This window comes from Syntrophales bacterium (genome assembly GCA_023229765.1).
GTDB lineage: Bacteria > Desulfobacterota > Syntrophia > Syntrophales > UBA5619 > DYTH01.
Window position 1 is genome coordinate 1 of sequence record JALNYO010000032.1, and the last position, 45,529, is coordinate 45,529.

Here is a 45,529-nt window from a genome sequence, read left to right on the forward strand (position 1 = left end):
TGATATTATTATCGAAATTGCCGAGACCGGTACGGCTCTGATCCCGGTAGAGCTGATTATGAAACTGGTTGATCGATTCGAGCCCCGCCACGCCAGGAAAGACTATCTTCCCGCCGCCGCTGAATCCCACGTGAACATGGGTAGTTACGCACCCGATACCGATCTTCAGGTCGCAGTTCATGAATTCCCGGTTGAACCAGACCTCCACCCCGGTGGGCGTTCTTCCCGCCCGGACGGTGTTCTGAAAGGGATCGTGGTTGTAAACCGCATAGTTCTCGACGATGTAGTCCCCCAACTTCTTCCGGGCGTTCGTCATATCGTAGGCGCCGTGACTTCCCAGCGCCCAGATGAAACGGATCTGCTCCTTCTGCAAGCCGGCCTTGTGCAGGGCTTCGAGAACAAAGGGAGCCACTTCCCTGACCGGGGTGGGGCGGGTCATATCGTCAAACACAATGACGGCCTGTTTTTTCCCGCGGGCCAGCTCTTCGAGAGTTTCGCCCTCCAGCGGTTGAGATATCTTTGTCTTTATTTGAGCCGGCGTGAGCCCCGGCTTGTCAAAGCCGGGGGAGGTCAAATTGTCAACATCCCAGCGCTCGGGAAAGGCGAGCGCCCTTTCTTCATTTTCGTACCAGAGACGCGAGGGGACCAGAACGGTCTTATGAGCATCAAGCCCAGCTTCCATAACGATATCCTCATCAACTTATTGAATTATCAAAAGGAGCCAATTGCAAAACTCCCCATTCTTGTCATTCCCGCAACGATTCTGAGCGGGAATCTGGTTCTAACTGCTTGAAAAACCATATTCCCGATAGAGACATTCGGGAATGACAAATGGTTTTGCAATTGGCTCAAAAGGATTGCAAACGACGTTGAGCGGGACGGCTACACCATCAGATATTTTTTCATTATCTCCTTGTTGGCCTCCAGCTCACCGACGGAGCCCTCAAAGCGTATCCAGCCGTTGTCAATGACATAGACGCGGTCAACCATCTTCAAGGCCGAGCGCACATTCTGTTCGGAAAGCAGGATACTCATACCGGTAGCCTTTAATTTCAATATCTTTTCTTCCAGCGACTTTACGATAAGCGGCGCCAAACCCTCAGTCGGCTCATCGAGCAGCAGCAGTTCCGGCCTCCCCATGAGGGCCCTGCCGATGGTCAGCATCTGCTGTTCTCCACCGCTTAAATGGCCGGCCCTCCTCGTCTTTATCTCCGCGAGGGCGGGAAAGAGTTGATAAACCATCTCCTTTGTCCGTTCACAGTCCTTTCCATAAACAATATCAAGGTTATCCTCAACGCTCAGATCTGCAAAAACCCTTCTATCGTCCGGAACATAGCCAATGCCTTTTCGGAAAAGCATATAAGGGGCCTGGCACGCAATATCCTCGCCCTTGAAGCGAATTGTCCCGGTTTTGGGGGGGACAAGCGCCATGATGCTCTTCATGGTCGTGGATTTTCCGGCCCCGTTTCTGCCGAGCAGACCGACAACCTCTCCGCTTCCCACCTTCAGGGATATATTGAACAGGACATGACTCAAGCCGTAATAGGTATTTATATCAACTACATTCAGCATACGTCACTCCCGCCGAGATAGGCATCCTGAACCGCCTGATTGCATCTGACTTCCTCGCAACTGCCCTGAACGAGCGTCGCGCCCCTCGCCATGACCATGATGCGATTGGCGATCGCAAAGACCAGCGCCATATCATGCTCGCAGAAAAGGATCGTTAAACCGAGATTATCGGAGAGCCCTTTGATTAAATCAATGCAGCGGCCGGTTTCTTCGGGGGCCATGCCTGCCGTCGGTTCATCGAGAATCAGAAACTCCGGATTAACCCCCAGGGCAACCGCGATCTCCAGCACCTTGCGATCGCCGTGAGAAAGGAGGCCGCAGACATTGTCCATCTTTTCGGCAAGCCCGACGTTCTCCAGGATCTTCAAGGTTTCCGCTATTAAAACCCGTGAGGAAGGGGTAACGAGATTCCAGTTCATCTTCTCCCTGGCCATCAGGGAAATCTGCACATTTTCAAAGACGGTAAGCCTTTCAAATACATTCACAATCTGGAAGGAACGGGAAAGCCCCTTTTTGCAGATTGCGTGCGGGGGCAGTCCGGCAATGTTCTCTCCCTTGAAAATCACCTTGCCGCCATCGGGTTTTAAAACACCGGAGATGAGATTAAAGAGGGTCGTCTTGCCTGCGCCATTAGGGCCGATCACGGCGACGATTTCCCCCTTTTTCACTTCAAGATTTACCTTGCTTACCGCCATGAATCCATCAAAGGATTTCGACAGCGCCACTATTTTTAACAAAATTCACCCCTCTTTTGCAACAGCTTTGCCTTTTGCCGGTTTGAGCTTCTCCTGGAGATACCCCAGCACCCCATCGGGAAGAAAAAATATCACAAAGATCATGACAACCCCATAAACAAGCGCCCAGTACACGGTGTAACCGCTGACGAAGGTTCTCAGAGCAATAACGATCGCGGCGCCCAGCATGGGACCAAAGAAGTTAAACCACCCCCCGATGAGACACATGATCAGCACCTCCAGGGACAGCGTCCAGAAAAGCATGTCCGGGAAGACCGTTTTATCCACAACCACAAACAGAGACCCCGCAACGCCCCCGAAAAATCCGGCAATCATCAGGGCGACAAGGATATGCCTTTTCACATTTATCCCGACCATCCCGCTGCGCACGGGGTTGTCCCGGATGCCCTGCAGAACGCTCCCGAAGGGCGATTTGATGATCTTGTAGATGATAAAGAGGCTGATTAACGTTACGCTTAGCGTGAAATAGTAAGCGCCCTTCTGGGAGGAGATAATATCCGGAATAGAGATCCCGTGGATGCCGTCGTCCCCGCCGGTAAAGGCGTACCAGCGATAGACAATGGCCCAGACAAGAGAGCCGAGGGAAATCTGCAGCATCCCGAAATAAAGTTTCGAAAGTCTTACGGTAATAATCCCCATGAGGAAACTGAGGACAGCGGCGGCAACCCCTCCGGCAATAAAACTGACGACAAAAGGCGCCCCTGTCTTGGTCAGAAACAGCGCTGTTGCGTAAGCGCCCAGCCCATAAAAGACGCAATGATGAAATTGGAAAACGCCGCCGTATCCCAAAACAACGTTCAGACTGGTGGCTAAAAGCCCATAAACAAATATGAGCGAGATCAAATAGATATAAAATCTGGGAAGAAAAGCGGGCAGAATAAAAAGGATAGCCACGGCGGCGATCCCCAATCCCCAAGCCCTTCCCGAAAGGCCTTTATCCATATCTCAGGTACCTATATTTATGAATCTTTTTAGACTGAAGGCTGAAGGGACCCTGCTTCAGTCCCTCTGTCTATTCCGCTTGAGCAGTTACCACGTCGATTTTAAAAGCCCGGTGGGCTTTATCATCAGAACTATGACAACGGCAAGATACGGAAAGATGATCCCGAATTGGGGCCAGATCAGAATCCCCAGCGACTGGGAAAGTCCGAAAATCAGTGCCCCGATCAGCGCGCCCCAGATGTTTCCCAGCCCCCCCATAATGACAATCAAAAATGCCTCCATGATGAGGGTGTGATCCATCCCGAGGGTAACGCTCACCGTCGGGGCGACAAGCACCCCGCCCAACCCTGCAAGGAAGCAGCCGACAACAAAGACAACGGCAAAGACCAGACTCACGTTTATTCCCACCGCGCTCACCATCTCCCGGTCCACCGCCGCTGCCCGCGATATCTTGCCTATCTTTGTCTTGTTTACAAAAAGCCAGAGCAAAACAGCCACGACAGGGCCGACAGCCAGCAAAAACAGGTTGTAAAGGGGAAGCGGAAACCCGGCAATAATCGTCACAAAACCCTGAAAAATTTGGGGCACCGGCACCGATTTGTACTCGGCCCCCCAGACAAGTTTGGTCAGATCGCCGAAAATCAGGCTCAGCGCAAAGGTAAGCAAGAGTAACATCAGGTGTTCGCGTTTATAGAGGTGCTGAAAAAGCGCCCTCTCGGCAATAAAACTCAATACGGCTACGCCGAGAGGGGCCAAAAGTAAAGCCATCCAGAACCCCTGGGAGCCTCCCCCGAAAAGACGGGAGACGCTGTAGGCCAAAAAAGCGCCGATCATATAAAGGGAGCCGTGGGCCACATTCGGGATCCTCAGCACCCCCAGAATCAGGGACATCCCCGAAGCGACGATGAAAAGTATCGTAGTCCTGCTTAAACCAACCAGAATCTGGCTGAGAACCTTCTCCGAAAACAACACCCAGGCAGCGTCCACTGGCATATCCCCTTAATGATTTAATCTATTTTCTCGAGGCTTTTACTTCATCACAGGTCGGCATATAATCATTTGCCGGAACCACCTGGATATTGCCCGCTGTCAGAAAATCGTATTTGGGATCAAGCTTGGTCACGCCGAAATACATGGGCAGCTCCAACTGATGATCACAGGCTCTGATGGCAATCTTCCCCACGGGGCTGGCAATCGACATGCCTTCCACGCTGTCGATGAACTTTTCCTTATCTATCTTGCCTGCCTTTTTAAACCCTTCCGCGATGAAATTGGCCGTCAGATAGCCATACAGGGCGCCGACCTTGGGATATCTTTTGTACGCCTTCTGGAACTCATCCACGAAAGCCTTGTTTTCCGCGGTATTCGGATAATAAAAGAGGTAATTAGCCGTTCCGAAGACGCCCTCGGGGGCGTTCTTTCCCTGCGCCGCAAGGGTTGAAGTCTCAATGGCCGTGTGCTGATAAAACGGCATACTCTTGCTGAACCCGGTTGCCTTTGCCGCCTTCTGGAAATTTACCATTCCGGAACCGCCCGTCGCAACAATGACAAAATCCGGCTTCGCGGCGATAATCTGCGTGATGTAAGGTGTGAAATCCGCCTCGCCCACCTTCCACCAGGTCTCGCCAACCAGCTTGACCTTAGGGTTCAACTTTTGCAGGTGCTTCCAGACGCCGTTGGCGATGGAATGACCGTACTCATAGTCATCGCCGGCAATCCAGTATTTTGTATAGGGTTTTTTGGCAAGAGCCTCCGCCGCCGCTCTGCCCGCCATTTCACTATGTTCGCTCATCATGAAGACGTAACGATGGCCCTTCTCCATATTGATTTTATCGCTTTTGGAAAAAGTGACGAAAAAGGGAACCTTCTCAGCTTTTGCAAAATCGGAAATGGCAAGAGCTGTGGCGCTGTTGATCGTCCCCATCAGCACATCCACCTCTTCCTTCATCACCAGCTCCTTCGCCATGTTCAACCCGATATCGGGCTTGAACTTGTCATCCCTGGTCAGGTATTCGATCTTTCTTCCCAGCACCCCGCCTTTGGCGTTGATCTTGTCCGCGGCCAGTTTAAACCCGTCGAGGACATCCAGCGTAAAAGCCGTTGCCGGACCTGTATAGGTGTCAACAATGCCCACCTTCAACGTCTGAGCCGCGTGTGATGTAACGGGCAGAAAAAGCCCTCCCACTAAAAACAATCCAAAAACAAGCAGTAAACTTTTCTTCATGTCTATCCCCCCCATTTAATTTCTGTAAGCTAAATTCCTTGTGAAAAAACGCGACTGTCAGACCCGCCGCGACTTTGGGTAATATCTTTCCACCCTGGAAAAGTCAAGGGAATTTGAAAATTCTCCGCACGCACTATTATTGCAATCCTCGTTACCCATCGGCGCCTCTCTGTAAATATCACATAATGCGGGAGCGCCTTCTCCTGTTTACGCCGGGGAGCAAAGCCCCCTGTCCAGAATATGGCTCGGCTTAACCCTTCCGCGCCGATCAAAAGAAACCCCTTCCAATTCCAGAAGCGCCCTCTTCAGCTTTACACCGCCTCCGAAACCGCCCAGGGTTCTGTTCATCTTTATCACCCGGTGACAGGGGAAAATAAGTGGAAATAGGTTCCCCGCCAGCGCGTTGCCAACGGCCCGGGCCCCGCCAGGCACGCCAATGGCGGTCGCCAACCCCCCGTAGGTCATGACGCGGCCTCGGGGGATCTCCGCCGCCATAGTCAGGACGCGCCTCGTAAAACCCTGCACGCACCCGGCATCAATATCGGCAGGGTCAAAAACTACCTGCTTACCCTGAAAAAAGTAGCTAATATTCCTGCATATTTGACCGCATGCATCCGGCACGAAAACCGCACCGGGAAACTCGGCCTCGACAATTTCCGCCGCTTTCAGACCCTGCTGCGGCAACATAATCCGACAGGCCGCAACGCGATCCCCAGTCTGCTTTCCGATAACGACCGCTTCGCCGAATTCCGTGTGAACAAGACTATAGAAAAACGAACTCATTTCCATCTCTGCAATCCCTCCATACAGACACCCCCAAATTGCCCTCCATATCCGCAGGACGCCATTTTAGCTTTCCTGATCCCTGCCGGAGATTTGGCGCCCTGTCCAAATTCAGATTGAGCTTAACCAATGACCCACCTCAAGAATTCTTTTTTGCGTCATTACAGGCTTGCAAACCGCCTTGCCATTTCCTCTTCGTCATAACCTTACAGGTCACGTGTCAAGGTGAGGGGCAAACTATTTTCACCCTACCCCTCTCCCATCCGCGGGAGAAGGAACTGAATTATTTTTCATTCACAATTTGCCTTTTGTGCCGGTCACTTATTATCGACTTGCATTCCCGCCAGAATCCTCCGCCCCTTGTCCGTCAGGCGGTATTTTTGCAGACGGCTTTAAGGCTTATCGGGAATCGTATATTCAACTGTTTTGTTTTGTAAATGCTCACGGATAATCTTGTTTAATTGGCCGGATATTTCTTTATGTCCGAGACTTGCAGACAGTTCGGCCTTGCTCAATGGCGCTTGGCTAAGGCGGCACATAACCCTGATATTCAGAGACTCTGGCTGTGACTCTGGCTGTCTGAGCGTTTGTTCCCCGCTCTGTTGTTTTGGCCTTGTCTCGACTTGGGCCTCCGGGGCCTCGTCTTGGGCCTTGTTCGTGACTTTTTCCGCCTTGCGGAAATGGACGGACAAACCGCCGAACTCTTCACGAAATTCCGGTTCGGGCAGCCCGGCTTTTTTGCATTCGTCCACAATCTTGACTGTGCCGCGTCCCCAGGCTTCAATCATGCCCGCTTTGAAAAAGACGTCGGCCAAACAGCTCATTTAGAAAACTTCAAGCCGCCAATATTTTGTAGTGGAAGGACCGTAATTTTTTCATGAACCGGATACTGTGTATTGCCGGGGTAAACAATCCATAAATGCTCCAGATTCAATGTTTCCAGAGCCGAATGTATTGATTTTGTCGCGACGGGAGCTTCGCTATACTTAAATTCCACGCCATAGCGCCTCCCATCATGGAGGAAAAACAGATCAAGCTCCGCACCGCTGTATGTTGACCAGAAATAAATCTGCCGCGTTTCGATGATGTTGAGCGTTTGTTCCAGGGCAAAACCTTCCCACGACGCCCCGACGCGCGGGTGGCCGCTCAACGCCTGAAAATCAGTAAAGCTTAGTAATTGATGGAGAATACCCGAATCGCGAAAGTAGATTTTGGGCGCCTTCACCTGGCGTTTGCTCAGATTCTCGTGCCAGGGCATCAACTGGCGAATCATGAAGGTTCCCGAAAGAATGTCGAGATAGCCACGCATGGTCTTGTCGGAAAATCCCATGGCCCGCCCCAGTTCTGAAGCATTCCAGATCTGTCCATGGTAGTGAGCCAGCATGGTCCAGAAACGCCTCATGGCGGCGGCCGGAATGGAAATGCCAAGCTGGGGAATATCGCGCTCCAGAAAAGTCCGGATGAATCCCTCCCGCCAGGACGCGCTGTCCGTGTCGGAAGACGCAAGAAAAGAACGGGGGAATCCGCCCCGCAGCCAGAGTTTCCGCTCGTCTTTTGGTTTGATCTCCGCAAGCGTAAATCCAGTCAATTCAACAAATTCAACACGTCCGGCAAGCGTTTCCGAAGCTTTCTTCATCAGTTCCGGCGATGCGCTGCCTAAAATGAAAAAACGGGCCTGATTTTTCGGCCGGTCAACGAGCACCCTTAAAACATTGAAGAGTTCCGGCATGCTCTGTATTTCATCGAGAATGACCGTGCCTTTCAGGCTGCTCAGGGCAAGCTCGGGATTTTGCAGCCGCGTCTGGTCAGGCCGGGATTCGAGATCGAAATAGGCCGCAATCCGGTTTTGACCAAACAGTCGCGCCAGCGTGGTTTTGCCGCATTGCCGCGGCCCCAGCAGGGCTGTCACCGGCGAGCGCCGCAAGGCATTGGACAGTTGTTCAACAGAGGATGGCCGTTTAATCATGTCAAACCTTATACATTGAATTTTCGGGTTGTCAATCCGAAATTTCAATGATCTGTATTGAATCAAAAGTGACCGCGCTTTTCAGAAGTACCGCAAATACGGCGGGTCTGAAGACCTGCTCTACATTGTAGAGCTTTCAGTTGAAGCTCTCCTGCAATAACTGATTTTTTTCTTCTTTGAATAATTTGCTGACCGCAAGGCATATTACAACTTATCAGAAACATTACAACAAAAAAGAAGTCAAGCTACGTTTTCCCGCGTGCCCGCAAGCGCGGCGAGGATCTTGCGGGCGACATCCTCGCCGATGCCTTTGACACGAATCAAGTCCTCCATCGACGCCTGCCGGATTTTTCCGAGATCGCCAAAATAGACGAGCAGAGCTTTTTTGCGTGCGGGGCCAATGCCGGGAATTTGATCAAGAAGCGATTGCAAATCACCTTTTTGTCTAATCTTTCTGTGATAGGTAATGGCAAAGCGGTGCGCCTCGTCGCGAATCCGCTGCAGAAGGAAAAATGCGGAAGGCCAACGGGAGAGGTAAACAGGATCCTTTCGCCCCGGCAGAAAGACACGATCCTCGCTTTTACCCGGCGTGTCCTTGACGGGGGCGGGCGTGAAAGAACGACCTCGCCCCTGATCATTTTTTCCGCCCGCTGCCCCGCTTCCCGCGGACAAATCTTCATCTTCGGCGGGCGGCGCTGCTGTTTTTTCATACCGGAAGGAACGGGAATACCCCTCCTCGCGTTCCTTGGCCAGGCCGATCAGCTCCACCCCTTCAATTTGCAGATCCTTCATCGCCGCAACGGCAACGCCGAGCTGCCCCTTTCCGCCATCTACGACAATCAGATCGGGCAACCGCTCCTTTTTTTGATAACGGCGGCTGAGCACCTCGTACATCATCGCGAAGTCATCGGCGCCGGAAACCGTGCGAATCCGAAAGCGCCGGTAGTTCCCCTTGTCAGGAACGCCGTCGGTGAAGGCAACGAGCGAACCCACGGCATATTGCCCGCTTATGTTCGAGATATCGAAACATTCAATATGCCGGGGAATGCTGCCGAGCGATAATTTCTCCTGCAATATCCGGAGTGCCTCCTCGGGACTATCGTCGGCAAGACGCGATGTCTTTAAGGCGCTTTCGGCATTCCTTTGTGCAATCCTGAGCAGGGCGAGCACCTCACCTCGCTGGGGGAAAACAACCGCCACCGCTTTTCCCTTTTTTTCAGAAAGCCACTCGGCAAGCAACACACCGTCTTCGAGCGCCACAGGCGCAACTATCTCATCAGGAATATCGACGACGCCGTCATAGTACTGCATCAGCAATGAGGAAAACATCTCGCCGGTCTCGGCGCGAAGGCGTATCAGTGGGAATGTCATCCGGCCGGTCATCCTTCCCTCCCGGACGAAGAGCAGGACGACCTGCGTCAAATCATCCTCCCGGCAGAGACCAAATACATCCCTGTTGCGACCCGCCATAGAAACTATCCGCTGTTTTTCGAGGGTTTCCTTGAGCGCCGCGATCCGATCCCGCAGAACCGCCGCTTCCTCAAAACGAAGTCCCTCCGCCAGGTTGTTCATCCGGACACGCAGATCGCCCAACAGGGATTTCGCCCGACCTTCGAGAAAGGCAATGCCGTCTTTCACCAGGCAAAGGTATTCCTCACGGTCGATAAGACCCAAGCAGGGAGCGCTGCATCGGCCGATCTCGTATTCGAGACAGGGGCGGCGGCGCATCTTCAGCTCCCGATCCCGGCAGCTCCGCAGAGGCAGAATCGACTGCAAAAAACGGATCGTCTCCCGTGCTGCGCCGCCGGAGGGATAGGGTCCGAAATAACGGGCGCCGTCTTTTTTGGAACGGCGCACTAATTGAAAGCGGGGAAACTCTTCAGACGGATCGATCCGTATATTGTAATACGACTTGTCGTCACGAAAATTGACGTTATAGCGAGGGCGGTGCTCCTTGATTAAATTATTCTCAAGGATAAGAGCCTCTTTTTCCGTTTGGGTAAGGATGAATTCGATATCCCTGATCCGGGATACCAGAAACGGGATCATCGCCCGCGAGTCGGTCTGCAAGAAATAGGCCCGGATCCGCATCCGCAGGTCGCGGGCCTTCCCGACATATATCACCCCCCCCCTCTCATCCTTCATGAGATAGACGCCCGGAGAGCGGGGGGCATTTTTTACCTTTAACTCCAGATCGACGATTGTCAGCATTTCGCTCCGGAAACACGTCCCAACTTCGAGAGTTGAATTTCTACCTTATGTTGTCACCCCGGCGAAAGCCGGGGGCCAGAAGGTCTTAAAAAGACTGGATACTGGCTTTCGCCGGGGTGACGATTTGCCGAATTTCAGGAATAATCCAAGTCTCACATCATCGGTCAGCGATTGCCGGCTCTCAGGCGCCCTTTTTTGCGCCCAGTTTTTTCTGAAGCAGGTCGCCAAGTGAGCCTAAGCGACCGGAGTCCTTGACCATATACTTTCGGAAATCATCCGGTTCTTCCTTCTTGTCATCGCCGCTGCTCTCAACAGCCTCGTCGGCGGGAACAAGGGATATCCGCTTGGCCTCCCGATCGATCTTCTCCACCTTCACCTCAAGGCGCTGCCCCTCTTTCAATACCTCGGAAGGGTGGCTGATCCGCTTTCCGCGCCCTATCCGGGAGATATGAATCAGACCATCCACGCCGGGGGCCAGGGTTACGAATGCCCCGAACTTGGTAAGGCGCGCCACTACTCCGGTCGTGGTCATCCCAATCGGGAATTCAACCTCCGCCCGCTCCCACGGATCGGGCAGTATCGACTTGAGGCTGAGGGAAATCTTGTCGTTATCCCAATCCATCTTCAATATCGCCGCCTCGATCTGCTGGCCGACGGAGAGCTTTTCCGCTATGTCATCGACATGCCCCCAGGCAATCTCGGAGATGGGGAGCAGCGCCTGCACGCCGCCGATATCGACAAAGGCCCCGTATTTCTGGAGCGAAACCACCGTCCCACTTACCAGAGCCCCCTCGCGGAGCGACTCCTTCAGGAGGTCCTTGTTTTTTGCCCGCTCCTCTTCGAGCAGCGCCCGACGGGAAACAATGATATTCCGGCCGTTTTCTGCATATTCGATGATCCGGAAACTAAGACGCTGACCGACAAGATCGGCAGGCGTGTCAACGCGGAAAAGCCCCGTCTGGGAGAAGGGGCAAAAAGCCCGAACGTCCCCGGCAATGCGGACATCAAAACCGCCCTTGACCTCTTTTTCGACCAGGCCCTCCACGGGCATGCCGCTTTTCGCCGCATCCTCGAGAAAGGCCCGCCCCGCATCGCCCTTCCCTATCTTTGTTGAGAAGAGTTTCTCATTATTTTTGGAATAGAGGAAGTAGGCCCGAACGGTCTCGCCTTCCTTGATCGCGACATTCCCGTCGGCGTCAAGAAATTCCTTGATATCCAGATATCCTTCGTTTTTACCGCCGATGTCGATAAAAACCCATTCCGGGGTTATCTTTACAACAACCGCCTCGACACGCTCCCCCGGCTCGAAACGCCCCTGGATTGCGCCGCTTTCATTGAAAAGTTCGGCAAAACTCTTCTCTCCGCCCTCGTTTTCCCAATTAGTCTGTTCAGTCTCCGCCATTATCCTCTCCTCGCCCTCCAAAAGTTGCGGCATATTGCCCCGTTCGCAACCCCGTTGTCAATGGTAAATTTCAACCATGGTAAATTTCAAACATGTCAAGTTTTGCCGGACCGGCTCTGATCTTCCCCTTGTGTTCTCATGGGGCCAAGAATGTTGTAAACTACCCCGGGACGCCGGGGTAAAATGGGAGGAGAGAATCTGTGCTTCACCTGATGCCAGAGAGCATGATTTGTAGAGTAGATACTACTACTGTTTGGTGGTGCGCTTTCTTCAGAACCGAGTATTACGGCTTGCAATGTGCGAGTGTGGTTCATGAAAAAATTACGTGTGTCGGACTTGGAATCCAAGTACATGAGAGGAGTGCCGGGAGGCCATTTCTGACCTCCCGGCAAAACAGTGAAGGGCTTTCGTTTTTGGTCGTTTGACCATCAGTCAAGCATGCCCCTCTATATGCTTAACTGAAACCATGTGCTGCCTCTACGCCAGTCAGCAGAGAACCTGCATTCTATAATACTATCTCAGATCCGTCCCATCAGCAGCATGATGAGCACAATCAGAAGAACCAATCCGATTCCACCGCTGGGATAGTATCCCCAGTTTTTACTGTGGGGCCAGGTGGGTATTACGCCGACTAAGGCGAGTATAAGAATAACGATCAGTATCGTCCTCATGTATTTCCGTCTTTCCTGCTTTTTGCCTTTCTTGGTTCTTTGCTAACAAAGGCTGCTCGTAGCGAGCAATAAAGGCAATAGTCATAACATCAACAACTTTCTTTTGTGTCATTACATCGCGTATATTGCTGATAATTGTTGCTAATTCGACACTATCTTGATATTCCACCTCGGCTTTCTTCCTGATATATCCATACCTCTTCTGTAGAAGCCCCAAGAGTTTCTCGCCTCTTCCTTCGATCTCGCCAAAATCGTTATCAGTGAGTTTGCCCCACGTCTCTTTAACCCTCCCCCTGATCTCCAGCCATTTCCCTTTCAGAATATCTTTATTCATGTTCACCCTCCTTTCTGGTAAACATGCGCGCATGCCGACACCAGCCAACACAACGCTGGTACCCGATCAAGTCTTAAAAATGATTTTGTGCGTTAATAGTTTACATCCCCATTCCACTAACAGTGATCGGACAAAAGGGAGATTGAGCTTTGGCCAGGCGGAGATCAGGTGGAATCGACGGTGGATTTATCGGGAGATAAATGGAAGGGCCTCCAAGAGAGTTTTGGGTTCCCTTAGAGGCTTTACATGAGCATTTCGTGGTAACCACATCTTCTCATTTTACTCACCGGAAGGATAGAGGTTAGGTTGAGGGTATACATTGGGATAACATAACTGCGATTGAAAGCTACTCCTGAAAGGAGAAGCTGTCAAGGGAAAAATTGCAACCGAAAATTGGCCACATTATCTGGCCTACATCGATGATCTTCGTTCGAAATCCAGTAATTTCGTCTAGATTGACAATTTATTGACTACAGGAAGTTTAGGCTTAGCCTCGAACCTTCCCATAAAATGCCACCTTTCGACCGGTACTTAATAATATACATGGATAACGAAAATCTCAACTTGTATTTGAACTTAGCGAGCACGGTCCATGAAAATTCGTACCTCCTTCATCCCCTTTGAGTAGTAAGAATACGATCGATGAACTCGTCGTCGACCTCAAATTTCAAACGGTTCATATCCCGTATTTCTTCATCTTTTTGTAGAGATGGGTGCGGTGGATGCCCAGCGAAGCAGCAGCCATCGTCTTGTTGCCTCCGGCGGATTTCAAGGCCCGGCTAATGGCATCCTTGCCAGCGGCATCAATAGCCGTATCGAGGGAAGTGCCGCCGGACCCTCCGGAAAACCTCCCGCCCCCGCGCATGGACAAAGGAAGATCATACGGCATGATGGTATCCTGCTCCAACTGGCAGCTCACACGGCTAAGCACGTTGATCAGCTCACGGACATTGCCCGGCCAGTCGTAGTCGAGCAATATCGCTTCCGCCTCCGGGCTGATCTTCGTTTCCAGGAAGGGAAGCTCTTCGGCCATGCGATTCAGAATGTCTTTGGATATCGCAACGATGTCTTCCTTACGTTCCCGCAGCGGCGGAATGTTCAGCCGGATGACGTTCAAGCGATAAAATAGATCCTTCCGAAATCTCCCCGCGCTCACCATCTCCTCAAGTGGCTGGTTGCTTGCGGCGATGAGCCGAAAATCGAGTTTTATCGGCTTTGCCCCACCGATGCGCTCCAGTTCCTTTTCTTCCAGTACCCGCAGGATTTTCGGCTGCATTTCGAGAGGCAGATCGCCGATCTCGTCGAGAAAAACCGTTCCTTTACGGGCCAGCTCAAGCTTGCCATGCTTACCCGCAGAACTGGCGCCGGTAAAGGCCCCTTTTTCGTATCCGAAGAGCTCCGATTCAAAAAGCTCCTTGGGGATTGCAGCGCAATTTATTCGGATAAAGGGATGCAGCCTTCGGGAACTCGCATTGTGAATTGCCTGCGCGAACATCTCCTTTCCCGTGCCGGACTCGCCGGTGAGAAGAACAGGGAAACTCGTCTCGGCGGCTCGCAGCGCCTCTTTTTTCAGACCGGTGATCAGCGGGTTAGCGCCCAGAATGCTGTCAAAGGTATAGCGCTCCGCCCGGAGACTGAGCAGTTCCTCCTCGTACAACTTCAGTTTTGATTGCAGCAGATCCAGTTCCCGGGCAAGCTTGCCGACATCGCTTACATGTTTGAACATCACCTGCCCGAATGTTGCCACAACCTTTCCATCCTGCTTGATCGGAATGCGCTGCACCACCATGGTCTGCCCGTTGATCGAATGCGGTTCGTTTATCTCCGCAATTCCCGTTTTTGCAACTATGTGCATTCGGGTATTCTCGATAACCTCGGTTATATGTCTGCCGATCTGGGCAGCCGGATCAACCCCCAGAAACTGTCCATAGGGTTTGTTGAAATAAATGATATAGCCATCGGCATCGGTGACCACGATGCCGTTGTAAATATTGTCCATTATCAGTTCCAGAAACCTGACTTGCTCCAAGGGGGATCGCTCGTCCTGTTTTGACGCAATCGGTTCTTTGCGATCATTAAGCTTTGCTTTATGAACATTAAACTCCGTTTTGTGAACATTAAGCTGCGCTTTCATTACTGAGGCCTTTCTTTTTCCAAGGTTAAAGAGGATGTATTGTTGTAATGCTGCGGGAGAATGTAGCTAACAAACTACAAACTGGACTGTACACCATGTAGCCAAACGGGGACAAGCAAAAAATTATCTTTCCGCAGACCTTACATCCAGCCCCGATCATTATAGCCACATTCACATTCTATAGGTTAAATACCATAGGGCAAACACTTCCTTGACATAAAAGACCCCGTTCCCTATACTCCGCATCAACAAGTGGATTGCTTTATCAAAATGGACTTACTTTCTCTCAACCAAATCCTCGTCTCGGACGGGCAAGCGATTGTCCATCCGTCCCTTGCTTTTTCAAATGCCATGGGCCATTTATCTGCGGACCATATTATGCTTGAACAGGCTTATCTGGCGCCTTCTTTCCAGACTGCCCTTTCTCCATTCGAGCAATCACTGGCCGGGGATTTTGGGACAAGGCGGAAGAATGGCTTTATCGCCGCACGCATCTGCCTCAAGATCCTGGCGTATAAAATGGGTTTGGTGAGCCCGGATCAGGAAGCAAACACTCTCGAGACGGTCAATAGGACGGATCGCCGTCCCCTGTTGCCGGGCGCGGAGGGCCGTTATTATGCGTCTGTCTCCCATGACAGGCGCTTTACATTAGCCGTTGCCGACAAGTGCCCCATCGGCGTGGACATAGAGACCGTTTCGTCCAAATTGGTTAAAGGGGGGCATATCTTTATGAACAGCGAGGAATTGGCTATTGCCGGATCGGGCCGGAGGAATATGGCGCAAGCGGCTGCCATGGTCTGGACAGCCAAGGAGGCGGTGGCCAAGGTGCTGAATTTGCACCTTTTCGATGCCTGGCGGCTGGTGCGCCTCGTGCAGTTAGGTCTGAGTGAAAGTGTCTTCGTCTATGGCAATGGCGAACTTACTGTGTCACACCTTTTTGAACGGGAGAGGATTGTCAGCGTTATCCGTGTGGCAACAGCTTAAGAAGCGATTTTGTCAAAAACTCCGCAGACGTTCGCAAATAAAGAGGAATGAGGCATTTTCTTCTTACGCCGAAACCTGCCCCGGCGTCTGGGAAATATGAAGTGCTGCACAGCATACAGCCTTTAACGAAACTGTCAGGATACTAATTAACAAATTCCATCTCTATCAACATCAACTCGATGGTGTACTTGGAGGGGCTGAATGCCTTCAGGCTTATTCGGGTGGGCATTCCCCGGTCAAAGGGTGGCCAAGCCAGGGCTTCTTTTACCACCCGCCTATCCCCGCCGTAGAGTCGCATCCGGACGGCGCCATCGGGCATCAAAGCCGTCTCCAAAACGGCATCTGCCTCACCCATCCAGCGGCAGGCAGTCAAGCCTTGCCCGTCCACACCCTGCTCGACAGGTCCACCCGCAGGTTTGAGCAGGACAAACGAGACATCCGCCATCAGCCTCTTGGCAAAGGCCAGATCGCTCAAGGGAGGGAAGGCGCTGATGATCTTGATATCCCCATTTTCATATTCGGCCTCGAACAAAACCATGCCTTCGGCGCTCATCAAAACGGCATGCAGGGCGTTATTCTGTGGATCGACCTTAGCCGCGCCGATGAACACGCCTTTGCCGATAAGAGCGCTCTTTATGTCGATCTGGTGGACAACCCGGAAGGCTTTTGGTGGAAATATGCCGGGACAGGCCACTCCGCTTTCGGGGATGAGCGGCTTATAGGGCGGGATGGCGGCACATGCCGTCAACGCAAGGACAAGGAAGGCAACGTTAAAAAGGCGACAGGCAAAGGAATTCATGGCTTTTCAAACAGGATGTCGGGAAGATCGACATTTAACTTTTCATTTTTAAAGATTATCTTTGAGCGGTTGCCCTGGCCTTCCATAATTTCAACTTGCTCCACCATGCCCGTCGTCTTGGACAATTTCAAAACAATCCGGGAGACAAAGTTTTTCATATCTTCTTTAGGAGTCAGGATGACGGAAGGCGGCGGCCCCGGATTATAGACAGCGGTAAAAGCGGGATTTTCCTGAAAGCGCCCCAAAAACCAGTTATTGATTTCATTCATGACAATGCCGCGGGTGTCGCTTTGCGCCTTGTCCATCACCCATTTTTTATCCGACCGGATATAGACCATGGCGCCGCGTTTATTCATCAGCGTAAGCGTCCTTACTGGCGAAAGGTATTCCCAGCGGATAGAAACAGGAGTTTTAAAATAAAGCCGCCCTTCGGAAACAATTGGTTTCGCAAGTATTTTCAGGTGTTTTTCCTGAATAAAATCGGCGCTTATGCTTTTGATGTTTTTTGCGGATTTGCTCAGGGCTTCAAAATCATCGGCCGCCCACGCCAGGCCGACAAAAAAGCTGCCCACGACGGCAAGCAACAAAACGCCTGTCTTTATATGGTTCATAATGGCGCCCCCCTTACAGCATCCCGCCGTTGACGGATACGACCTGACCCGTGACATAGGAGGCGGCATCGGAGCAGAGGAAGGCAATGACCTTGGCGACCTCTTCGGGCCTGCCCATCCTCCCCATGGGGATAAGCTGTTTGATGTGCTCCCGGGGAACGGCTTTGGTCATTTCCGTTTCTATGAGGCCCGGCGCTACAACATTCACCCGCACGCCGGCACGAGCTGCTTCACTGGCCAATGCCCGGCTGGCGCCGATAAGCCCGGCCTTGGCCGCGGAATAGTTAGTTTGCCCACGGTTTCCCACGAGGGCGGAGATAGAGGATATGGAGACGATCGCGCCGCGCTTTTTGGCCAACATTGGTTTCAGCAAAGGCTTGGTCACGTTATAGAAACCGCTTAAGGTCGTGTCTATGACCTGATGCCAGTCCCCCGGCGACATAAGGCCGAAGAGGCCGTCCGCCGCGATGCCGGCATTGTTGATCAGCGTCTCTATGAACCCGACACGATCAGAAAGCGTCTTCAGGGATGATAAAACGCCGTCAAGGTCAGTCACATCAAAAGGACACAATTCGCCCGTGCCGCCCGCCTTCCTGACCAGGGACAGGGTTTCCTGCGCCGCTGATTCATTGGTAAGGTAATTGATGCAGACGTAATAGCCGGCTTTGGCCAATTCCACGCAAACAGACCTGCCGATGCCGCGTCCTCCGCCCGTAATTAGGGCCGTCTTTTGTTCATTCATCCGCTATAACCCTCCTTCGGCCGCTCTTGATTGCTTCCCATAATTCCTCGGCCGGCTCCCACCCCTGAACCATGGCTTCACAGAGAATTCCCGCGCCATGTTTTACTTCCCCCTTGAATATCCCATAATTGCCGATAACGGAAACTCTCCTGACATCTGTCGCAAGCTCCCAGTGGAGGGGAATGATTTCCCCATGGAAACGGGTGTTTTTGATCCCTACAAGAAAACAGATTTGCGGTTCCCTAAAGCTATTTTTTCTCCGGTGGTAAAGCGCTGCAGCGGACTGGGCGATTATTTCTACGGCAAGGATCATCTCCGCCCCCCTTCCTGAGCAAAGGGGCCAGGTTTCCTTAACGACCGAAACGGTCCGGATATGGTTTTCATCAATCTCAAGAACGCCATCGACAAGCCGCATCGGTGTCCGATGGGGCAGAAGGGCTTCGATGGCCGGCAGGTCTCCGTTCATATTAACCCGACCCTTCCCCTTCCGGTTTTAAGGACTTGCGCAGGGGCTTGCCAATGGGGTTGCGGGGGATCTGTTTCACGAAATGGACATTCCGGGGAACCTTAAAATCAGGCATGTTTTCCCGGCAGAAGGCAAGGATCTCTTCCCTGCCGGCCGTCTGCTCATCTTTCAGGACTATGTAAGCCGTTACGGCCTGCCCCCGGATACGGTCCGGCGCGCCGACAACGGCAGCCTCCTTCACCGCCGGGTGGTTGACGAGCACATCCTCGATGCTGCTGGGATAGACGTTAAAGCCGTTCGTGATGATCAGATCGTCCTTTCTGTCCACCAGATAAAAGAATCCGGCCGCGTCCATCCGGGCCAGATCGCCCGTGAAAAGCCAGCCTTCGCGTAGCGCCTGCCGGGTCAGCGTCTCGTTTCCATAGTAGCCCTTCATGATCTGGGGGCCTTTGATGATCATCTCCCCCACCTCACCGATGGGCAGTTCCTGCGTTCCCGTTTCGAGATCGACGATGCGGACCTCCGTGTCGGGCAGAGGGACGCCGATGCTCCCGGGGGGCGCACCCTGCGGATGGGGGGCAAAAAGGGCGGCGGCTGACGCCTCGGAAAGGCCGTAAGCCTCGTAAATTTTCCGGCCCGTTAAAGCTTCGTATTGATTATGGACCTTCGCAGGCAGCGGAGCCCCGCCGCTGACGGGCATGAGCAGCGGTGCAAACAGCTCTCTCGTTGCCCGGGGCGACATCAGGAGCGCCGTCCAGAGACTCGGCACTGCCGGCAGATACAGGGGGCGATATTTCTCGATCAGGTTCAACAGCGGAACGAGGTCGAGCCAGTTAAAGAGCGGCACCAGGATCATGCGGTACCCTTTTTTCACAGCGAGGTTCAGACAGGCGTTCATCCCGAAGACATGAAAGAAAGGGATGATGCACAAAACGGCGTCGTTGCCCGCTTCGGCAATGTTGACCCAGGAGGCGGTCTGCATGATGTTGGCGACTATGGTTTTATGGGTCAGCATAGCCGCCTTGGGCTTTCCTGTCGCGCCGCTGGTGAACTGGAGAACAGCAAGATCGTCGGGCCGGCAAGCCCAAACAGGCTCCCCGGTCGGCTGGGCGGCCACAAGATCGTTGAAGATCAGGGGGCGCGGCACGCCTTCGAATTTCATCTTCTGCTCCAGGCCGAAGACGGAATGGATAATGACCGTCCGTACCAACGTGTTTTTTATTATCCTGTAGATGTTCTGGATAAAGATATCGAGGGAGATCATCACGGTTGTTTCCGATGTCCGGAGCGAATCGGCCAGCTCCTCCCCCTGGATTCCCACATTGATGTTCACGACAACGGCGCCCAGCTTGAGTACGGCATAATAGGCGATTACGTAGGTTGGCGTGTTGGGTAGAAACAAGGCGCAGCGGTCGCCCTTCTTGACGTCCAGTGCCGCGAGAGCGTGGGCCATGCCGTTAACCTTGGCGTTCAATGCGCCGTATGTAATATCCGTGTCATTGAAGGTTGTGGCGATGTACTGAGGGTGAGCGGTGCTTGTATCTTGCAGGAACTGAGGGATCGTAAACGGCGGGTATTCGATATGGGCCGGGACACGCGGATCGTAGCTTTTCAGCCAAGGCTTTCTGTCCATATTACCTTATCCTTTTCTGCATGATGTATTCGGCCAGGGTCGTTAAATTCTGGAACACCTTTTCGCCAAGTTCCTTGTTGTCGATTAGGACGCCGTAATCGTTATCCAGAACGGCGACAAGAAAAAGCAGGTCGATGGAAGCCAACTCTAATCCTCCCTGAAAGAACGCCTCGTCGTCTCTGATTTCTTCGGGCCTTATATCCGTCAGCTCAAGCTCCGAGACGATCTTCTTTTTCAATGCATCCAAAAGTTCGCGCATTTTTATCCTCTATCCATCATGTTTATTTTTTCCGTTACCAGCGCCCTTCCCTGGCAGATTTTGTCATCCCCACAGGCGATTTCGAAGGCAAGTTCCGCCTCCGGGACCGGCGGCATTTCTTCTATGGAAATAGACAGCAGTTCATCAGGAAAAGTCAGCATCTTGATCCGTACCCTGGAAAAACCGACGATTTTAAGCGGGCGCCCCATGGCCTGCGAATGCCTCAGCAGAGGTTCCACGGCCAAGGCAGTTACGGCAACACATGGCAGGATACCGATAGTGGGAAAGTGGCCCTGAAACCATATAGCGTCGGAGGGGAATATGGCCTTGGCCGTTATTCGGCCGGCATTTTCCGCAAGGTCAAAAATGGGCAGTTGGACCTGTAAGACCTTTTCATGCATCGGGTGGTCGGTTTCTTTTGACATACTCTACCACGTCGCGCACTGTCCTGATTTTTTGAAGTTCATTGTCAACGATGTTTAATTTGATTTCCGTCTCCATCGTGGCAAACCAGTCCAGGGCATCGACACTGTCCAATTTCAAATCGGCAAACAAATTCGCATCCATGTGTATCTTTTCTGCCGGAATTTCAAAATCATTTATCAGGTACTTCGTGACGGTTTGGAAAATGTCTTCATCTTTTATCGTAAAGGCCAAAATCAATCCACCCCCTGTAAAACCATTTATTTTTTAGGACTATGCTGAAGCCATTGTTGCAGTAACACGGTAAATTCTTTTTTGTCAAGTTTGATCAAATCTTGTTTTTTCTTGATGCCAGATAAGCTGCAATATTGGAGCTATGGGAATGGATGATGAGCAGCAGGCACAGGATCGTGCCTGTCAGAGCAAGGACTCCCCAATGATAATACTGCATGATTCCCATGCCCATGACGGCGATCATGAAAAGGGAACCAATGAAGGTGATGCGCGCGACGGCATAAACCAGAACCCAAGCAAGGCAGGACGCGGCGGCAAAGATGGGGGCGACGGCGGCGGTAAACCCGAGATAGGTCGCCACTCCTTTGCCGCCTTTGAAATTGTAGAATACAGGATAGCGGTTGCCGACTAGTAAGAATAAAACCACCCAGACGGTCAGGGCGTCTTTCAGGAGCAACTCCGCAAGAAGGGCTACGAGGGCCGCTCGGCCTACATCCAGAAGAAGGATAATAACACCCCAGACATAGCCCGATTGCCTGACGACGTTTGCCGTTCCGGCGTTCCCGCTGAAGCTTTTTCGCGGATCTTCCTTGCCGAAAATCTTAAAGAGCATAATGGGAAAATTGACGGATCCTGCCAAATAAGCAAGAGGCAGCAGCCAAATCATGATTTTCATTTTTTCCATTAACAATTTGTCCTCCCTGTCTTTAATTTTTCTGATACGGCTCAATCCCCAGAAGGTCGTCAAGCGCAGAAAAAGAAAAACCCCGGTTCTTCAAGACTGCGATAACGCCCTCGAGGAGTTCAGTCATCTCCCCGGGAGATCGTGCCGTGTCATGGAGGAGGATAATGGATCCGTCTCTGGTTTTACGGGCTATGGTGTCGAGGATCTGTTTATTTGTCCGCCCTGTATCGAAGGTGCGCACATCCCAGCCAATGCAGATCAGGCCGTTGTGACGAAGAGCCCTTGCCATGTGAGGGTTGGTTAAACCAACGGGGGGTCGGAAAAAGGCGGGGGATTTCCCTGTAACTCCCTGAATGGTTTCTTGGGTTTCTGTCATTTCCCTTGTTAAACCATTCAATCTCAAAAAATTCGTCCACCAGAAATGATGATAGGTGTGGTTGGCAATGATGTGCCCCTCATTCCCTATTCGCCGGATGATCTGCGGGTATTTTGCCGCTTTTTCACCGACACAGAAGAAAGCGGCATGCAGGCCGTGTTTGGCGAGAACATCTAAAACGGCCGGCGTTGTCGCCGGATCGGGACCGTCGTCAAAGGTGAGAGAAACCAGCCAGCCGCCTGTTTTACCCCGACAGACGGCGCGGCAAAAGAAGTTCAAGCGCAAAACGGATACCCCCAGACTAAAAATAACGAGATAGGCCAAAAGCAGGGACAACAGGACGGCGGTTCCAAAAGTACCGGGAAATGTCAAAAAGCATATCCCCGCTGATAAAAGAAAGATAATCGACGACCCATAAAATCGGCTCAATGGACTGTATTTCTCCTTGACGATCTGAATTTTGGAAAAGATCTTTTTCCTCTATCATTATCCGATATTTGTTCTATACCACCGGGAAGCCTGCTATCGCAAGTATCCATTGACAAGCTAAAAAAGCGCCCCTATACTCCCTGCCATTGGAAACAAGGCCTTATCAAATGATCGGGACCTTAATTATGTTGGTATCCGGAATTCAAAACCGCATATTTCAAAACAGCAGCCGCAATGGCGGCTAAGCAACGACTGGGATAGGCCAACGCCCTTTATGCAAATTATCGCCGATTCAATACATGAAAGCTCTTGGGACAGTGCGCCTTCCACATCAGGAGACGCTACAGAAGCGACGATATCTCTGCCTCCTGACGCCGCCGCTGTTTTATCGCGCAGCGTCTTCATCATCCCCGTTTATAACCATGCTGCGGCTGTCGGCGCTGTGATTGGCAAGGCCCTTGCCTTCAAACGTCCCATTTTTGTCATCGATGACGGCTCCACAGACGCTTCACCCAAAGCGCTCGAAGGCTTAAGCGGCATAACCGTGATCTGCCACCCTGTGAACCAGGGTAAGGGCGCCGCCCTCATGACGGGATTTGCGGCCGCGGCGCCTCTCGCCGACTGGGCAATCACCATCGACGCCGACGGCCAGCACGATCCCGCAGACGCCTTTGCGCTCATCAAAGCCATCCCTGCCGGCACCAGACCTTTCATCGTGGGCAGACGCACCCAGATGCTGGAAAAAGGCGCGCCCTGGACAAGCCGATGGGGCCGCGGGTTTTCCAATTTCTGGGTCTGGGCCTGCGGTGGCGTGATTCTGTCCGATACGCAAAGCGGCTTTCGCCTTTATCCTCTTCCTGAGGTCTTGAGGCTGACCCCCCGTGGCCGGCAATTTCAGTTTGAGGTGGAGGTGCTTGTCCTCGCCGCTTGGGCGAAAATGAAAATCATCGAGGTCGATATATCTACCCAATATCGCCTGCCAGGTCAGCGTATTTCCCATTTTCAACCGGGCCTGGACTTCTGGCGCAACGCAGCCACCTTCAGCCGCCTGCTCACAAAAAGGCTGCTTTTATCCCGAAAGCTGCGGGCGCCTAAGATGAACCCTTCATAAGAAGAAAAGAGGGGACGGGGTTCCCCTCTTTATCCATGAAACGAAAATAGAGATATTTTTCAAGAAGTTGTGTATTTTTCAGGGCAGGAAGTTTTTGATCACCAGCGAGGTGTTGACGCCGCCGAAGGCGAAGTTGTTGTTTACCCCCAAGGAAAATCCCCTGTCCAGCGGTTCTTTCATGACGTGGTACAAAAGGGGGAAATCAGGGTCCGGTTCGACAAGATTTACCGTGTGGGACATGAACCCTTCCCGACCCATGAGGATGGCGCAGATGGCCTCGATTGCGCCACTTGCCCCCAAGGTGTGACCCATATTGCCTTTCAGAGCCGTTACCGGCGTCTTTGATCCGTAAACGCTTTGTGTCGCTATGGCTTCCGCTTTATCCCCGCCTTTCGTAGCTGTGGCATGGGCGCAGATATGTTCCACATCTTCCGCCCGGACGCATGCATCTTTCAGCGCCGCGCGCATGCATTCCTCCAGCCCCCCCGGGTCGGAGTCGGTCAAGTGCATGCCGCTTGAATTGGTCCAGTATCCCAAAATCTCGGCATAGATATTCGCACTCCGCCTTCGGGCGTGGTCGTATTCCTCCAATATAAGGCATCCGGCGCCTTCCGAGACAACCAGGCCGTCTCTTGCAACATCAAAGGGCCTGGGCGTTTCATGGGGGCGACCGTTAAAGTTGCTTGAGGTCGCCATAAGAACATCAAAGATGGCGGCATGCATGAAATACATTTCTTCCGCACCGCCAGTGAGCATAATATGGGCTTTCCCATGGGCGATGGCTTCATATCCGAACCCGATACCCTGAGAACCGGACACGCAGGCCGTACAGGAGGCAACAAACGGCCCCCGGCAATGAAACATGGTGGCCAGATTGCTGGCGCAGGTGTGGCTCATGCCCTTCAAGTAGGCAGAGGAAGGAACACCAGCGAGACTTTGATTTTGCACCATACGTCCCATTTGCATGACTTGTTCGCTCGTGCTGCCCGCCGTTGATCCGAAAGAAACACCGCATGTGGGGGAGGCGATTTCGGCTTCACCGATGCCTGAATCTTTAACCGCATCCATGGCCGCCAGTGCGGCCAGTATCGCCACACGCCCCATGCCACGCCGGAAGTGCCTGGGAATGGATGCTTCTTCACCTTCAATGTCGCAAACACCCGCTACTTTCGTTCGCATGCGCTCAATCTTTTCCCAATCAGGCATATACCGGATGCCGCTTTTTCCTGTTTTCAGCGCATCCGTCACATCTTTAACCTTGTTACCGACAGGCGTTCTCAAGCCCATCCCTGTTACGACCACCCGCTGCTTATCACCCATATTCTCGAACGACCTTTTTTTATAACATCTGTTTTTACCGATGTGCGTCCCTTACTTCACATCTTTGCTTAACCACAGCGCCTTTTCCACGTCTTCCGGTATGCGGAATTCCATTTCCATCTCCGGCATTCTGACCGCCGCGTGTTCGCTTCGCCCTGTCGCGCACAAGCGCCCATCACCAAGCAATCTTACCTCGAAATCGATCACCAGCTTCACCTTTGCCTCCCTGATTTGTGCCGAACAGATGAATTCGTCATTGAACTTAAGCGGGAAAAGGTATTTAACGCTGGTACGGATCACCGGGAATATGTAGTGTTTTTCAAGGTTGCGGGGAATAGCAATGCCGCTTTTGCGAAACAGCTCCTGCCGGGCAAGATCAAAATACTTCAGATAGTTGCCATGCCAGACGATCTGGAACATGTCCACGTCATAAAACGAAACCCTGAGCTGCAAGCTTGTACTCCCATTATTGTCCATAACTCTCCAACCTCGTCACCATTTACTGTTTAAATGATTTTTTTGTGTCACATATCATGCCATAAATCAAGGAGCCCGGCGTTCGTCCGACAAACTCTCAGGGTGCGTCAATTTTTCTTTTAAGCAGCGTCGCCCCGTATTTCCTCATAGCCGCATGATATTCCGGTATGTCATGACCGCAGTCCTTGATACGAAACAACTGCACGGTCGGAGGCTGTTTGTTCTCGCATTCATTGGATTCTCGTTCTTTTCCCCTGAACTTGGGAATGACGAATCCAAAAAGATCATACACCTTATCCCTGAATCTTCTGGGAATGATCTCCGTAACAGGATCGTTTTCACCGATATAAACGGTTGCCTCAAAACAATCGGCAGCGCAAAGAGCGGTGGTGAGCTTCTCGTCATAGCCGGTTTCTGTGGAGCCTGGGGCGCCCAGTATGTGAATCTCGCGCGCCATGATCAGAACGGACGCGCCGTTATAATTCTTAAAAACATCGGCAAACAGGCTGTGTAGATCGGCCTTCAGAAACACAAAGACCTTGGCGCTGATATCCCTGTTGAAGAGAGGTATGCCGCGATTAACGCCGATGGCATAGAGAATTTCAAATATCTTCGGCGCCTCTTTGCTGCCTGTAAGAATCAAACTGTATGGGTTTCCCCAGGCGTCCGCCATCCCTTCTTTTAGAGCTTCTTCGGCGTTTTTTGCTGTCTCCCCTATGCCCAGACCCAGAAGGTTCCTGCCAAAAACACAGTTGTTGAGGGTCAGAGCATCCTTTTTATTAAGGAATTCCTCAATGAGACGCTTATCCTCATTGTCCGGCCAGCGGGCGTGGTCTTCACCAAAACGGTCCATCAGACGCTCCAGGGCATCATAGAAGCGCGCCGTTCGTTCCCGATCAGCTCTGCGTTCTTTTAACAGATCCGTTTTTCTGGCCATTACAGGGTCGTCCTTATCATACGTATTGGCCGATGTTTGACAAGGGTTTCCTGAATAGATGGCCGTCACGATCACAGCCAGGCAGGAGACTATGATGATGGTGTTTATTAATCGCGCTTTCGGTTGATCAACTCGACAATGCAAGCTTAATGGCCCCTTCCTCAAGGCATTATGGAATGGCTATGGTTTGTTAGAGCTGGAACAGATGCATCGATCCTCTTTACGAAATTAATATCAATGATATAACCGTAAAAACCGCGCACAAAGGCTTACCACGCCGGCGTAATGCTCATGATTACGCCGCCGACGCCTGCCGAAAAACCTCGTCCTGTGGAGATGACATAGATTTCCTGAGTTTCTTCTCCGTTGGTGCGGGAAAAATAACTTATCGCCCCCGTTGCAACCTCCCACGCCGTTGCGGTTCTTACACCGCCCTTGTAGCGGCCGCCGAAGTTTTCTTCATCAACCCGGCCGATCACCAAGCCAATTCCCCATTGCGCGGATCCGCCGATCATGGCGCCGACACCCAGGCTGTTCAGCAAAACAGGGGCAGCCTGCCGACCGCCGACAAAACTTATTAATCCGTCGCCCGCCATATATTTCACAAAAATCCCTCCTTCGCCGGAAGAGTACGCGAAAACCGCGCCGACACCCATAGAATCTATGACATTGCTCAGGGCAGAGTCTTCCAGCTCAGTTTTTAGCCTTTTTTTCAGTTCATAGCTCACATCGCGGGTGATTTCCATCCGATTCATGAGCAACCTGGCCTCAAACTCGATGGCTTCTCTGGTAAAACCGGCGGCAAAACAGTCAGCGGACAGAAAAGAGATTACCAGTATCATGCCTATATATAAGAAAATCAAACGTCTCATCGGTCAGCACCAACACATTCCTGAAAATATCAAACAAGCAGCCAGTATCTTTAAGATGACTTTTGCAGCGGAAAAACATACATGGCATCTTACTCAAACGGATTTTTGAAATCAATGAAATAGTTTTCCATTAAGCAATATCCGCTGGACAAACTAATTCATTTATGATGATATTTCCACCATGTGGCATTCAGTGAAGATAGTGGCAAACAACCTACTGTACTGGCTCGGGCGCAATTTTGGCATCTGGGTCATCCGGCTTGTGGCGTGGGTCATTGCGGCAGGCTATTTCTTTTTTGCTCCCCAGCGGGTGCGGGCCGGTCTTGCGTTTTATCGAGCGGCTTTTAACGATCGAGGCCGCCTGTTTCATCTGAACTGCGTCTGGCGGCAGTTCCACGATCAGGCGCAAAGCTACTGCGACGAAATTGCCTTTTCTTTCGGCGGTCCCTTGAATTACACGAACGAAGGCCGCGTTCATATAGAGGAGGCAGTCCGAACCGGAAAGGGTGGAATTATCGTCATATCGCATATCGGCAATTGGGGTATCGCCGCCCGCATCCTCAGGCGGGGTGGTTTTAAGGTGATGCTCATCATGGGCGAACGGGAGGCCAGGTTGGTTGCCAAAAAACACCGTGAAGAACTTGAAAAAGCTGGCCTGAAAATCCTTGTCTCCCAACCGGGAGATACGGACTCCCTTTTTACGGGTATAGAAGCCTTGAAATTTATCCGTGGGGGGGGGATTCTTTGTATTGCCGGCGATATAGGCTGGACGGACCCGGGCTCTCGCCTTAAGGCTGCCTTCTTTGGCCGCCCCATTTTTTTACCCGCAGGACCCCACACCCTGGCTTTGGTGTCCGGTGCGCCAATATTGACATTATTCACTTTTCGGCTCGGCAGAGGCAAATACAGGTTCCAAATCCTGCCGCCGAGATATGTCAAAGCGGCGTCGAGAGAAAAAAGAAACGACGCCATCAAGGAGTCGGCGCAAATTTACGCTTCAAATCTGCAGGAGGCTGTGGAACAATACCCCTATCAGTGGCATGTATTTGAATCGTTTTTTGAACGCTAAATTGAATGAGGGATAGTCGATGACGCAGAAACGTTTAATGGAAGCCCTGGCTCTGGGCAGTGAAAAGGTTGTGGCTTGGGCGGATATTCTGGACAGAATAAACGTATTTCCCGTCCCGGACGGCGACACGGGCCGCAATTTGGTTATCAGCCTGGCGCCTTTCAAGCAGAAAAACGCCGTTCTGCCAGATCTCACCAGGGCCTTGATGATGAACGCCCGGGGAAATTCCGGCAATATCGTGGCGTGCTTCATGTCCGGTTTTCTTACCAGCCAGGGAATGACCGATCTGGCAATTCCCTGCCGCAAAGGACGCGATCGGGCATACCAAACTGTACCCGATCCCAAACCTGGCACCATCCTTGAGTTTTTTGACGTCCTCGCTGACTCGTTGCAAAAAAATCCCCAGGACCCTGAGGGGTTGTGGCTGGATCGGGTCATGATCGACCTGGAAGAGGCGGTAAAGGAGACATCCACGGTCCTGCCGGAAATCAGAAAAGCCGGTGTTGTGGATGCCGGCGCCCTGGCCATGTTTGTCTTTTTCGACGCCAGTCTGAAATATCTGGCCGGTCGCGATCCGATGCCCGACGGCCTGGGCGGAAAATTCAAAGATTTTCTCAACCCGGCAGCTCTCTCCGAGGCAAAGGCTGAAGGCTTTTGTGTGGACGCCATTCTCAGGAGAGAAGCGATTAAAGGTGGCTCCTCCAACCTGTCTGCGCTCGGCGAATCCTTATTGATGGTTGAGGACAACGGATATCTGAAACTGCACTTTCACGCCGGAAATACCAGGGAGGCCAAAAAGCGGCTGGAAGGGCTGGGCAATATTGTGGCCTGGGCGGAAGAAGATATGGTCGAGCAGGCCCGCCGTTTCTCCCGTGGGGGGCGCAAACAGGCGATTCATATCATGACCGATGCCGCCGGCTCCATGACGAGGGACGACGCCATTGAACTCAATGTCACCCTGCTGAACAGCTACATTACCGTCGGCGATTTGTGCCTGCCCGAGACCTATCACGATCCCCTCAACATGCTGGCAGCCATGCGCCAAGGGGTTAAGGCCTCCACGTCACAGGCCTCAACCTTTGAAAAGTATCAGCAGTATCAAAAAGTTTTAAGCCTTTTCCCCCGCATCCTTTATCTCTGCGTGGGTTCCGTTTATACAGGAAACTACGGCGTTATTATGGATTGGAAAAAAAAACACGACCCTGAAGGAAGGCTGACAGTAATCGACACCGGCATTGCCTCAGGGAAGCTTGGTCTTGCGGCGCGCGCCGTTGCCGAATTCAGCCTGGATACTGACGATCCCGACGCGGTTATCCGCTATGCCAAAAAGGCTGTGGAAGAGTGTGAAGAATATATTTTTTTAGACAAGCTGCAGTATCTTGTCGCTGGTGGGCGCATGTCCAAAACGGGCGCATTCTTCGGAGACATGCTGCATGTCAAACCAATAGTTACCCCGATGCCTGGAGGCGTCGTCAAGGTGGGCATCGCCAGAAACGCCAACGATCAGTTGACCTTTGCCTTTAAACACCTGAGTGAGTTTATGAATAACCACACCGATGCCGTCATCATGCTGGAATATACGGATAACATGGACTGGATGAAAGACCACGTCGAAGGCCCCATCCGCAAGCAGTATCCTCAGGCACGCATTATTCTTCAGCAGATATCGCTCACGTCCAGCGTTCATATGGGACCGGGCACATGGGCCATTGCTTTTTTACCGAAAAAGACCAGATCCCTTTAGGAGGAAGATTTGCCATGTGGGTGACGTTTGTTCGTCGCATCAAGGGCGCTGTCATGTTGGCCCTCTTCGGACTATTTTTTGTGGGCATCCTCCTGGAACTGGTTTTTGTTTTTCCGGTTTTATGGCTGCTGTCCCGGCTAAGCGGATCCCGGCCCTGCCAGATGCAGAACGTCCACCGTTTTCTGTTCGGAATTTGGCTTTTCCTGCTCAATGTATTCGGCCTTCTTTGTGAAAAACCCCCTATCGGCAGTCTTTATAATGGCCCCTGCCTGATTGTCGCCAATCACCCCGGACTATTCGACGTCCTTTTCCTCATCCGCCGCATCCCGGTGCTGTCCATGATCGTCAAAAGCAGCCTGGCCGTTGATTTACCCCTCGGCAAGATTTTCAAACTGTCCGGCTACATCCCCGCCCCGAAGGCAGGCAATGTGAGCCCCGTCGCCACACTTCTGCAAGCCAGGGACATGATACAGACGGGCTATAAATTCCTGATTTTCCCGGAGGGCACCCGCTCGCCCCAAGGCGGGCTCCACCCCTTCAAGCATGGCCTGTTCAGGCTGGCCCGTATGGCAAACGTACCGATTCAGCCGATGCTCATCAGGAACGATCCGCCCTTCTTCACCCATGGGGACAAGTGGCGCTATCCGCCCTTTGCAACATCCGCTATCCAACTGGAATTCTGGGAGCCGCTGGCGCCTCCCGAATACGGTCAAGAACGGCAGTATGCCGAGAGGCTGGAGACGCGCTACCGGGAAGCCCTGGGATTGACGGTACATGAGGGGAGGCGAGCCAGCGATTGAAGAGATTTACAAAATTGAGGCGCTATTCCCTCCGCTGGCCCTTTGTGATCATCGTCGTCCTGGCCGTCATTGCCCTTGCCTGGAGCACGCAAAAACGCCTCTCGATTGAGACGAATATCATCAATGCCCTGCCCGGCAATGACCCGGTGATTGCCGACGCGCGTTTTGTCATCTCCCATCATCCCCTCCAGGACCGGATCGTCGTCGATCTCAGTTGCCGTCCCCACGATATGGGACTTTTGCTGGAAGGGGCCTCCCTGGTTGAAAAAAGGCTTCGGGAAAGCGGCCTCTTCCGACAAGTCGGTATGGATGAGGCATTCCAGCATTACCCGGAGCTGGCGACGGTCATTTCGCAGCATCTTCCGGTACTGTTCACGGCCAAAGAATTAGATGCAGGCGTCAAACCGCTCCTCGATTTTCAGCAGATGCAGTTACAGCTTCAGACTCAGGCCAATCTACTCCAAAACTTCGAGGGCATCGGCCAAACTGATCTAATCGCCCGAGATCCGCTGGCGTTACGCAACCTGGTACTGAGCCGCCTGGCCCCCCTTGCCCCCGGCAGGGGAATCAAAATTCAACGCGGACGTCTTGTTTCCGCTGACGGCCAGCATCTCCTGCTTATGGCCGAACCGGCGCCCCCTGCCCTTTCCTCTCCCTTTGCGCATCAGGCAGACGCGCTTTTCACTGCAATTTCCGCCTCTCTTGAAAAAACCTATGCGGCAAAAGGCGTCTCTTTTGCCGTAACACCCATGGGCGCCTACCGGGCCGCTCTGGACAATGAAACAGCCGCCAAGAGCGACACCCGGAGGGCCGTGCTTTTTTCCACGCTGGCCATTTGTCTTTTGCTCATCTTCGGCTTTCCCCGGCCGTTCATCGGCATGCTGGCATTATTGCCGGCCCTGGCGGGAACCATCGTGGCTCTTTTCGTTTATTCCCTTTTTGAGAAAAGCATCTCCATGCTGGCTATCGGCTTCGGCGGCGCCATCATTTCCTTTACCGTTGACTATGGCATTGCCTACCTCCTTTTCCTGGATCGTCCCTACGAAACGCACGGCCTGGAAGCATCCCGCGAGGTCTGGACCCTGGGCGCACTGGCCATGCTGACTACAGCAGTCAGCTTTGCCTTCCTGTTTTTGAGCGGATTCCCCGCTCTGACCCAGCTTGGCATCTTTGCCGCCCTGGGCGTTTTATTTACCTTTATTTTCGTTCATGCCGTATATCCCTTCGTTTTTCCCAAAATGCCTGCTGCCCGTCGCCAAAGTTTTGCCCCCTTACGGAAAGCGGTAAAGGCGTTAATGTCTGCAGGGCCGCAGGGAAAAGCCTGGGCGGCGATAGCCTTGTTTGTGGTAATGCTTTTCTTCGCCAAGCCCGTCTTTCATGTTGATCTCAACGCCATGAACTCCATTTCTCCGGAAACAGCCGCGGCGGAAGAGCAGATCAGAAATATCTGGGGCGACGTCCTGAACCGGATTTATATTGTAGTGGAAGGCAGAACATTTGCGGACATCAGGCAAAAAGGGGACAGGCTGGCAACCCAGATTGATGACGAAATGGCGAAGGGAGTGATCTCCACGGCTTTTCTGCCCCCCATGGTTTTTCCGGACAGGCAAAGGGCTGACCAGAATTTTGCCGCCTGGCGCTCCTTCTGGACGCCGGAGCGGATTACCGCACTGGAGAAAAATCTTGAGCTCGCCTCCCGCAAAGCCGGATTCGCCACCGGTGCTTTTGCGCCTTTCTCTGCGCAGATTAAGACGCAGGAGGCTGTTGCGTCGGATATTCCCCAGGCCCTGTATCCGCTTATGGGAATTGTGCGAGACAAGGAAGGAAAGGGCTGGCGAATGTTCGCCACTCTCACGGCGGGACAGCATTATCACGGCGAAACATTCTACAAGCGCTTGACGGCAGAAGGATCGGCAAAAATCTTTGATCCTGCATTCTTTGGAGAGCGCCTCGGCGTTATCATCATGAACGGATTCTTCAAGGTACTAATAATTATCGGCCTTTTGACCTTAGTCATCGTTTTTTTATACCTCCTGGATATTCCCTTGACCCTCATCGCTATAGCGCCTACGGTCTTTTCCCTGGTTTGTACCCTGGGCACCTTGAACCTCATAGGGGCGCCCCTCGGCATTCCGGTCATCATGATTGCCGCCGTCGTTATCGGCATGGGAACGGATTACGCCCTCTATCTGGTCGTTTCCTGGCAGCGCTACATGGACGATGACCACCCGTCCCTGGCGCTGATCCGAATATCCGTATTTCTGTCCTTTGCCACTACTTTTCTGGGTTTCGGCGTGTTGTCCCTGGCAACGCACGTCATGCTGAAGAGCATCGGCCTCACCCTGCTTTTGGGGGTCGGATATTCCTTTCTGGGAGCGGTCACCCTCGTCCCGCCGTTCGCCAAACGTATTTTCGCCACAGCGCCCTGGCCCCAAGGGACCGTCAAGGCAGGATCAAAGGAACATTTTCAACGCGTTTTAAAACGTTATCGCCACATGGAAGCCTATACCCGCATTTTCGCACGGTTTAAAATCCTCTTCGATCCCATGTTCCCCCGGTTGGCAGAATTTGTCGGAAAACCCCGGATAATCTTGGATATCGGTTGCGGTTTCGGCGTCCCCGCCGCTTGGCTCCTTGCCCTTTATCCGGCGGCGCGGGTCATCGGCATTGATCCTGACCGGCGCCGAGTCCACTTTGCCAACCACGTCATTGGCGATCGCGGCGTAATGCAAGTTGGTCACGCTCCGGCAATACCAGAAATACCCGAAAGGGCAGATACGGCACTTCTTCTCGACATGATTCACATGCTCTCCGATGGGGACCTGCAACTCACATTAGAGCGCATCCGCGATCGGATGCTCCCAAGTGGGGAAAGCGTCATGATCCTCCGCTGCATTGTTTCTTCAAAAAATAGTCCCTCCTTGGGACGTTGGCTGGAGGGCACCCGACTGCGTTTTAACGGTGGAGTCGTCCGTTTCCGATCGGCCAATGAGGTCGCTCACGCCTTGACACAAGCCGGGTTCCGGATCACCTTAACCGAACCGTCCTTTTTCAACAAAGAACTTAGCTGGTTCATCGCGGAACCGACGGATTCTAAATAACCCGGTATTCTAAATCAGTTGCCTCATAAATACTGCCTAACGAATGAGCCAATTGCAAAACTCCCAACGCTGTCATTCCCGCAACGATTCTGAGCGGGAATCCAGCTTTTAACTATCTGAAATCATGGATGCCCGACAAAAGCATTCGGGCATGACACGGAGTTTTGCAATTACCTCGAATTAATTCAGTTTCAATATTGCCATTATCAGTTCCAGAACCCAGAATGTGTATTGCTGTAATGTTGCGGGAAAATGTAGCCAAACAACTACAGGTTCAATGCTACACCATGTAGCCAATTGGAAACAAACAAAAAAATAAAAAACGTTCCATTTTACAAGTAACCAAAATGATTACTATATATAAGAAGTCCTGCCCCACTGAATATCTGGCACTCCTTTTGCTTAATTTAACGCCACAGGCAACAATCTGCTGCCACTATTCGAAGAACTTTAGAAAGCAGTTCCACCAGGAGGACGACCCCCAAAAGTGTCGGCTTGTCTGTATTTTTCAGATCATCAGGAGATCAGGTCATGGATGCATACATTAATGAACCGGAAATACGCAAGGAAGACATTTTAAAAATCGATGACGGTGATTTCAATCTGCAGAACGTCTGCATCGTAACCGGCGCCGGCAGCGGCATCGGAAGAGCAACCGCTGTCGCCGCTTCGGTGAACAACCTTATCACCGTCGGCCTTGACGTCGATGAGGCCGCAGGACAGAAGACCCAGGCGCTCGCCCGGCAGCTTGGCGGCCAGATGATCTTCGTCAAAACCGATCTGACCAAAGACAGCGACATAGTCCGCGCCGTTCAGGAAGCGGCGAAACTTGGGAATATCAGATACCTCGCGAACATCGCCGGCATCCAGCATATCGACTCGATCGAAAATTTCCCGATGGCGAAATACGACCTGATGCTGGCGATCATGCTGCGGGCCCCCTTCTATCTCTCCCAATTAGTCACCCCCTTTTTCCATAAAAACCCGGGCGGCAAAGGCGTCATCGGCAACATGAGCTCCGTGCACGGCCATATCTGCACCATCAACAAGCCGGTTTACAACATCACAAAATTCGGACTGCGGGCACTGGCGCAATCCATCGCCGCGGAGGGCGAGGGCCGTATCCGCGCCTTCACGGTCAGCACCGGCTATGTCAAGACACAGCTCGCCCTGAACCAGATCCAGGCACAGGCCGAACAGAGGCACATCACCGCTGAAGAAGTCGTTCGTGACGTGATGATGGGAAAATCGCGAGTAAAAGAGATGATGTCGCCCGTGGAGGTCGGGAACCTTTTCATTCTTGGCTTTTCCCGCTTTGCGTCTTATCTCAACGGCGGCGATCTGCTCTTTGACGGCGGAATGGTGCTGACGTACTGATGATTTTACGATCAGAAAACCGAAAACTGCGTTACTGAGAAAAGGAGGTACTGAGATGAATTTGAAAAGGGCTGTCGTTATTTGTTCAACAATTCTCGCGTTTCTGCTCGGTTTTAGTCTTATCGGCGCAACTGCCGCGGAGCCAATCAAACTGGGCGCCGTCTATCCTCTTGGCGATATCACGGGCGACCAGGGGGTCAAGGCGATGAAACTGGCGGTCAAGGAGATCAACGATGCGGGAGGACTTCTCGGACGTCCCGTCGAGCTGATCGTCATTGACGACGAGATGAAACCTGAAAAAGGTTCCGCTGCCATCGAGAAGCTGGCAACGGTGGACAAGGTGGATATTTTTGTCGGCGGCATGGCAAGCGGCGTGCTTCTGGCCCAGATCCCCATCATGAAAAAATATGAGAAGGTTACCGTCTGGACCGGCGCCGCCTACAACGGCTGCGAAAAGGCCCTCGGGCCCGACGCAAACTGGTTCTTCCATCTCCACCCCTGGGATTATCAGCAGGGAGAGAGTTATGTGGAAGGCTGGGCAGCCGTAACCAAGAAGTACCCGCAGGTGAAAACGACCCGGCAGTTCTGGGCCTATGAGGAAGGCGCCTTCGGTACGGGTTCCTTCAAGGCCAGCAAGACGCTGTACAAAAATGCGGCGATCGAAGGGGAATCATTCAAGAGCGCGGCTGTCGGTGGGGGTGACTACCGGGCCGTCCTGAGACACGCCAAGGAGTTCAACCCGGATCTCTTCATCTGGGTAGGGTATGCCGCCGATGCGTTGCCGATTATGGAACAATCAAAAGAAATAGACTTCAATCCTCCCGTCTTTCTTGGTTCTCCTCCGGGCTGGCCCGCGGATTTCGGCAAATCCCCGCTTGCGGACGGGGTAACGCTTTACGGCATGTGGGCGCCTTCCATCAAGGAGGTAAGTCCTGTCAGCAAACATTTTTGGGATGCCTACATCAAAATGTATCGCGAGGAGCCGGCTACCTACTTCGCCCCCCTGGCCTACACAAATGTGATGTTTGTCGCGGCGGGAATCAAAAAAGCCGGGACATTGGACAAGGCAGCCCTGATCAAGGCGCTGGAGGAAACAAAATATGTCTCCCCGCTTGGCGAAACCCTGACCATAAAACCCAGCAACATCATCAAACATCAGGGATTCACGAAGCAGAAGATACTTCAATGGCAGAATGGGGTTCAACAGGTTATCTGGCCCTTTGAGTTCTCAAAAGCCAAGATAGTTTCTCCGTTCCCGAGTTGGAAAAAAAGATGAAGGAATTGTTCAAACAGAGAATCTGGCAATGGCTCCTGGCAAGCCTGATCCTGGCGGTCGCGCTGGCCTGCTGGAAACCTTACGTACTCGTCGAGGGAATCCAGCGGTCATCTCTTTACGCCATGATCGCGCTTCCCATGGCCCTGGTTCTCGGAATTGTGGGAATCGTCAATCTGGCGCACGGTGAATTCATGATGCTGGGGGCCTACCTGGCCTACTGGCTGAATGTCCATTTCGGTATGGACCCGTTCGTGGCAATGTTTCCCGCCTTTATAGCCTTCGCCGTGATCGGCGTTATCAGTTATCTGACAACCATCAAGTACGTGCTCGGCGCGCCGGAACTTAATCAGCTTTTATTGACGTTCGGTCTGGCAATGATCCTCCAGCAACTGGCGAATCTGGTCTGGACCTCTCAGCCCCTCAAGGTGCATCTGGGGTATGTCTCGGCATCGGCAGCCATCGGTTCGTTTTCGTTCGGCACCTTTGAGTTCGTTTACGTGGCCGCCGCGGCCATCCTTTTGGGAGGGCTGCTTCTCTTTCTGAAATACACCCGACTCGGCCAGGCAGCCCTGGCCGTCGGGCAAAACCCGCGCGGCGCAAAACTGGTCGGCATCAATGTCGATCAGACCTATCTGATCATCTTCAGCCTCTCCATCGCCCTTGTGGGGGCAATCGGGGCGATCTTCATGACCAGGCATTCCATTTTCCCCCTCGTGGGGGGCGCCTACACCTTGAAATCATTTTGTCTCATCGCAATGGCAGGAATGGGAAATCTTGTCGGCATTGCGGTGTTCAGCCTGATCCTCGGCGTCTCGGAGAGTCTTGTCCTCTCTCTCAGGGGGTACGCCGGCTGGGCTGATATCATCTTCTTTGCGCTTATCACAGGTGTCATTATCGTCAGATCCCATCAAAGGCAAATCAGATGAAGACACAGAACCGCTGGATACTTTATGCCGTTGTCACTGCCCTGCTTGTCACGCTTCCCTATTATACCGGGACATACCTGCTGAGCGTCGCCGGGACAATCCTCATCTATCTGGCTCTGGCCCTGAGTTGGGACATGCTTCTGAGGTCCGGTCAGCTCTCCTTCGGCATTGCGGGGTTCTTCGGAATAGGCGGCTATGCGGCCGTCCTCATCTTTATGAATGCCGGCGTGAACCCGCTCGTCAGTATCCTGGCGGGGGGAGCCGCTGCCGGTGTTTTTGCGTTGATTATCGGAACTGCCGTGCTGCAGCTTCGGGGCATGTATTTTGCGATTGTAACCCTGGCGCTGGCGGAGATTTTCCGGGTAATTATCAGGAATCTTCCGGATCTGACAGGCGGTCCCGAGGGGCTGGTTTTGCCAGCCGCTATCTTTTCGGGGGATTCGACCAGTACCTTCTGGCTAATCCTCGCGGTTGCCATAACCGCCGTTATCGCCTCTGAAATATTTCAAAAAAGCCGAATTTTCTTCGCCCTCACCTCAATCAGAAACGACGAAGTTCTGGCCCGGTCGAGCGGCATCAATGTGTTCAAATACTTAGTCATCGTCTTTGCCGTTACCTCGGCAATTCAGGGGATTGCCGGCGGCGCCTATGCCCATGTTCATGGTTTCGTCTCCCCGGAGGGAAGTTTTTCCCTTGACTTCGCCCTGCTTCCGATGGCGATGGCCCTTTTCGGCGGGATGCATACCACTTGGGGGCCGGTTCTGGGGGCGGTTCTGCTGGGAATCGCCGCGGAGTTTCTGAAACTGCAGATTCCCTATGGTCACCTGCTGGTTTACGGAGTCATTATTGTGATCGCAATCATCCTGTTTCCCAAAGGAATTGTGGGGACCATCAGTCAAAAATTGCAGGCAAGGTGATGGCAATTTCAAAGGTACAGACCGCTCCTATTTTACAGATCGAGAACCTGAAGAGACTCTTCGGGGGGCTGGCCGCGCTCAACGGGGCCACCTTCGAGATCCGGGAAAACGAAGTCCTTGGCATTCTGGGGCCCAATGGCGCCGGAAAGACGACCCTGATCAACGTGATTGCCGGCATCTATCTTCCCACGAGCGGAAGGATCTTTTTCGAGGGGCGTGATATCACGAACATTCCGGCCCACCGGATCTGCCGGCTCGGAATCGGCAGGACCTTTCAACTCGCGAAGCCCCTCGAAGATCTGAGCCTGGCGGAAAATGTCATGGTGGGGGCCCTCTTCGGCAGCGGGTGCACCTTGAGAGAGGCAAGAAAAAGATCAGAAGAAACATGCGAGTTTGTGGGTCTCGGGGACGTCCAGCGAGGCATTTCCAAGGTGACCGCGCTGGAAATAAAGAAAATGCAGATTGCCCATGCCCTGGCCGCACGGCCCCGGATTCTTTTTCTCGATGAGGTGATGGCGGGTCTCAACACCGACGAGACCTTCGAGATGATCGAGCTGGTGCGGAAAATTCATGACCGGGGGGTGACGATCGGAATCGTCGAACACGTAATGCGGGTCATCAAGGAATTGACGAATCGGGTGGTAGTCCTGGACTGGGGACAGGTGATCGCGGAAGGGCCGTACGAGGCTGTCTCCGCAAATCCACTTGTCATCAGCGCCTATCTTGGAGAGGAGACATGATGCTCACACTGAGGGAGGTCAACGTCTCGTATGGAAAACTGCACATCCTCTGGGATCTCTCCCTGCAGGTCGGACAGGAGTCGGTCGGCCTTTTCGGGCCTAATGGCGCCGGCAAGACAACCCTGATCAACACCCTTCTGGGGCTCGTCAAACCAACGAGCGGCGAAATCCTCTTTGAAGGCGAAACCCTGCTCGCTTTGAAAACGCACCAGCGGATAAGGCGCGGCATTGCGGTGGTGCCGCAGGAACGGGAGCTTTTCCCGACGCTGACCGTACTCGAAAACCTGATGTCCGGCGCCCTGCATATCCCGAGGGCAAAACAGAAGGCGACGGAACAGCTCGAGACCGTCATCCAGCTCTTTCCCGTACTCAAGGAGCGATTCAAACAACTGGCCGGCACCATGAGCGGTGGACAGCAGCGGATGCTGGCGATCGGCCGCGCCCTGATGGCAGACCCGCGACTCCTCATTCTTGATGAACCTTCGGGGGGACTGCAGCCCAGCCTTGTCTCGGAACTATTCGAGCGGCTCGGAAAGATCAAGGAAAGCGTCGCCATCCTTGTGGCGGAACAAAACGTAAGACAGTGTCTGAAGGCGATAGACAGAGGGTATGTAATCGAAAACGGCCGCGTTGTGATGGAAAAAAACGTCGAAGAACTGACGAACAACGACTACATCCGGAAATCATACCTGGGAATTTGAGTTATTAAACTGCATACCCGCAGAGGGACTGCAGCCGGAATAAACGAAAGGAGAAGCGATATGAGTGAGCCAATCATGATCTCCGGCAAAGGCGACGGGGTTAAACTTCAATTGGCCGAGTGGGGAACAACCGGACAAGTCGTCCTGTGCATTCACGGGATAACGGCCAACTGCCGATGCTGGGATGTGGTCGCTTCTTCCCTGGAAGCAGAGTTCCGCGTCCTCGCGATGGATCTGCGGGGCAGAGGACATTCCGAAAAGCCGGCGACAGGCTACTCCGTTGAACAACACTGCCGGGACATCGCGGCTCTTCAGGACGATCTGGGCCTGAAGCGTCCGGTGATCATGGGGCATTCGCTGGGGGCCTTCATCGCCCTCGCCTTCGCCGCCACTTACCCGGACAGGGTTGAGAGCGTCATCCTCGTGGATGGCGGAGGCGACCTTTCCGCAGAGCAGATGGCCAAGGTCTTTTCCGGGATCAAGCCGGCGCTGGAGCGGCTGGGAAAGGTTTTTCCCTCCGCGGATGCCTATATAGACACCATGAAGCAGGCTCCGTATCTTCAGCCTTGGTCGCCTGCACTGGAGACCTATTGCCGTTACGAGCTTACCGAGGTCGAAGGCGGCGTAAAGGCGAACATCGATCCGCTTCACATTCAGGAAGAGGCAATCAATTTGGGGAAAATGAAAGCGGCCTCCTTTTACAAAAAAATCGCCTGCAAAGTGCTGATCCTGAGGGCGACGAGAGGGCTTCTGGCCGAGGATGACATTCTCCTGCCGGAGGAGGTTGTCGAGAGGATGACGCGGGAAATTCTCACTGCAAAGCGGATTGATATACCGGGAACCAACCATTACAGCATTCTCTTTCAGCCAAACAAGCTGCGTGACGAGGCTATTAAGGGCTTTCTGAGGGAACATTCCCGTTTTTGAGGGTGGGAGGGTGCTGACGCACTTGAGGAAGGCAACAGAGAATAAACCTTCATACCCGGCACGGACACAACGAATGATGAAAATGCTGATTCACAATCAACTGTGATAACAAATGTTTGCATCCATTTTCATATAAAAGTTTAATTTCGTTTGCATTTATATCGACATTTTTCATATAAGCTACATTCACACAATCATAAGGAGGGTTACATGAACGATTCCAGAATCTTTCAAATGCCGTCTGTTGTTCATTTCGGAAGTGGCGCCGCCGCACAGGCCGGGCCCGAGGCTGCACGCCTGGGGGCGAAAAAGGCGCTGCTCGTCACCGACGAAATTCTGATGCAGACAGGCGCCGTAAAGCCGGTAATAGACTCTCTGGGGGCGGCAAACATTGAAACCGTTATTTTTGACAAGATCGCCAGCGAGCCGGTTATCAAGTTTGTCGAAGAAGGACTGCAACTCCTGCGCCAGAAAAAATGCGACGTACTCGTCGCGGTCGGAGGGGGCAGCCCGATAGATACGGCAAAGGCCATTGCCGTGATGGCCGCCAACCCGGGAAAGATAGAAGATTACATGGGCATAGGGAAGATAAAAAATCCGGGAATGCCATTGATCGCCATTCCGACCACAGCCGGCACCGGAAGCGAGGTGACTATTTTCACGATCATTACCGACACGAAACGGGACGTGAAGATGCTGATCGGAAGTCCCCATGTGATGCCCCGGATCGCCTTGGTGGACCCACTGATGACGCTCGGCATGCCCCGCGGTCTTACCGCGGCGACAGGGCTTGACGCCTTGACCCACGCCATCGAGGCCTATGTCTCGCTGAAGGCCCAGCCACTGAGCGATGTCATGGCGCTTTCCGCAATAGAGCGCCTGTTCAAAAACCTTCCCCAGGCATGGGCTAATCCGAACAACATTGAAGCCCGGACGCAGACGCTTCTGGGAGCAATGCAGGCAGGAATCGCCTTCAGCAATGCCTCGGTCGCCCTCGTGCATGGAATGTCCCGGCCGCTCGGCGCCTATTTTCACATTCCTCACGGCCTGAGCAATGCCACGCTGCTGGGGGATGTGATGGAATTCAGCATCATGGGAAACCCCGTCCGGTATGCCCGAATCACCGAGGCAATGGGAGTCGATATAACCGGACTGCTTCCGACAGAAGCCGCCGAAGAGGGAGCAATGCTCATCAAGAAACTGGTTGCCGATCTTGAGGTTCCCTCCATTAAGGAACTGGGCGTGGATAAAAAGAAACTGGACGAGGTTGTCGAGCAAATGGCGAAGGACGCCATCGCCAGCGGCAGCCCCGGAAACAACCCACGGATAGCCACCCCGCAGGAGATTGTCTCCCTATATTACAAGGCTTTCCAGGGCTGATGCTTTCCTTGAACATCTGAAATCAACCGAACCGGCAACCACAGAACAGTGGCACCGAACAATAAGGAGAACAAGATGTTACAGAAGAAGATGTTACAGAAGAAAGATACGTACGAAGAGGTTTATCGGAGTTTTCGCTGGCAGATTCCGGAGCAGTACAATATCGGGGCTGATATCTGCGATAAGTGGGCTGATCAGCGCTATCGCCTTGCCCTTATCTACGATGACGGCAAGGGTCGGACCGAAAAATACACCTTCTGGGATATCAAAAATCTCTCCAACCGGCTGGCCAATGCCCTGCGCGCACACGGGGTCGAGCGGGGCGACCGGGTTGGAATCCTGCTGCCGCAGTGTCCGGAAACGGCAATCGCCCATGTCGCCATCTACAAGCTGGGCGCCATAGCGATTCCGCTGGCAACCCTTTTCGGCCCTGATGCCCTCGAGTATCGTCTGAACAACAGCGGGGCAAAAGCCGTCATCACCGACGGGGATAATCTTGCCAAGGTAACGGCCATCCGTGAGAATCTCCCCGATTTAAAGCTTGTTTTCGTCACTAACGGGAAGCCGGATAACAGCTCCCTCGATTTCTGGGCGACGCTGGAGAAGGGCGCCTCCCGTTTCGAACCCGTGCCGACACTGGCGGATGACCCGGCCCTGATCATCTACACATCGGGAACCACCGGGCCACCCAAAGGGGCTCTGCACGCCCACCGGGTCGTTCTCGGCCATATTCCCGGCGTGGAATTCTTCCATAACTTCTTTCCGAAACAGGATGACGTTTACTGGACACCCTCCGACTGGGCATGGGCGGGAGGATTGCTGGATGTCCTGCTGCCGAGCTGGCATCACGGCGTCCCTGTCTTCGCCTACAGCGCCAAAAAATTCGACCCGGAACAGGCATTTTACTTTATCGCCAAATACGGAGTCCGCAATGCGTTTATCGTGCCGACCGCCCTCAAGATAATGCGCCAGGTGGAAAACCCGAAAGGACGCTACGACTACAGCATGCGAACAATCGGCTCCGGCGGGGAAACGCTGGGAGAGGAACTGCTCAACTGGGGCCGGGAGGTCATGGATCTGCAGATCAACGAATTCTACGGTCAGACCGAGGTAAACCTGGTTGTCGGAAACTGCTGCGAAATCATGCCAATACGACGCGGTTCGATGGGAAAGCCAATTCCCGGCCACCAGGTGGAGGTTGTTGACGAAGAGGGAAACATTGTGCCACCGGGAACAACAGGAGAAATCGCTATCCTCCGTCCCGACCCGGTCATGTTTCTCAACTATTGGCAAAATCCCGAGGCAACCGAGAAAAAATTTGTCGGCGACTGGTCACTGACTGGAGATCTCGGAAAGAAGGATGAGGACGGATACCTGTGGTACATAGCCCGGAAGGACGACGTCATCACCTCCTCCGGTTACCGAATCGGCCCGGCGGAAATCGAGGACTGCCTGCTCCGACATCCGGCTGTGGCTATGTCAGCGGTGATCGGCAAACCCGATCCCGTCCGGACGGAAATCGTAAAGGCCTTTGTTGTCCTTAAACCGGGGGTGCCTGCTTCCAAAGAATTGTCAGTGGAAATTCGGGATTTCATCAGAAACCGTCTGGCCGCCCACGAGTACCCGCGGGAGATAGAGTTTGTTGAAGAGCTTCCTATGACCAGTTCCGGTAAAATCATCCGTGGCGAGCTTCGACGACGTGAAAGCGAAGCTTAATGTTCACAAAGCGAAGCTTAATGTTCACAAAGCGAAGCTTAATGTTCACAAAGCTAAGCTTGATGTTCATAAAGCGAAAAGCAGCGGGCAAAAAACTGAATATCGGTTCTAAAAAAAGATGAAAAGGGGGTGGTGCCGGGAAGCTGTTCACGCGAGAGGGAACGGCGATTGCAGGCATTATTGGCCAATCGCATGCTTCGATCTGAGATGGTGAGGAATCGATTTCAAACAATCGATTCAAAATTTTCTAGTTACGCTGACCCCAATGCCCGGCGTGGGTACAACCAAACATGAAACCATTCAGGATGTTGCGAGTAATTTTACCTAAACATGAGGAGGGAAAGATGAAAAAAAAGTTGATGTTCCTTGTTGTCGTAACGATGGCGGCGTTTTTTTGCGGGAGCTTCGGCCTCGCCACAGCGGCGGACCAACCGATCAAATGGAAGATGGTAACCACCTGGACGCCAGCGATCAACCTGATCGAAGGCGACAAGAATTTTGCCAAATTAGTCAACGAGTTAAGTAACGGACGTCTGCAGATAACCGTCTCCCCTGCCGGCGAACTGGTCCCGGCAACCGCGGTTTTCGACACCGTTTCCAAAGGCGCCGTAGAATGCGGCGGCGACTGGCCATCCTACTGGGCCGGCAAAAACAGCGCCTTCGACCTGCTGGGATCATATCCGATGGGGCTTGGTCAGTACGACATGATCAACTGGTACTACCACGGCGGCGGGAAGCAGGTATTCGACGACCTGTTCGGCAAGTACAACATGATGTACTTCATCACTTCGGTAACCCCAATGGAATCCGGAATCCGAACACGGGTGCCGATCAAGACGCTGGCCGAATACAAGGGGAAAAAGCTCCGGATGTCCGGAAAAGCTCAAGGACACATCCTTCAGAAGCTGGGAGCGGCCCAGGTTATGATCTCCGGCGGCGAAATCTACCAGGCCCTTCAGATGGGCACGCTTGACGGCGCCGAGTTCTGCAGCCCCTCGATCGACTGGAAGATGGGCTTCGCCGAGGTTACCAAGTACAACATCGGTCCCGGCTGGCATCAGCCTTCTTCCGTCATGGGTCTCATGATCAACAAGCAGGCATGGCAAAAACTGCCTGCGGACCTCAAAATCATCGTCGAGAGGGCGGCAATGGCCAACGTCGCCTACATGAGCAGCTGGTACGAGACGGGCAATATAGAGGCCCTGAAGCTCTTCGAGAAGTCCGGCCATAAGATATTCAAACTCTCCACCGCCGATCTCAAGAAGATTGAGGGCTACTCATGGGAATATCTCGTGGAAGAGGCGAAGAAGAACCCGGATTATCAGAAGGCGGCCCTCTCCATGTTCCAGTTTCTCAAAGATTTCCAGCCAACCCGCGATTTTGAGGAACCATTTTCACAGGGACGCAGGCCCTTTACCTGGCCGAAACTCCCCGGTCTGAAGTAAACGGAAAAAGCACCTGGAGCGCCCAGTTTTTTCCGGGCGCTCCAGAAAAATTACAGAA

44 protein-coding genes and 1 pseudogene are annotated in these 45,529 nt (G+C 52.9%); 17 read left to right on the top strand and 28 right to left on the bottom strand.

Annotated features, from left to right (window positions below):
• From M0P74_13895 to M0P74_13960, 14 genes and pseudogenes are all read right to left on the bottom strand, one after another.
• On the bottom strand, positions 1-682 hold a 682-nt coding region (locus M0P74_13895; protein MCK9364675.1), incomplete at its 3' end, for a nickel-dependent lactate racemase.
• Positions 683-882: 200 nt separating this feature from the next.
• Positions 883-1,572, bottom strand: coding sequence for an ABC transporter ATP-binding protein (locus tag M0P74_13900; GenBank protein ID MCK9364676.1), 690 nt, complete (start codon positions 1,570-1,572; stop codon positions 883-885).
• Positions 1,566-2,309: an ABC transporter ATP-binding protein gene (locus M0P74_13905; protein MCK9364677.1), complete on the bottom strand. Its 744-nt coding sequence runs from the start codon at positions 2,307-2,309 to the stop codon at positions 1,566-1,568. The genes M0P74_13900 and M0P74_13905 overlap by 7 nt, the downstream gene beginning before the upstream one ends.
• Before the next feature lie 3 nt (positions 2,310-2,312).
• Positions 2,313-3,269, bottom strand: coding sequence for a branched-chain amino acid ABC transporter permease (locus tag M0P74_13910; GenBank protein MCK9364678.1), 957 nt, complete (start codon positions 3,267-3,269; stop codon positions 2,313-2,315).
• Positions 3,270-3,356: 87 nt separating this feature from the next.
• Positions 3,357-4,256, bottom strand: coding sequence for a branched-chain amino acid ABC transporter permease (locus tag M0P74_13915; protein ID MCK9364679.1), 900 nt, complete (start codon positions 4,254-4,256; stop codon positions 3,357-3,359).
• 25 nt (positions 4,257-4,281) lie between these two features.
• Positions 4,282-5,493 carry an ABC transporter substrate-binding protein gene (locus M0P74_13920; protein MCK9364680.1) on the bottom strand — a complete coding sequence of 404 codons (1,212 nt, stop codon included), beginning with the start codon at positions 5,491-5,493 and terminating at the stop codon, positions 4,282-4,284.
• A gap of 207 nt (positions 5,494-5,700) precedes the next feature.
• Positions 5,701-6,282 carry an MGMT family protein gene (locus M0P74_13925; GenBank protein ID MCK9364681.1) on the bottom strand — a complete coding sequence of 194 codons (582 nt, stop codon included), beginning with the start codon at positions 6,280-6,282 and terminating at the stop codon, positions 5,701-5,703.
• 386 nt (positions 6,283-6,668) lie between these two features.
• Positions 6,669-7,091, bottom strand: coding sequence for a hypothetical protein (locus M0P74_13930; protein ID MCK9364682.1), 423 nt, complete (start codon positions 7,089-7,091; stop codon positions 6,669-6,671).
• Between the two features lie 5 nt (positions 7,092-7,096).
• Positions 7,097-8,242: an ATP-binding protein gene (locus M0P74_13935; protein ID MCK9364683.1), complete on the bottom strand. Its 1,146-nt coding sequence runs from the start codon at positions 8,240-8,242 to the stop codon at positions 7,097-7,099.
• Between the two features lie 240 nt (positions 8,243-8,482).
• Entirely contained in the window at positions 8,483-10,453 is a 1,971-nt protein-coding gene (uvrC, locus tag M0P74_13940) for an excinuclease ABC subunit UvrC (protein ID MCK9364684.1), read from the bottom strand.
• 181 nt (positions 10,454-10,634) lie between these two features.
• The gene (rpsA, locus tag M0P74_13945) at positions 10,635-11,855 is read right to left on the bottom strand and encodes a 30S ribosomal protein S1 (protein MCK9364685.1); all 1,221 of its coding nucleotides are present in this window, start codon (positions 11,853-11,855) and stop codon (positions 10,635-10,637) included.
• 518 nt (positions 11,856-12,373) lie between these two features.
• Positions 12,374-12,526, bottom strand: a complete 153-nt coding sequence (locus tag M0P74_13950) for a DUF3309 domain-containing protein (GenBank protein MCK9364686.1) — start codon at positions 12,524-12,526, stop codon at positions 12,374-12,376.
• Between the two features lie 154 nt (positions 12,527-12,680).
• Positions 12,681-12,860, bottom strand: a pseudogene (locus M0P74_13955) (CsbD family protein).
• 676 nt (positions 12,861-13,536) lie between these two features.
• Positions 13,537-14,994: a sigma 54-interacting transcriptional regulator gene (locus M0P74_13960; protein ID MCK9364687.1), complete on the bottom strand. Its 1,458-nt coding sequence runs from the start codon at positions 14,992-14,994 to the stop codon at positions 13,537-13,539.
• 378 nt (positions 14,995-15,372) lie between these two features.
• Between M0P74_13960 and M0P74_13965 the strand changes: the two genes are divergently transcribed.
• Entirely contained in the window at positions 15,373-15,978 is a 606-nt protein-coding gene (locus M0P74_13965) for a 4'-phosphopantetheinyl transferase superfamily protein (GenBank protein ID MCK9364688.1), read from the top strand.
• Between the two features lie 142 nt (positions 15,979-16,120).
• On the opposite strand, the gene M0P74_13970 is transcribed toward M0P74_13965, so the two are convergent.
• The 10 genes from M0P74_13970 to M0P74_14015 form a co-directional block, all read right to left on the bottom strand.
• The gene (locus M0P74_13970; protein MCK9364689.1) at positions 16,121-16,777 is read right to left on the bottom strand and encodes a hypothetical protein; all 657 of its coding nucleotides are present in this window, start codon (positions 16,775-16,777) and stop codon (positions 16,121-16,123) included.
• Positions 16,774-17,388, bottom strand: a complete 615-nt coding sequence (locus M0P74_13975; GenBank protein MCK9364690.1) for an outer membrane lipoprotein carrier protein LolA — start codon at positions 17,386-17,388, stop codon at positions 16,774-16,776. The genes M0P74_13970 and M0P74_13975 overlap by 4 nt, the downstream gene beginning before the upstream one ends.
• Positions 17,389-17,401: 13 nt before the next feature.
• Positions 17,402-18,130 (bottom strand): 3-oxoacyl-ACP reductase FabG, encoded by a 729-nt coding sequence (gene fabG, locus M0P74_13980; GenBank protein ID MCK9364691.1) that lies wholly within the window; start codon positions 18,128-18,130, stop codon positions 17,402-17,404.
• On the bottom strand, positions 18,123-18,596 hold the full coding sequence (locus M0P74_13985; GenBank protein ID MCK9364692.1) for a hypothetical protein: 474 nt from the start codon (positions 18,594-18,596) through the stop codon (positions 18,123-18,125). Before M0P74_13985 ends, fabG begins: the two co-directional genes overlap by 8 nt.
• A 1-nt stretch (position 18,597) precedes the next feature.
• Positions 18,598-20,229, bottom strand: coding sequence for an AMP-binding protein (locus tag M0P74_13990; GenBank protein ID MCK9364693.1), 1,632 nt, complete (start codon positions 20,227-20,229; stop codon positions 18,598-18,600).
• 1 nt (position 20,230) lies between these two features.
• A complete protein-coding gene (locus M0P74_13995) occupies positions 20,231-20,488 on the bottom strand; it encodes a hypothetical protein (GenBank protein ID MCK9364694.1) in 258 nt (85 codons plus the stop codon).
• A gap of 2 nt (positions 20,489-20,490) precedes the next feature.
• Positions 20,491-20,913: a hypothetical protein gene (locus M0P74_14000; GenBank protein ID MCK9364695.1), complete on the bottom strand. Its 423-nt coding sequence runs from the start codon at positions 20,911-20,913 to the stop codon at positions 20,491-20,493.
• A complete protein-coding gene (locus M0P74_14005) occupies positions 20,882-21,145 on the bottom strand; it encodes an acyl carrier protein (GenBank protein ID MCK9364696.1) in 264 nt (87 codons plus the stop codon). The genes M0P74_14000 and M0P74_14005 overlap by 32 nt, the downstream gene beginning before the upstream one ends.
• 94 nt (positions 21,146-21,239) lie before the next feature.
• Positions 21,240-21,830, bottom strand: coding sequence for a glycerol-3-phosphate acyltransferase (locus tag M0P74_14010; GenBank protein MCK9364697.1), 591 nt, complete (start codon positions 21,828-21,830; stop codon positions 21,240-21,242).
• Positions 21,831-21,852: 22 nt separating this feature from the next.
• Positions 21,853-22,578, bottom strand: a complete 726-nt coding sequence (locus M0P74_14015) for a polysaccharide deacetylase family protein (GenBank protein MCK9364698.1) — start codon at positions 22,576-22,578, stop codon at positions 21,853-21,855.
• Between the two features lie 331 nt (positions 22,579-22,909).
• On the opposite strand from M0P74_14015, the gene M0P74_14020 reads away from it, so the two are divergent.
• Positions 22,910-23,746, top strand: a complete 837-nt coding sequence (locus M0P74_14020) for a glycosyltransferase family 2 protein (GenBank protein ID MCK9364699.1) — start codon at positions 22,910-22,912, stop codon at positions 23,744-23,746.
• 78 nt (positions 23,747-23,824) lie between these two features.
• Here the strand turns inward: M0P74_14020 and M0P74_14025 are convergent, their stop codons facing one another.
• The 4 genes from M0P74_14025 to M0P74_14040 all read right to left on the bottom strand — a co-directional run bounded on the left by M0P74_14025 (position 23,825) and on the right by M0P74_14040 (position 27,235).
• Positions 23,825-25,066, bottom strand: a complete 1,242-nt coding sequence (locus M0P74_14025; protein MCK9364700.1) for a beta-ketoacyl-ACP synthase — start codon at positions 25,064-25,066, stop codon at positions 23,825-23,827.
• Between the two features lie 51 nt (positions 25,067-25,117).
• Positions 25,118-25,543: an acyl-CoA thioesterase gene (locus M0P74_14030; GenBank protein MCK9364701.1), complete on the bottom strand. Its 426-nt coding sequence runs from the start codon at positions 25,541-25,543 to the stop codon at positions 25,118-25,120.
• Positions 25,544-25,640: 97 nt separating this feature from the next.
• Positions 25,641-26,480, bottom strand: a complete 840-nt coding sequence (locus M0P74_14035; GenBank protein ID MCK9364702.1) for a hypothetical protein — start codon at positions 26,478-26,480, stop codon at positions 25,641-25,643.
• Positions 26,481-26,749: 269 nt separating this feature from the next.
• Positions 26,750-27,235, bottom strand: coding sequence for a hypothetical protein (locus M0P74_14040; protein ID MCK9364703.1), 486 nt, complete (start codon positions 27,233-27,235; stop codon positions 26,750-26,752).
• On the opposite strand from M0P74_14040, the gene M0P74_14045 reads away from it, so the two are divergent.
• From M0P74_14045 to dctP, 15 genes are all read left to right on the top strand, one after another.
• Positions 27,234-27,461 (top strand): hypothetical protein, encoded by a 228-nt coding sequence (locus M0P74_14045; GenBank protein ID MCK9364704.1) that lies wholly within the window; start codon positions 27,234-27,236, stop codon positions 27,459-27,461. The two genes, M0P74_14040 and M0P74_14045, sit on opposite strands and share 2 nt — an antisense overlap.
• A gap of 72 nt (positions 27,462-27,533) precedes the next feature.
• Positions 27,534-28,421: a lysophospholipid acyltransferase family protein gene (locus M0P74_14050; protein ID MCK9364705.1), complete on the top strand. Its 888-nt coding sequence runs from the start codon at positions 27,534-27,536 to the stop codon at positions 28,419-28,421.
• 19 nt (positions 28,422-28,440) lie between these two features.
• A complete protein-coding gene (locus tag M0P74_14055) occupies positions 28,441-30,165 on the top strand; it encodes a DegV family protein (GenBank protein MCK9364706.1) in 1,725 nt (574 codons plus the stop codon).
• Positions 30,166-30,179: 14 nt separating this feature from the next.
• Positions 30,180-30,965: a 1-acyl-sn-glycerol-3-phosphate acyltransferase gene (locus tag M0P74_14060; GenBank protein ID MCK9364707.1), complete on the top strand. Its 786-nt coding sequence runs from the start codon at positions 30,180-30,182 to the stop codon at positions 30,963-30,965.
• A complete protein-coding gene (locus M0P74_14065; GenBank protein ID MCK9364708.1) occupies positions 30,962-34,066 on the top strand; it encodes a methyltransferase domain-containing protein in 3,105 nt (1,034 codons plus the stop codon). Before M0P74_14060 ends, M0P74_14065 begins: the two co-directional genes overlap by 4 nt.
• 531 nt (positions 34,067-34,597) lie before the next feature.
• On the top strand, positions 34,598-35,443 hold the full coding sequence (locus M0P74_14070) for an SDR family oxidoreductase (protein ID MCK9364709.1): 846 nt from the start codon (positions 34,598-34,600) through the stop codon (positions 35,441-35,443).
• A gap of 55 nt (positions 35,444-35,498) precedes the next feature.
• The gene (locus M0P74_14075; protein MCK9364710.1) at positions 35,499-36,719 is read left to right on the top strand and encodes an ABC transporter substrate-binding protein; all 1,221 of its coding nucleotides are present in this window, start codon (positions 35,499-35,501) and stop codon (positions 36,717-36,719) included.
• Complete coding sequence (locus M0P74_14080) at positions 36,716-37,645, top strand: branched-chain amino acid ABC transporter permease (protein ID MCK9364711.1); 930 nt, start codon at positions 36,716-36,718, stop codon at positions 37,643-37,645. The genes M0P74_14075 and M0P74_14080 overlap by 4 nt, the downstream gene beginning before the upstream one ends.
• Positions 37,642-38,562 (top strand): branched-chain amino acid ABC transporter permease, encoded by a 921-nt coding sequence (locus tag M0P74_14085; GenBank protein MCK9364712.1) that lies wholly within the window; start codon positions 37,642-37,644, stop codon positions 38,560-38,562. Before M0P74_14080 ends, M0P74_14085 begins: the two co-directional genes overlap by 4 nt.
• Positions 38,562-39,302, top strand: coding sequence for an ABC transporter ATP-binding protein (locus tag M0P74_14090; GenBank protein MCK9364713.1), 741 nt, complete (start codon positions 38,562-38,564; stop codon positions 39,300-39,302). The genes M0P74_14085 and M0P74_14090 overlap by 1 nt, the downstream gene beginning before the upstream one ends.
• Complete coding sequence (locus M0P74_14095) at positions 39,299-40,003, top strand: ABC transporter ATP-binding protein (protein ID MCK9364714.1); 705 nt, start codon at positions 39,299-39,301, stop codon at positions 40,001-40,003. The genes M0P74_14090 and M0P74_14095 overlap by 4 nt, the downstream gene beginning before the upstream one ends.
• Before the next feature lie 60 nt (positions 40,004-40,063).
• Complete coding sequence (locus M0P74_14100) at positions 40,064-40,930, top strand: alpha/beta hydrolase (GenBank protein ID MCK9364715.1); 867 nt, start codon at positions 40,064-40,066, stop codon at positions 40,928-40,930.
• Between the two features lie 210 nt (positions 40,931-41,140).
• Positions 41,141-42,310 carry an iron-containing alcohol dehydrogenase gene (locus M0P74_14105; protein MCK9364716.1) on the top strand — a complete coding sequence of 390 codons (1,170 nt, stop codon included), beginning with the start codon at positions 41,141-41,143 and terminating at the stop codon, positions 42,308-42,310.
• A gap of 75 nt (positions 42,311-42,385) precedes the next feature.
• Entirely contained in the window at positions 42,386-44,026 is a 1,641-nt protein-coding gene (locus tag M0P74_14110) for an acyl-CoA synthetase (GenBank protein MCK9364717.1), read from the top strand.
• Positions 44,027-44,370: 344 nt separating this feature from the next.
• On the top strand, positions 44,371-45,471 hold the full coding sequence (gene dctP, locus M0P74_14115; GenBank protein ID MCK9364718.1) for a TRAP transporter substrate-binding protein DctP: 1,101 nt from the start codon (positions 44,371-44,373) through the stop codon (positions 45,469-45,471).
• Positions 45,472-45,529 lie beyond the last annotated feature (58 nt).

Excerpts from the sequence above, each read along its gene's own strand:
- M0P74_13900 (MCK9364676.1), bottom strand. The coding sequence starts at position 1,572 with ATGCTGAATGTAGTTGATATAAATACCTATTACGGCTTGAGTCATGTC.
- M0P74_13910 (MCK9364678.1), bottom strand. The coding sequence starts at position 3,269 with ATGGATAAAGGCCTTTCGGGAAGGGCTTGGGGATTGGGGATCGCCGCC.
- M0P74_13920 (MCK9364680.1), bottom strand. The coding sequence starts at position 5,493 with ATGAAGAAAAGTTTACTGCTTGTTTTTGGATTGTTTTTAGTGGGAGGG.
- M0P74_13925 (MCK9364681.1), bottom strand. The coding sequence starts at position 6,282 with ATGGAAATGAGTTCGTTTTTCTATAGTCTTGTTCACACGGAATTCGGC.
- M0P74_13935 (MCK9364683.1), bottom strand. The coding sequence starts at position 8,242 with ATGATTAAACGGCCATCCTCTGTTGAACAACTGTCCAATGCCTTGCGG.
- uvrC (MCK9364684.1), bottom strand. The coding sequence starts at position 10,453 with ATGCTGACAATCGTCGATCTGGAGTTAAAGGTAAAAAATGCCCCCCGC.
- rpsA (MCK9364685.1), bottom strand. The coding sequence starts at position 11,855 with ATGGCGGAGACTGAACAGACTAATTGGGAAAACGAGGGCGGAGAGAAG.
- M0P74_13950 (MCK9364686.1), bottom strand. The coding sequence starts at position 12,526 with ATGAGGACGATACTGATCGTTATTCTTATACTCGCCTTAGTCGGCGTA.
- M0P74_13960 (MCK9364687.1), bottom strand. The coding sequence starts at position 14,994 with ATGAAAGCGCAGCTTAATGTTCACAAAACGGAGTTTAATGTTCATAAA.
- M0P74_13965 (MCK9364688.1), top strand. The coding sequence starts at position 15,373 with ATGCTTGAACAGGCTTATCTGGCGCCTTCTTTCCAGACTGCCCTTTCT.
- M0P74_13970 (MCK9364689.1), bottom strand. The coding sequence starts at position 16,777 with ATGAATTCCTTTGCCTGTCGCCTTTTTAACGTTGCCTTCCTTGTCCTT.
- M0P74_13975 (MCK9364690.1), bottom strand. The coding sequence starts at position 17,388 with ATGAACCATATAAAGACAGGCGTTTTGTTGCTTGCCGTCGTGGGCAGC.
- fabG (MCK9364691.1), bottom strand. The coding sequence starts at position 18,130 with ATGAATGAACAAAAGACGGCCCTAATTACGGGCGGAGGACGCGGCATC.
- M0P74_13985 (MCK9364692.1), bottom strand. The coding sequence starts at position 18,596 with ATGAACGGAGACCTGCCGGCCATCGAAGCCCTTCTGCCCCATCGGACA.
- M0P74_13990 (MCK9364693.1), bottom strand. The coding sequence starts at position 20,229 with ATGGACAGAAAGCCTTGGCTGAAAAGCTACGATCCGCGTGTCCCGGCC.
- M0P74_13995 (MCK9364694.1), bottom strand. The coding sequence starts at position 20,488 with ATGCGCGAACTTTTGGATGCATTGAAAAAGAAGATCGTCTCGGAGCTT.
- M0P74_14000 (MCK9364695.1), bottom strand. The coding sequence starts at position 20,913 with ATGTCAAAAGAAACCGACCACCCGATGCATGAAAAGGTCTTACAGGTC.
- M0P74_14010 (MCK9364697.1), bottom strand. The coding sequence starts at position 21,830 with ATGGAAAAAATGAAAATCATGATTTGGCTGCTGCCTCTTGCTTATTTG.
- M0P74_14020 (MCK9364699.1), top strand. The coding sequence starts at position 22,910 with ATGCAAATTATCGCCGATTCAATACATGAAAGCTCTTGGGACAGTGCG.
- M0P74_14025 (MCK9364700.1), bottom strand. The coding sequence starts at position 25,066 with ATGGGTGATAAGCAGCGGGTGGTCGTAACAGGGATGGGCTTGAGAACG.
- M0P74_14030 (MCK9364701.1), bottom strand. The coding sequence starts at position 25,543 with ATGGACAATAATGGGAGTACAAGCTTGCAGCTCAGGGTTTCGTTTTAT.
- M0P74_14035 (MCK9364702.1), bottom strand. The coding sequence starts at position 26,480 with ATGGCCAGAAAAACGGATCTGTTAAAAGAACGCAGAGCTGATCGGGAA.
- M0P74_14045 (MCK9364704.1), top strand. The coding sequence starts at position 27,234 with ATGAGCAACCTGGCCTCAAACTCGATGGCTTCTCTGGTAAAACCGGCG.
- M0P74_14040 (MCK9364703.1), bottom strand. The coding sequence starts at position 27,235 with ATGAATCGGATGGAAATCACCCGCGATGTGAGCTATGAACTGAAAAAA.
- M0P74_14050 (MCK9364705.1), top strand. The coding sequence starts at position 27,534 with ATGTGGCATTCAGTGAAGATAGTGGCAAACAACCTACTGTACTGGCTC.
- M0P74_14055 (MCK9364706.1), top strand. The coding sequence starts at position 28,441 with ATGACGCAGAAACGTTTAATGGAAGCCCTGGCTCTGGGCAGTGAAAAG.
- M0P74_14060 (MCK9364707.1), top strand. The coding sequence starts at position 30,180 with ATGTGGGTGACGTTTGTTCGTCGCATCAAGGGCGCTGTCATGTTGGCC.
- M0P74_14070 (MCK9364709.1), top strand. The coding sequence starts at position 34,598 with ATGGATGCATACATTAATGAACCGGAAATACGCAAGGAAGACATTTTA.
- M0P74_14075 (MCK9364710.1), top strand. The coding sequence starts at position 35,499 with ATGAATTTGAAAAGGGCTGTCGTTATTTGTTCAACAATTCTCGCGTTT.
- M0P74_14080 (MCK9364711.1), top strand. The coding sequence starts at position 36,716 with ATGAAGGAATTGTTCAAACAGAGAATCTGGCAATGGCTCCTGGCAAGC.
- M0P74_14085 (MCK9364712.1), top strand. The coding sequence starts at position 37,642 with ATGAAGACACAGAACCGCTGGATACTTTATGCCGTTGTCACTGCCCTG.
- M0P74_14090 (MCK9364713.1), top strand. The coding sequence starts at position 38,562 with ATGGCAATTTCAAAGGTACAGACCGCTCCTATTTTACAGATCGAGAAC.
- M0P74_14095 (MCK9364714.1), top strand. The coding sequence starts at position 39,299 with ATGATGCTCACACTGAGGGAGGTCAACGTCTCGTATGGAAAACTGCAC.
- M0P74_14100 (MCK9364715.1), top strand. The coding sequence starts at position 40,064 with ATGAGTGAGCCAATCATGATCTCCGGCAAAGGCGACGGGGTTAAACTT.
- M0P74_14105 (MCK9364716.1), top strand. The coding sequence starts at position 41,141 with ATGAACGATTCCAGAATCTTTCAAATGCCGTCTGTTGTTCATTTCGGA.
- M0P74_14110 (MCK9364717.1), top strand. The coding sequence starts at position 42,386 with ATGTTACAGAAGAAGATGTTACAGAAGAAAGATACGTACGAAGAGGTT.
- dctP (MCK9364718.1), top strand. The coding sequence starts at position 44,371 with ATGAAAAAAAAGTTGATGTTCCTTGTTGTCGTAACGATGGCGGCGTTT.